Annotated in this window: 59 protein-coding genes, 3 pseudogenes and 1 riboswitch (2 of these 63 running past the window's edge); of the genes and pseudogenes, 22 read left to right on the plus strand and 40 right to left on the minus strand. The window is 67.3% G+C overall.

Annotated features, from left to right (window positions below; genetic code table 11):
• A protein-coding gene (locus AA983_RS15785; RefSeq protein ID WP_231579566.1) for a site-specific integrase crosses the window boundary here: on the minus strand, window positions 1–147 show its 5' portion. It extends 411 nt beyond the left edge of the window; the window shows 147 of its 558 coding nt (coding positions 1–147); it begins with the start codon at window positions 145–147; its stop codon lies off the left edge, out of view.
• A gap of 22 nt (window positions 148–169) precedes the next feature.
• Between AA983_RS15785 and AA983_RS15790 the strand changes: the two genes are divergently transcribed.
• Window positions 170–520, plus strand: coding sequence for a hypothetical protein (locus AA983_RS15790; RefSeq protein WP_231579559.1), 351 nt, complete (start codon window positions 170–172; stop codon window positions 518–520).
• 283 nt (window positions 521–803) lie between these two features.
• Here AA983_RS15790 and AA983_RS07565 read toward each other — a convergent pair whose 3' ends face one another.
• From AA983_RS07565 to AA983_RS07595, 7 genes and pseudogenes are all read right to left on the minus strand, one after another.
• Window positions 804–1,016, minus strand: a complete 213-nt coding sequence (locus tag AA983_RS07565; protein ID WP_047311589.1) for an AlpA family transcriptional regulator — start codon at window positions 1,014–1,016, stop codon at window positions 804–806.
• Window positions 1,013–1,594, minus strand: coding sequence for a hypothetical protein (locus tag AA983_RS07570; protein WP_156170283.1), 582 nt, complete (start codon window positions 1,592–1,594; stop codon window positions 1,013–1,015). Before AA983_RS07570 ends, AA983_RS07565 begins: the two co-directional genes overlap by 4 nt.
• Window positions 1,595–1,676: 82 nt before the next feature.
• Window positions 1,677–3,382, minus strand: a pseudogene (locus AA983_RS07575) (type IV secretory system conjugative DNA transfer family protein).
• A 65-nt stretch (window positions 3,383–3,447) separates the two neighbouring features.
• Window positions 3,448–3,963, minus strand: a complete 516-nt coding sequence (locus tag AA983_RS07580) for a hypothetical protein (RefSeq protein ID WP_047311590.1) — start codon at window positions 3,961–3,963, stop codon at window positions 3,448–3,450.
• Window positions 3,964–4,029: 66 nt separating this feature from the next.
• Window positions 4,030–5,516: pseudogene (locus AA983_RS07585) on the minus strand (ATP-binding protein).
• A complete protein-coding gene (locus AA983_RS07590) occupies window positions 5,513–5,920 on the minus strand; it encodes a hypothetical protein (protein ID WP_156170285.1) in 408 nt (135 codons plus the stop codon). The pseudogene AA983_RS07585 and the gene AA983_RS07590 overlap by 4 nt, the downstream one beginning before the upstream one ends.
• Before the next feature lie 94 nt (window positions 5,921–6,014).
• Window positions 6,015–6,806 carry a hypothetical protein gene (locus tag AA983_RS07595; RefSeq protein WP_047311592.1) on the minus strand — a complete coding sequence of 264 codons (792 nt, stop codon included), beginning with the start codon at window positions 6,804–6,806 and terminating at the stop codon, window positions 6,015–6,017.
• 86 nt (window positions 6,807–6,892) lie between these two features.
• On the opposite strand from AA983_RS07595, the gene AA983_RS07600 reads away from it, so the two are divergent.
• A complete protein-coding gene (locus AA983_RS07600) occupies window positions 6,893–7,750 on the plus strand; it encodes a DUF4062 domain-containing protein (protein WP_047311593.1) in 858 nt (285 codons plus the stop codon).
• Window positions 7,751–7,755: 5 nt separating this feature from the next.
• Here AA983_RS07600 and AA983_RS07605 read toward each other — a convergent pair whose 3' ends face one another.
• The 6 genes and pseudogenes from AA983_RS07605 to AA983_RS15800 form a co-directional block, all read right to left on the minus strand.
• Window positions 7,756–9,219: a PrgI family protein gene (locus AA983_RS07605; RefSeq protein ID WP_047311594.1), complete on the minus strand. Its 1,464-nt coding sequence runs from the start codon at window positions 9,217–9,219 to the stop codon at window positions 7,756–7,758.
• 6 nt (window positions 9,220–9,225) lie between these two features.
• A pseudogene (locus AA983_RS07610) lies at window positions 9,226–10,568 on the minus strand (conjugal transfer protein TrbL).
• A 28-nt stretch (window positions 10,569–10,596) separates the two neighbouring features.
• Window positions 10,597–10,866 (minus strand): DUF6112 family protein, encoded by a 270-nt coding sequence (locus AA983_RS07615; protein WP_047311595.1) that lies wholly within the window; start codon window positions 10,864–10,866, stop codon window positions 10,597–10,599.
• A 128-nt stretch (window positions 10,867–10,994) separates the two neighbouring features.
• The gene (locus tag AA983_RS07620) at window positions 10,995–11,261 is read right to left on the minus strand and encodes a DUF6112 family protein (RefSeq protein WP_047311743.1); all 267 of its coding nucleotides are present in this window, start codon (window positions 11,259–11,261) and stop codon (window positions 10,995–10,997) included.
• Window positions 11,262–11,447: 186 nt separating this feature from the next.
• Window positions 11,448–12,260, minus strand: a complete 813-nt coding sequence (locus AA983_RS15795; protein ID WP_369798773.1) for an MFS transporter — start codon at window positions 12,258–12,260, stop codon at window positions 11,448–11,450.
• Window positions 12,261–12,269: 9 nt separating this feature from the next.
• Window positions 12,270–12,641, minus strand: a complete 372-nt coding sequence (locus AA983_RS15800) for a hypothetical protein (RefSeq protein ID WP_231579561.1) — start codon at window positions 12,639–12,641, stop codon at window positions 12,270–12,272.
• Window positions 12,642–12,724: 83 nt separating this feature from the next.
• On the opposite strand from AA983_RS15800, the gene AA983_RS07630 reads away from it, so the two are divergent.
• Window positions 12,725–13,339, plus strand: coding sequence for a TetR/AcrR family transcriptional regulator (locus tag AA983_RS07630; protein WP_047311596.1), 615 nt, complete (start codon window positions 12,725–12,727; stop codon window positions 13,337–13,339).
• A gap of 92 nt (window positions 13,340–13,431) precedes the next feature.
• Here AA983_RS07630 and AA983_RS07635 read toward each other — a convergent pair whose 3' ends face one another.
• Both AA983_RS07635 and AA983_RS07640 read right to left on the minus strand, forming a co-directional pair.
• Window positions 13,432–15,060 carry a M23 family metallopeptidase gene (locus AA983_RS07635; RefSeq protein ID WP_047311597.1) on the minus strand — a complete coding sequence of 543 codons (1,629 nt, stop codon included), beginning with the start codon at window positions 15,058–15,060 and terminating at the stop codon, window positions 13,432–13,434.
• 15 nt (window positions 15,061–15,075) lie between these two features.
• Window positions 15,076–15,702, minus strand: coding sequence for a hypothetical protein (locus AA983_RS07640; protein WP_047311598.1), 627 nt, complete (start codon window positions 15,700–15,702; stop codon window positions 15,076–15,078).
• Window positions 15,703–15,833: 131 nt separating this feature from the next.
• Between AA983_RS07640 and AA983_RS14800 the strand changes: the two genes are divergently transcribed.
• A complete protein-coding gene (locus tag AA983_RS14800) occupies window positions 15,834–16,235 on the plus strand; it encodes a hypothetical protein (RefSeq protein WP_197078982.1) in 402 nt (133 codons plus the stop codon).
• 83 nt (window positions 16,236–16,318) lie between these two features.
• On the opposite strand, the gene AA983_RS07650 is transcribed toward AA983_RS14800, so the two are convergent.
• Together AA983_RS07650 and AA983_RS15175 are read right to left on the minus strand one after the other, a co-directional pair.
• Window positions 16,319–16,843: a hypothetical protein gene (locus AA983_RS07650; protein ID WP_156170289.1), complete on the minus strand. Its 525-nt coding sequence runs from the start codon at window positions 16,841–16,843 to the stop codon at window positions 16,319–16,321.
• Window positions 16,844–16,856: 13 nt separating this feature from the next.
• Window positions 16,857–17,960 (minus strand): XRE family transcriptional regulator, encoded by a 1,104-nt coding sequence (locus tag AA983_RS15175; protein WP_197078983.1) that lies wholly within the window; start codon window positions 17,958–17,960, stop codon window positions 16,857–16,859.
• A 354-nt stretch (window positions 17,961–18,314) separates the two neighbouring features.
• Here AA983_RS15175 and AA983_RS15485 point away from each other — a divergent pair, with 354 nt between their 5' ends.
• Complete coding sequence (locus AA983_RS15485; RefSeq protein ID WP_047311600.1) at window positions 18,315–18,719, plus strand: hypothetical protein; 405 nt, start codon at window positions 18,315–18,317, stop codon at window positions 18,717–18,719.
• A 90-nt stretch (window positions 18,720–18,809) separates the two neighbouring features.
• On the opposite strand, the gene AA983_RS07660 is transcribed toward AA983_RS15485, so the two are convergent.
• Window positions 18,810–19,319: a mycothiol transferase gene (locus tag AA983_RS07660; RefSeq protein ID WP_047311601.1), complete on the minus strand. Its 510-nt coding sequence runs from the start codon at window positions 19,317–19,319 to the stop codon at window positions 18,810–18,812.
• Window positions 19,320–19,436: 117 nt separating this feature from the next.
• Between AA983_RS07660 and AA983_RS07665 the strand changes: the two genes are divergently transcribed.
• A complete protein-coding gene (locus AA983_RS07665) occupies window positions 19,437–20,891 on the plus strand; it encodes a sialate:H+ symport family MFS transporter (RefSeq protein ID WP_047311602.1) in 1,455 nt (484 codons plus the stop codon).
• Window positions 20,892–20,901: 10 nt separating this feature from the next.
• Here AA983_RS07665 and AA983_RS07670 read toward each other — a convergent pair whose 3' ends face one another.
• The gene (locus AA983_RS07670) at window positions 20,902–21,756 is read right to left on the minus strand and encodes a G1 family glutamic endopeptidase (RefSeq protein WP_047311603.1); all 855 of its coding nucleotides are present in this window, start codon (window positions 21,754–21,756) and stop codon (window positions 20,902–20,904) included.
• Between the two features lie 63 nt (window positions 21,757–21,819).
• Here AA983_RS07670 and AA983_RS07675 point away from each other — a divergent pair, with 63 nt between their 5' ends.
• The 10 genes from AA983_RS07675 (at window position 21,820) to gcvP (ending at window position 30,745) form a co-directional block, all read left to right on the plus strand.
• Window positions 21,820–22,410, plus strand: coding sequence for a CDP-alcohol phosphatidyltransferase family protein (locus AA983_RS07675; RefSeq protein WP_047311604.1), 591 nt, complete (start codon window positions 21,820–21,822; stop codon window positions 22,408–22,410).
• Window positions 22,410–23,306 carry a DUF881 domain-containing protein gene (locus tag AA983_RS07680; protein WP_047311605.1) on the plus strand — a complete coding sequence of 299 codons (897 nt, stop codon included), beginning with the start codon at window positions 22,410–22,412 and terminating at the stop codon, window positions 23,304–23,306. Before AA983_RS07675 ends, AA983_RS07680 begins: the two co-directional genes overlap by 1 nt.
• A 29-nt stretch (window positions 23,307–23,335) precedes the next feature.
• Entirely contained in the window at window positions 23,336–23,668 is a 333-nt protein-coding gene (locus tag AA983_RS07685) for a small basic family protein (protein WP_047311606.1), read from the plus strand.
• Entirely contained in the window at window positions 23,665–24,549 is an 885-nt protein-coding gene (locus AA983_RS07690) for a DUF881 domain-containing protein (RefSeq protein ID WP_082128788.1), read from the plus strand. The genes AA983_RS07685 and AA983_RS07690 overlap by 4 nt, the downstream gene beginning before the upstream one ends.
• A gap of 36 nt (window positions 24,550–24,585) precedes the next feature.
• Window positions 24,586–24,975: a glycine cleavage system protein GcvH gene (gcvH, locus tag AA983_RS07695; protein ID WP_047311607.1), complete on the plus strand. Its 390-nt coding sequence runs from the start codon at window positions 24,586–24,588 to the stop codon at window positions 24,973–24,975.
• Window positions 24,976–25,107: 132 nt separating this feature from the next.
• Window positions 25,108–25,581, plus strand: a complete 474-nt coding sequence (locus tag AA983_RS07700) for an FHA domain-containing protein (RefSeq protein WP_225910758.1) — start codon at window positions 25,108–25,110, stop codon at window positions 25,579–25,581.
• 14 nt (window positions 25,582–25,595) lie between these two features.
• Window positions 25,596–26,276, plus strand: a complete 681-nt coding sequence (locus tag AA983_RS07705) for a MerR family transcriptional regulator (RefSeq protein WP_047311608.1) — start codon at window positions 25,596–25,598, stop codon at window positions 26,274–26,276.
• Window positions 26,277–26,357: 81 nt separating this feature from the next.
• Window positions 26,358–26,831: a bifunctional nuclease family protein gene (locus AA983_RS07710; protein WP_047311609.1), complete on the plus strand. Its 474-nt coding sequence runs from the start codon at window positions 26,358–26,360 to the stop codon at window positions 26,829–26,831.
• Window positions 26,832–27,043: 212 nt separating this feature from the next.
• Window positions 27,044–27,625, plus strand: coding sequence for a MerR family transcriptional regulator (locus AA983_RS07715; RefSeq protein WP_369798771.1), 582 nt, complete (start codon window positions 27,044–27,046; stop codon window positions 27,623–27,625).
• Between the two features lie 67 nt (window positions 27,626–27,692).
• A riboswitch (glycine riboswitch) is annotated at window positions 27,693–27,787 on the plus strand.
• 90 nt (window positions 27,788–27,877) lie between these two features.
• Window positions 27,878–30,745 (plus strand): aminomethyl-transferring glycine dehydrogenase, encoded by a 2,868-nt coding sequence (gene gcvP / locus AA983_RS07720; RefSeq protein WP_047311610.1) that lies wholly within the window; start codon window positions 27,878–27,880, stop codon window positions 30,743–30,745.
• 99 nt (window positions 30,746–30,844) lie between these two features.
• Here gcvP and AA983_RS07725 read toward each other — a convergent pair whose 3' ends face one another.
• The 4 genes from AA983_RS07725 to AA983_RS07740 are packed head-to-tail and all read right to left on the minus strand — an operon-like array spanning window position 30,845 to window position 37,231.
• Window positions 30,845–32,062: a pyridoxal phosphate-dependent aminotransferase gene (locus AA983_RS07725; RefSeq protein WP_047311611.1), complete on the minus strand. Its 1,218-nt coding sequence runs from the start codon at window positions 32,060–32,062 to the stop codon at window positions 30,845–30,847.
• 26 nt (window positions 32,063–32,088) lie between these two features.
• Window positions 32,089–35,364: an AAA family ATPase gene (locus tag AA983_RS07730; protein WP_047311612.1), complete on the minus strand. Its 3,276-nt coding sequence runs from the start codon at window positions 35,362–35,364 to the stop codon at window positions 32,089–32,091.
• Window positions 35,361–36,551, minus strand: a complete 1,191-nt coding sequence (locus AA983_RS07735) for an exonuclease SbcCD subunit D (protein ID WP_047311613.1) — start codon at window positions 36,549–36,551, stop codon at window positions 35,361–35,363. The genes AA983_RS07730 and AA983_RS07735 overlap by 4 nt, the downstream gene beginning before the upstream one ends.
• Before the next feature lie 44 nt (window positions 36,552–36,595).
• Window positions 36,596–37,231 carry a histidine phosphatase family protein gene (locus tag AA983_RS07740; protein ID WP_047311614.1) on the minus strand — a complete coding sequence of 212 codons (636 nt, stop codon included), beginning with the start codon at window positions 37,229–37,231 and terminating at the stop codon, window positions 36,596–36,598.
• A 28-nt stretch (window positions 37,232–37,259) separates the two neighbouring features.
• Between AA983_RS07740 and AA983_RS07745 the strand changes: the two genes are divergently transcribed.
• The 4 genes from AA983_RS07745 to AA983_RS07760 all read left to right on the plus strand — a co-directional run bounded on the left by AA983_RS07745 (window position 37,260) and on the right by AA983_RS07760 (window position 39,439).
• Window positions 37,260–37,688: an OsmC family protein gene (locus AA983_RS07745; protein ID WP_047311615.1), complete on the plus strand. Its 429-nt coding sequence runs from the start codon at window positions 37,260–37,262 to the stop codon at window positions 37,686–37,688.
• A gap of 87 nt (window positions 37,689–37,775) precedes the next feature.
• Window positions 37,776–38,252, plus strand: a complete 477-nt coding sequence (locus AA983_RS07750) for an SRPBCC domain-containing protein (protein WP_047311616.1) — start codon at window positions 37,776–37,778, stop codon at window positions 38,250–38,252.
• A 3-nt stretch (window positions 38,253–38,255) separates the two neighbouring features.
• Entirely contained in the window at window positions 38,256–38,879 is a 624-nt protein-coding gene (locus AA983_RS07755; protein WP_047311617.1) for an L-threonylcarbamoyladenylate synthase, read from the plus strand.
• Window positions 38,876–39,439 (plus strand): nucleosidase, encoded by a 564-nt coding sequence (locus AA983_RS07760; RefSeq protein WP_047311618.1) that lies wholly within the window; start codon window positions 38,876–38,878, stop codon window positions 39,437–39,439. Before AA983_RS07755 ends, AA983_RS07760 begins: the two co-directional genes overlap by 4 nt.
• Window positions 39,440–39,454: 15 nt before the next feature.
• Here AA983_RS07760 and AA983_RS07765 read toward each other — a convergent pair whose 3' ends face one another.
• On the minus strand, window positions 39,455–40,237 hold the full coding sequence (locus AA983_RS07765) for a M15 family metallopeptidase (RefSeq protein WP_047311619.1): 783 nt from the start codon (window positions 40,235–40,237) through the stop codon (window positions 39,455–39,457).
• Between the two features lie 283 nt (window positions 40,238–40,520).
• On the minus strand, window positions 40,521–41,351 hold the full coding sequence (locus tag AA983_RS07770) for a fructosamine kinase family protein (RefSeq protein ID WP_369798774.1): 831 nt from the start codon (window positions 41,349–41,351) through the stop codon (window positions 40,521–40,523).
• Here AA983_RS07770 and fdhD point away from each other — a divergent pair.
• Window positions 41,345–42,118: a formate dehydrogenase accessory sulfurtransferase FdhD gene (fdhD, locus tag AA983_RS07775; protein ID WP_052946993.1), complete on the plus strand. Its 774-nt coding sequence runs from the start codon at window positions 41,345–41,347 to the stop codon at window positions 42,116–42,118. The two genes, AA983_RS07770 and fdhD, sit on opposite strands and share 7 nt — an antisense overlap.
• A gap of 65 nt (window positions 42,119–42,183) precedes the next feature.
• On the opposite strand, the gene AA983_RS07780 is transcribed toward fdhD, so the two are convergent.
• The 10 genes from AA983_RS07780 to AA983_RS07825 all read right to left on the minus strand — a co-directional run bounded on the left by AA983_RS07780 (window position 42,184) and on the right by AA983_RS07825 (window position 52,946).
• Entirely contained in the window at window positions 42,184–43,575 is a 1,392-nt protein-coding gene (locus AA983_RS07780; protein ID WP_047311622.1) for a cystathionine beta-synthase, read from the minus strand.
• 67 nt (window positions 43,576–43,642) lie between these two features.
• Entirely contained in the window at window positions 43,643–44,056 is a 414-nt protein-coding gene (locus AA983_RS07785) for a hypothetical protein (RefSeq protein ID WP_047311623.1), read from the minus strand.
• Between the two features lie 167 nt (window positions 44,057–44,223).
• Window positions 44,224–45,681, minus strand: a complete 1,458-nt coding sequence (locus AA983_RS07790) for an amino acid permease (RefSeq protein WP_047311624.1) — start codon at window positions 45,679–45,681, stop codon at window positions 44,224–44,226.
• A 167-nt stretch (window positions 45,682–45,848) separates the two neighbouring features.
• Entirely contained in the window at window positions 45,849–47,207 is a 1,359-nt protein-coding gene (locus AA983_RS07795) for a cation:dicarboxylate symporter family transporter (RefSeq protein ID WP_047311748.1), read from the minus strand.
• A 135-nt stretch (window positions 47,208–47,342) separates the two neighbouring features.
• Window positions 47,343–48,476 (minus strand): methyltransferase domain-containing protein, encoded by a 1,134-nt coding sequence (locus AA983_RS07800; protein ID WP_047311625.1) that lies wholly within the window; start codon window positions 48,474–48,476, stop codon window positions 47,343–47,345.
• Between the two features lie 11 nt (window positions 48,477–48,487).
• Entirely contained in the window at window positions 48,488–48,769 is a 282-nt protein-coding gene (locus tag AA983_RS07805; protein ID WP_047311626.1) for an acylphosphatase, read from the minus strand.
• Window positions 48,766–49,812, minus strand: coding sequence for a hemolysin family protein (locus AA983_RS07810; protein ID WP_047311627.1), 1,047 nt, complete (start codon window positions 49,810–49,812; stop codon window positions 48,766–48,768). Before AA983_RS07810 ends, AA983_RS07805 begins: the two co-directional genes overlap by 4 nt.
• A complete protein-coding gene (locus AA983_RS07815; RefSeq protein WP_231579563.1) occupies window positions 49,809–51,152 on the minus strand; it encodes a hemolysin family protein in 1,344 nt (447 codons plus the stop codon). The genes AA983_RS07810 and AA983_RS07815 overlap by 4 nt, the downstream gene beginning before the upstream one ends.
• A gap of 163 nt (window positions 51,153–51,315) precedes the next feature.
• Window positions 51,316–52,500 carry a S1C family serine protease gene (locus AA983_RS07820; RefSeq protein ID WP_052946978.1) on the minus strand — a complete coding sequence of 395 codons (1,185 nt, stop codon included), beginning with the start codon at window positions 52,498–52,500 and terminating at the stop codon, window positions 51,316–51,318.
• A gap of 179 nt (window positions 52,501–52,679) precedes the next feature.
• Window positions 52,680–52,946 (minus strand): universal stress protein, encoded by a 267-nt coding sequence (locus tag AA983_RS07825; RefSeq protein ID WP_255352621.1) that lies wholly within the window; start codon window positions 52,944–52,946, stop codon window positions 52,680–52,682.
• A gap of 385 nt (window positions 52,947–53,331) precedes the next feature.
• On the opposite strand from AA983_RS07825, the gene AA983_RS15655 reads away from it, so the two are divergent.
• Window positions 53,332–53,493, plus strand: a complete 162-nt coding sequence (locus AA983_RS15655) for a hypothetical protein (protein ID WP_197078984.1) — start codon at window positions 53,332–53,334, stop codon at window positions 53,491–53,493.
• 18 nt (window positions 53,494–53,511) lie between these two features.
• On the opposite strand, the gene AA983_RS07830 is transcribed toward AA983_RS15655, so the two are convergent.
• The 4 genes from AA983_RS07830 to AA983_RS07845 all read right to left on the minus strand — a co-directional run.
• Window positions 53,512–53,700, minus strand: a complete 189-nt coding sequence (locus AA983_RS07830) for a hypothetical protein (protein WP_047311629.1) — start codon at window positions 53,698–53,700, stop codon at window positions 53,512–53,514.
• A gap of 74 nt (window positions 53,701–53,774) precedes the next feature.
• Entirely contained in the window at window positions 53,775–54,560 is a 786-nt protein-coding gene (locus AA983_RS07835) for a hypothetical protein (protein WP_047311630.1), read from the minus strand.
• Between the two features lie 12 nt (window positions 54,561–54,572).
• Window positions 54,573–55,067, minus strand: a complete 495-nt coding sequence (locus AA983_RS14805) for a hypothetical protein (RefSeq protein WP_052946980.1) — start codon at window positions 55,065–55,067, stop codon at window positions 54,573–54,575.
• On the minus strand, window positions 55,060–55,310 hold the 3' portion of the coding sequence (locus AA983_RS07845; protein ID WP_047311631.1) for an HIT family protein. The gene runs 199 nt beyond the window's last position; 251 of the gene's 450 nt are visible here — the last part of the coding sequence; its start codon lies beyond the right edge, outside the window; its stop codon occupies window positions 55,060–55,062. Before AA983_RS07845 ends, AA983_RS14805 begins: the two co-directional genes overlap by 8 nt.

Genomic DNA, 55,310 nt, shown 5'->3' on the forward strand with positions numbered 1-55,310 from the left:
TCGACTCTTGGTCGGCTTGGTGACCAGGCCGCCCTTGCCGGGGAAGACCTGCCTGCGGATCACAACGAGGTTCTTGGCGAAGTCCACGTCTCCGACCTGCAACCCGGACACTTCCGAGGATCGCGCGGCCAGTAGCGCGGCGAGCATCACGAAGTCGCTTGTAGGACTGGTGGAACTTGCCGCAGGCCTTTGCGAGCCGGTTGAGGGTCTTCATGTCTGGGATCGCGTGCGCCCGCGGGGAGGATTGTTCGGCGGACTGGCCGCGGAAGGCGTTGCGGTTCAGGCTCCGCTTGGCGCGGTTCTTCGCGGGGTTGATCTGGATCAGCCCGTCCCGGACCGCTTCATCGAGCACGCGGACGAGCGGCGCGATGGTGTTCTTGATGGTCGACGCGCCGTGCCGCTTCTCCCACTCGTCGATGGTGCGGTCGATGATCCCGGCCGTGATCTGGGTGACGGGCAGATGCCCGAGCGCGGGCAGCACCCGCAGTTTCAGCCCGTACCCGTAGGTCTCGCCTGTTGAGGTCGGGTCCAGGCCCCGCGCCCACCGGTCGCCAATTGAGGTGACGAACTCCAAGAGGGTCATCGACACGTCCATGCCCTTGGTCGATGAGTTGCGGAGCTGGTCGAAGAAGGCGTGCGCTGCGGCCTCGTCGGGCACGATCTCCGACCGGGTGATACGCCGTTTGGTGGTCGCATCGGTCCACCGGGCTCGGGCGCGGATGCCGTAGGAACGACGCTCCATGTCCGTGGACAGCTTCACCCCGATCGGCGGCACATGCTTAGGCGCAGCGGTCGGCTGGGGCTCAGCTCTCCGCGGCATGGTCGTGTTCGAGCTCGGCGAGCCAGCGGTCCACCGCATCGAGCCGGTACCGGGCGATCCCGCCGAGGCGCAGGAACGGCGGTCCGGTCCCGGCCGAGCGCCACCGTGACAGCGTGGACTCCGAGACCTTCAGGTACGCCGCGACCTCACGGCTGTGCATCAGGGGTGACACCACGAGTGGTCCGTTGTCGCTCATGACATTTCTCCGGTGTCGGGGTCGAGGTCGCGGTAGAACGCTTCCTCGCCCTCGCGTCGGGCGGCGACGTCGGCCATGACGAACTCCACGAACTCGGCGTCGCGGTCGATGATCGGCACGTCCTCGATCGGCTCTGCGGGTTCCTCACCAGGCCAGGCGGTCTGCCTGGTCGGCCGGTCGTGATCGAGCTTCGTGCCCGACGCGGCAGCCCATTCGCGGAGCCGCTGGCGAGCGTCAGCGAAGTCGCGGTGCCAGCCGAGCGGGGCGGACCCGTTCTGGTCGGGGTCGTAGGCGCAGAGCCAGTGCAGATGTAGAGCGGACAGTTCCCACAGCACCTCGGGGTGCGTGTACCAGGCCGGCGGGATGACAGAGGCGGGAAGCCCGTAGGTGTGGAGGAGCCAGTTGACCCATGCGTTGAGCTCCAGCCACTCGACCTCGGCGTCGTCGGCGTTCAGCAGATTCCAGTTGATCGGGTGCGGGGGCTCGGCGATCAGCGGGTCGTCATAGCCATCATCCGTCTCGTCCGGGTCCGGGTCGGGAACGTTACTCGCGGTCACGTCATCGGTGGCGTCGGACATGCTGTGCTCCTGTCTGCTAACGCGAGCGGTCATCGCGGCTCGCTATGGCAGCGAGGTGAGCCACGAGGCGACTGGCGCGTGCTCAGTCAGTGCGGCGCAGCAGAGCCTCAATCTCGGCGCGGTCGGCGGTGAGCTGGGCGGCGTCAGGGCGCTTGGGCCACGGGTGCAGGTCGGTGACGATCGGTGGTGCGGAGCGCAGCAGCACGATCCCGGTTACGAACGGGAGCCGGCGGATACGGTCGGGCGGGAAGATCGGCACCCGCCGGACGGACCTCTGGATGGAGCGGGTGCCGTGATCGCCCAGGGTCACGGAGTCGGTGTACTCGTCGCGTTCCCCGACGAGCGCGGACAGGTCCTGCAAGTCGCGGCTGTTGGATGCGCCGCCGAGGATCACCTTGACGATCGAGGCGTCCCAGATCGCGCCCGCCTGGTGCTCGTTCCACTTGTCCCTGGCTTGGGCGAGGCTCTGCAGCACCGGCATCGTCGTGATGCCCGACCCGCCCCCTTCCGCCATCAGTGTCGGAAGCGATGGCAGTGTCGACAGGTTGGCTATCTCGTCCAGTGCCAGCAGCAAGGGCGGATCGAGCCTGGCGCCGGGCGAGCGTGCGGCGAGCCGGCGGGCGGTCTCGATGAGGTCTTCCACGAGCGCGGCCACCAGCGCAGCGGATGCGCCGGCCCCTGAACCAGTAGCCAGCAAGAACAGGGTGCCCTTGTTCTGGATGAACTGCTCGGGCTCGAAGCCCTCGCCGGGGCCGGGCGAGACGGCATCAAGCACCCGCGGGTCGGCCAGCGAGCCAAGCGCCAGGGAGACGCCCTGCCAGATGGAGTCCCGGGTGCGCGGGTCGGAGTCGATCATCGCCTCCAACGACTCCGCCCACCCCGTCGCCGCCAGCGGAGAACTGGTCAAGATCGCCACCGCATTGGCGGCCGCGGTCGGGTCGAGGGTCCACCGGAACAGCTCGGCCGGCGGCCGGTTGCCGATCGCCGCTGCGTGCAGCAGCGATTGCAGGGCGGCCCGTGTCTTGCCCTCCCAGAATCCGCCACCATCGACTCCGCCGGCGGACAGCCCGGTGCCGGCGGCGAGCCCGGTAGCGCGGATCATCGCCGTCTGCGGGGACTCACAGCCCCGGATCGGTGACCACCGCATCCCCGCAGGCAGACCCTCCGCCAAGTGTTGGGGGTCGAAGATCGCGACTGGCCCGATCCGACACCGGGCGAGCATCGTCGCGGTCAGGTTGTCCGGCCGGGTGCTCGTGGCCACGACTGCACCGGGAGCGTCGAGGATCGCGGGGATCACCAGATGCAGGCCTTTGCCGCTTCGGGGCGGTCCGATGACCATGATCGAGTCCTCCACACTCGCCCACACGCCCGCGCCCTTGGAGACACCCAGCCGGTAGCCCACGTCCTGCGGACGCGGGCTGTCCGGACCGGGCCGGAGGCTCCCGCCCGGCGCAGCAGCGCCTTCTCAGACGCGGCAGTGTTGACCTACGAGCGAGTAGCGATGCCGGCTATCCGACGCGGGTCCTGCTCGACCTGGTGGGTGTGCAAGCGCAGCCGCGTCCAGGGCCAGAGCCCGCCGGTGACGAGGCTGGCGAGCGGCAGGCTCGCGACGATCCAGTAGACGACCGGGCTCAGACCGGGCGCGCCGAGGGCTGCCGCGGGGTCTCCGGGGTCGAACAGCACCCCGATCCCGGAGGCGGGCCCGCCGGTCGGCTGGCTCGTGCCCGTGATCCATGCCGCGACCGATCCGGCGCCACGGAGCATAAGTGCGATGCCGAACAGCATCATCAGCCCGATAATGGCCGCGTTGGTCAGCTCGTCTTCAAAGGAGCCGGTCTGCCGCCCCTGACCGTTCACGGCGCCACCCGTTGGACGACGACCCTGCCGCAGACGCGTCCGAGCAGCAGCACCTCCACGACGCCGCCCGAGGTGTCCGCGCTGAGCTGTGCGGCGTCGATGAGGGCGCGAGCGGCGCCGGTCCCGGCGGCGTCAGTGTGCCCGGTGATGGCGGCGACGGCCACATCCTCACCCGGCACGAAGCCATCGCCCTCGACAGTGAGAAACACCGGAAGCGGTGCTGGATTCTCGGCCTCGGGCTTCGGCTGGGTTGCTCGGCGACGGCGGGGAGCGATGATGTCGGTGAAGGTCGTGCCGTCCGCTTCGCGAACCTCTACCCTCGCCGGTGTCGTCCGGTCGTTCGTGGCGTGGTCGATGATCTGCCCGAACGAGGATCGTCGCCACGGCGGCGCGAAAGGGTCGGGGTCCAGCCGTTTCCCGTCGACGGTGACGGTCACGGTGCCGTCCTCGTGCACATCGAGCACGACGAACGGGATGGCGACCGGAACGGGCTCAGGCTCGGGTTTCCTCATGCCGCGAGGTGAGCCGGAGCCCGACTACGCGAATGGGCCGCGCGGTTCCGGTCAGGATTCGTGAACTTACGGGTTTCCGCCGGTCATGCGGGCGGTGGTGTCGAACGCGGCCAGCTCGGCGGGGTGGAGTTGATGCTGCACCACGAAGGCCCGGTCCTTGATCCGCCAGAGCCCTTGCCCGGTGCCGAGTCCGGGCAGCAGGCGCTGTTCGGTGCCGGTCAGCCCGAGCGCGACGGCGGTAGGGCCGAGCTGATCGGTCTCCTGCCTATAGACGATCCTCGTCTCCGCATTTGCCAGCAGGCTGTTCGCCAGAGCCCGGTTCGCCGACCCTGCGTCGCCGACGTTCTCCAAGTCGGTCAGCTTGTGGAACACGAGCAGATTCGCCAGCCCGTAGTGCCTCGCCAGCCGCCAGTGCGCATCCATCCTGCGCAAGAGCGCCGGATGGGACATCAGCCTCCATGCCTCGTCGTAGACGACCCACCTGCGGCCCCGTAGGGATCGAGCAGAGCGGCTTCCATCCATGCCGACGAGCAGGTCATGAACACCGAAATCAGCGTGCTGTTCTCCGTGACGCGCGACAGGTCGAGACTGACCATCGGCAACGACGGATCGAACCTGACGGTGCTCGGCCCGTCGAACAGACCGGCCAGATCCCCGGCTACCAGGCGGTGCAGCGCGTGGCCGACCTGGCGGCCGTCCTCGGTGAGCCGGCCGTCCGGGTCGTCGGCAGGATCGGGGCGCAGCAGCCGCTCGACGACCATCGGCAGGATCGGCACGTCCGCATCGCGCACCGTCCCGGCCAGGGCGGTGTCGATCGCGGTGTGCTCCAATGGCGCCAGCCGCCGATCCAGCACCGTCTCCGTCAAGGCTCCGAGTAGATCGCGGCGTCGCGCGGCGAGGGTGGTGGCCCACTCCTGGTCGGACAGGCCGCCGGGCCGGTAGCCCTCATCGGGTGGGTTGAGCCTGTTGCCCATCCCGTGCCCGAGGATGATCGCTTTCCCGCCGACTGCCTCGGCGACGCCCGAGTGCTCGCCTTTCGGGTCGCCTGGGACGTAGACCCTGTATCCGAAGGGAAGGCTGCGGGTGTAGAGGCTCTTGGCGAGCGAGGACTTCCCGGAGCCGACAATGCCGGCGAGGATGAGGTTCGGGGCGGTGATGATGCCCCGCTGATAGAGCACCCACGGGTCATAGACGAACGACGAGCCCGAGTAGAGGTCCTGGCCGATGAACATTCCGGCCGACCCCAGCCCGGCTTCGGCGAGAAGGGGATACTGCCCGGCAAGCACCGCGCTGGTGTCCTGATGCCGGGGCAACCGGAACCGGCCCGGCGAGCGGAGCATCGCCGGACCCGTCTCACCCGCAGACGGCAGGTAGATCGTGGCGCGACGCTCGGCACGCTCGGCCTCAGCCTTCGCATGCGACGCTTCCTTCTCCACCCGGCGCTGCTCGGCGATCAGGCGCGCAGCGGCCTCATTCCGTGCCTTCCGTAGCCGGCGCCGTTCCGAGGCGGGAGCGACGAGGACGGCGGTGTGCAGCTTCTCGTCCCGGCTCACAGTGACGGCCCCTGCGTCGGGCGCGCCGCGCCGTGCTCGGAACGCTCGAACCAGTTCTGATGCGGCGTTGTCTGCGCTCGCGGCCGCCGCTGGTTGGCGAGCTGTTCGCCCTCGGCCAGCAGGGTCAGCGCGTCGGCGTTCTGACGTGCGGCCTCGGCGATCCACTCGGGGAACAGACGCTCGTGCTTGGGAATGCTGCCGGGGTTGTCCATGGCGTACTGGCGGGCATCGCCCGCCGTGCTGAGGAACGTGGCGAGGTCTCGCATCAGCCGCTCCGGGGCGACCTGGGCACCGGCTCCGGTGAACAGGTCCCGGCCTCCGAGCACTTGCCCGGTCGTGGTGTTCTCGATTCGGTAGGCGTGCCTCTGGTGCTCACCCACCGGGGAGTCGGGCCAAACCGTCAAGATGAGCGTGCCTGCTTGCGAAGTCTTGGACGGGGCGGGTTCTGTCGTGTTCATGCCGCTAGGTGCTCGTCCGCGACCTCGGCGGCGCAGAGACCTACAGCGAGAGCCCGCGAGCCTGCTTGACCGCGGCGACGCCGGGATGCTCGAACCAGCCGCCCTCACGCACCGCGCTACGCCGCGTCGCGCTCTCGCGTGTGGGTGTCGAGCGTGGCGCCGGGACGTGCGATTCGGCGGGCGGGTCGATGGCGTCTTCGGCGCGGATCATGTGCCGCCGGTAGAGGGAGACGTGCCCGGCGTGCGGGTTGTAGGTCATCGCGTAGTCGCCGGTCTCGGCTTGCCGGTCACCTGCGTAGACAGGTGCGGAGTCGTGGACATCGCCGTTGACCATCGCCGCGTCGGTCGTCTCGGCGCCGTAGTCCCACTGCGACAGGTGGTCGATGCACGCTTTCACCCCTTTGGCGTCGATGAGGTCGAGCACCCGGTCGGCGTCCTCGCCTTGGAGAAAAACGATGCCGGCCCATCGCTCCACGAGGCGATCCTGCGGGTTCCACACGATCCGGCCCGAGTGGGTCATGGCCGCGCTGAGGCGGTCGTCGGCCTGGTCGATGAGCGTGCCGGCCTGGTGCAACTTGTCGGCCGCGGCCAGCGCCTCGGCTGCGCCGCCGCTGTACTCGCGGCACTCGTCCGTGACGTGATGCTGGTGGTTCAGGTGTGCGGCGGCGAGCTGGTCGAGCACCTGCCGCAACGATCGCAACCCGCCCAGCAGGTCTCCGATCACAGCGTACGTGTCGGCCGGGCTCTCGAAGGTGCGGGTGGCGTGCGCGAGCCCGCGCAACGCCTCGTAAGCTTCGCCGGCATCACGGGCCGGATCGGTGAACGTGGGCATCACGGGCCTCCCTCTGCTACTGCGTTGATGCCCGCGAGGTACGCGACGCGGTGTCGTTGTCAGCGACAAGCCCTAGGCTTGTATCTATGCCGTATGTCGCCACTGTGCTGCGCGTGATGATCGCCTCTCCATCAGATGTGCCCGAGGCGCGCGATGCGGTGGAGAACGCCGTGCATGGCTGGAACGACGCGAACGCCAAAAACAAGCGAGTGATCCTCCAGCCTTGGCGCTGGGAGACCTCAGCCGTTCCCGTGATGGGCGCTCACCCGCAGAAGCTCATCAACGCGCAGGGTGTCGATGACTCCGACATCGTGTTCGCGCTGTTCGGCGGACGACTCGGCTCCCCAACGCCTGACGCCATCTCGGGAACGGCTGAGGAGATCGATCGGGCGCTGGAGCTGGGCAAGCCGGTCCATCTGTATTTCTCGACAGGCTCTCTGCCGAACGACATCGATACTGCGCAGCTCGACGCTCTCCGTGCGTTCAAGAAGGACATGCAAGATCGTGGTCTTCTGGGTGAGTTCAACAACCCCGAGCAGCTCAATCATGAGGTCTGGAAAGCCATCGAACATGACATCGTGGCCCTGAAACTGGATTCGACACCGGCCTTGCCGTCGACGCCGAGCGGAGTGGATTTCTTGGTGCAGCCGCATCAAGAGCGCGAGGTTTCGGGGATGAACTCGAAGGGCGCTCCGCGCTATACGACGAAGCGTTGGCTTGACGTCTCGAACACAGGCTCAGCCGACGCCGAGAACGTAACTTTCGAGGCCATTCACGATGGCTACATGATCTTGATGGGACCGAAGGAACCCACGACGATCCACAAAGGCCAGCGCAGACGCCTGCCAGTGCAGTATGCCGCTGGTGGTTCTGACGGTGCCCTACTCCGTATCCGATGGATTGAGGACGACGAGGACAAGGAGCGCGACTTTCACGTCGGGTAGCTCCGTCACACAATCCGGCACAGCGGCAGCGCCGCCGCCGTGAACGCGGCCGCCTGCTGGCCGACGAGCCTCCGGGTTTCGCAGGACGCCTGGATCGCGGCTTGTTCGATCGCCGCGGTCGCCGCTTCCAGCTCGTCGAGCGTGGGCGCGGAGACGCTGACCAGGCCCGAGACGCGCAGCACTCCGTGCCCGGCGGTCAGGTCGGCTTCTTGTTGGAGCACGTCCTGGTATTCGGCGGTCTGCGCGGCGTCCTCGATCTGCCCCATCCGAGCGCGCTGGGCGGCGTCCGAGATGTGTTCGACCTTCTTCTTGCGGATGTCGCGGGCAGCTTGATCGGAGCGCATCGGGGTGTAGATCAGTGACACCGAGCGTTGGATGCCGGTAGACAGCAGCACCGGTGCGAGAAAGCCCGGATAGACCATCGACCGGGGCCATTCCGATACCCAGAGGACGGCGTGCCAGGCGGAGTCGGTCCGCAGGTTGCCCCAGGTCTCGGTGACCGCGACCGGGCCGGCGGCGGCGAGCTCCTGTCCGAGCCGTCCGTGGCGTTCCAGCGTTGCGGCGACGGCCGGGTCGTAGGCCGAGCGCAGGATCACCGCGACCTGGCCGGGGCCGAGCCAGCCGGACGGGGTCAGGTCCGCTGAGCGCAGCGCCGCGGTGAGTGTCGCCATCTCCTGCCGGAGCACCGCGGCGGCGCCACAGATGCCGCCGCCGGCGGTTCTGATCTGCCGGGCGGCCGCCTTCATGCCAAGGGAGAGGCTGATCGTAGTGGCGTGTCGTTCCCCGGCGGGGCCGGCGCGTTCGAGCAGTTCGGCGTAGGTCTGGGAGGCCCAGGTGTCGTCGGTGGTGCCGTGCTCGGCCCACCACTCGGCCAGTCCGCTGCCGGAGTCGGGCAGGGTGCGTTCGAGCACTTGCAGGGTCGCGATCCGACCCGAGCGGCACACCGTGGCGAGCACACGCCCCCATGAGGTGACCCGGCGCTCCTGCTCGCCGGGGTCGAGCAGCACGAACGCTGGATGCGTGACCTCACAGATCACCGTGAGAGTGCTCTGGTGGGAGTCGTGGATCATGCACGCGCCGGTCTCAGGGTCCAGGTGCTCCCTGAGCCGGGCCATGTCGCCGGGCAATGCCAGGTTCCCGGCCGGTCGTGGCTTGACGACCCTTCGCCGGTAGAGCAGTTGCCCGCCGGTCGTGCGCCACAGCCACCAGAGCGCGACCGGGAGCCATTCGACCATCGGCCTCCCGGCGATGGGCACCCAGGTCAGGACCGCCGCGAGCAGCCACACCGGGGCGGTGTAGGCCAGCAGCATCCCGGCGCCGCCGTAGAACGCGGGCAGCAGCGTCAGCCCGCCAATGCCGAGGGTGATGAGCTGCGCGACCGAGAGCCCCAGCAGCACACCCCGGCGAGCGAGGCGGCTGAACTTCATCGGCGTCAGCTCGCTACCGGGCACATTCTGTTCCGTCGGCATGGCCGGTCACTCCTTGCCATTCTGCGGTGGGTCAGACTTGGGAGGTGCAGGGGTCCGCGGCTGCGGTGCGGAGGGCGGCGGGGGCGTCTTCGAGGGTGCGGTGTCACCACCGCCCTGGCCCTCGGCGCCGCTCGCGGCGGTCTCCGCTTGGCCCGCGATGGCCTGGCCAGCCTTCGGCCCGGCCTCAGCAGCGCCCTTGGCGACCTGTGCTCCGACGACGACCGCTGCGGCCGGTCCCGCGGCAGCACTTGCTCCCGCCCCGGCGACGCCCCCGGTACCTGCGCCTGCCCCCCGGCACTAGCACCGCCGCCTGCGGCCGCCGCGGGAGCCTTGGGCGGGGGTGCTGCTCCCGACCCGCCGGAACCGCCGTCCTTCGGGTCATCAAGTACCTTCTTGGGGTCGCCGCCGCCCTGCGGCTTTGACGGGATCGGAATCGGCCGGTTGAGCGCGTTCTTGGCCTCCTGCTCGGTGCCCATCTGCTGGTATCGGTCGAACCCGATGAACGACACGAAGCGGTAGACCATGTACGGAGCGAAGGCCGCGATGCCCAGGAGGACGATGCCGGCGATCGGCTCGGTGACTGCGGCGATGTCCACCTCGATCGGGGTCGCGATCTGCGTGATTGCCAGCAGGAAGATGACGACGAGGACGAGCTTGGACACGATGAGCGCGATCACGAACGCCGCCCATTTCCCGATCCACCCTTTCGTGGCGTCCCAGGACGCGCCGGCGAACGCGATTGGTGCCAGCACCACGCCGACCAGCAGCAGCGCCTTGCGGATCAGCAGGCTGAACCAGACGATCGCGACGGCGGCGATCATCAGCCCAGCCAGGAAGATTGTGACGATCGCGCCGACGCCGGGCGCGGCGATGTTGATGCCGCTCAGGCCGGCGGCGAGCAGGATGATCTTGTCGCCCATCTTGCCGGTGGTCTCACCGGACGCCTGGATGATGCCAATGCAGAGCTGGTCCACGATTTCTAGCGCGAGCGCGGTGAGCGTGATGACGACGAACGCACCGAGCACCGATTTTGCCGCGCCGAGCGCGGCGCGGGACAGCGCGGTCGGGTCTCGGCGGATCAGCCCGGTGATGAGTTGCAGGCAGAAGAAGATGAGGTCGAGGAAGACCCCGATGCCGAAGATCAGGTTGTAGACGCTGGTGAACCCGTCCGTTTGGACATCGACCAGCGTGGTCGTGTCGAACACAGCCCACATCGCCTCGATCAGCCAGCCGGCCGCGCCGCCCATCGCCTGGGCGAGCCAGTCGAACGGGGCCGCCACGACCGTCGCGGCGGCCTCGCCGGCCACGTTGCAGACGGTCGAAATCACGGGAACATCGCAGATACCCATCACGAATCTCCCGCTGTGACCGGCAGCCCTATACGGCCTGGCCGACGTTCCAGAAGAAGTTCACGAGCGTCACCGCCGCGCCGCAGATCACCGCGGCACCGCAGGAGATGAGGACGCCCAGCTTGCCCCTGCTCGCGAGGTGCGGATTTGAACTGTTGGCACCGTAGGCCCACACGATCGCCGACACGATTAGGGCCAGTACGGAGAGGATGAGGCCGACCGTCATCACGGCACCGACGATGGTGCGGAGCTGTTCAATGCCGGGCAGGCCGGAACTGTTGGGGTCAATGTCAATCACGGCGGTTACTCCCTCGCTGGGCGGATGGCTTGTGGCGGCGAGGTGGGCCGTAGAGCGACTGGACACCCGGCCGGCGCGTCAGGGCATGAGAAAGGCCCACCGGCGGGCGGGCCTTCACTCGGCGAGAGTCAGAGCTGGTTGCCGAGGGCGATGAGCCAGTTCACCCACGCGACCCCTGCGCCGGGGAGCGCGGCGGCACCGGCGCCCACCAGCACCCCGACACTGCCCTTGGAGGCAAGAGAGTGATTGCCGTGGGAGGCGCCTAGCGCCCAGCAGATCACCGAGACGATGACCATGAGCACCGCGACGATCAGCACGATCGTCAGCAGGGCACCGATGACCTGTTTCAGATCACCGATGCCGCCGAGTCCGTCGAAGTCAGGGAAAACGTCCATCATGCGCCCACGGATGGAGTCTGATGTTGGCGCTCGACCACCGGTGTGAGCCGACTGTTCATGTCCCTCAGGTGTGCCGTGCGGTTCAGCACAAGACGTGCCGCCCTCACGCGATGAGTCGGGCTTCGGTGGCAGAGCGGGCCGACAACGCAGTGTGAGCGACTTACCGGGCGCGCATGGGCCAGGTCAGGTCCCGGGCGCGGCTGGCCGGATGAGTGCGCCGAGTGCGGCGATCGCGGCCGCTGCCATGAAGGCGATGAGTGGCTCGGTGTTCTCGGAGAGGATTCCGATGACCGGGGCGCCGGCGGCCTGGCCGAGCGCGATGATGAGGAACGCGGATCCGACTCCGGCTGCGGGGGCTTGGTGGTAGACCTTGGTTCCCCAGATCAGAAGTAGTCCGGTCAAGGCGATGTAGGCGGCTCCGAAGGCTGCCGAGGCTGGCCACGCGACTGCCGGGATGCCGGGATATGCGGCGAGCAGAGCTGTTGCTGTCGCCATGATGAGCATCGTCGCGGTCCAGCTTGCTCTGATGCCGAGGCGGCTGAGGTCTCCGGCTGCCGCGCCGAGTACTACGAAAACCCCAAGGACGATCCACGCGATGGACGAGGCGGACTCACTCATTCCGCCGGCGGTGATGAGCACATCGCGACCGAACGTCCATATGGCGGAGCTGCCTGCTCCCATCAGCGCGGCCGCGGTGACCAGCCGGCCGCTGCCGGGCGGCAGTAGCGGGCGGGGGAACACAGCGTCGGGGCGGCCCGTGCGGAAGCGGTTCGTCGGTCCGGATGGCACCGCACAGGCAGCCCAGATGGTGACCAGGGCGCAGATGACAGCGAACACGATCCACGCGGTTCGCCAGTGTTCATGGGTGATGAGCGCGATCGGGCCGACAATGGCGACGCCGACGCCGGTACCGGCGTTGATCACCGTTTGCGTGCGGTCACGGATCTGCGCCCGCACGGTGTGAGCGACAACGTGGGCCAGGGGCGGCGAGGCGATGCCGGTGCTCTATCCGGCGATGAGCACACCGATCATGAGAACTCCGGCATTGGGCGCCGCGGCGACGACAAGCACCCCGACGGTGGCGATGACCCCGGCTGCAGCGGCGACCGCACGTCCGCCGAACCGCGGAGTGAGGACCGTGGCGACGACGATCGCGAGACAGTAGATGACGTAGGAGCCGGAGCCGATCGCCCCGGCCGCGCCCGCACCCAGGTCGAACTCCGCACGGAAGGCCGGCACAAACAGTCCATAAGCGAAGCGAGCCAGTCCGTAGCAGACCGCGATCAAGGCCAGGCCCGCGCACGTCAGCTGCAACGTCCGGCCTTGACTGAGCGGGTTGGTCTCGTTCTGTTGTGCCTGCGCATCCTGCTGGGGCATCGATTCTCCCATCTCACAGATCTGTGAACCTCTATTCACCGTACGTATACTGATGTGTGAAGTCAATGTCGTCAGGAGTTCCCATGAAGGCCGAGGACATCCCCTCAGAAGCGCTGAGCCCACCGCCGCTGACTGCGGGCGCACGGCGCATCGTGGACGCGGCTTCCGAGTTGTTCTACCGGTATGGAATCCATGCCGTCGGCGTCGACACGATCGCGGCGAAGTCCGGCGTCACCAAGCGCACCCTGTACGACCGATTCGGATCCAAGGACCAGCTCATCGCTGTCTACCTCCAGCTCCGGCATCACCGCTGGTGGGAGCGGATGGAGCGTCGTGTGGAGCAGCAGCCGGAGTCTGCGGTTCTCGCGTTCTTCGATTCCTACTTCGAGGACGCGGAGGCGTCCGACCGCGGATGCGCCTTCATCAATGCCGCCGCGGAACTGTCTGCCAATCACCCTGCCCGCCGGGTGGTCCGTGCCCACAAGAGAGCCGTACTCGACCGACTGGCCGAGCTGCTGACGACCGAGACCGGGTCGCGCGAGGAAGCGATAGCAATCGCCGAGGAGATCTACCTGCTACTCGAGGGTGCGATCACACACCACGGGATCGACGACGACACCCGACTCGTCACACGAGCACGCGAGATCACTGCACGCCTGATCCACGACCACGCTCCGCATAGGAGCGCTCACGCATAACACCGCGCCATCGCTCGAACAGTCGCGAAGCAGCAGCTACGTCAGTCATGAAAGCGGGGAACGTCAACGGCGTCTTGTGGAGACCGTAGGCCTCACGCTGTGACCGTGATGTGCAAGTGGTCGTAGTGGCCGCCGGTCACGTTGTTGGGGTCGTGCATCCCGCCGCCGTTGTAGGGTCGCCAGCCTTCGGCGTCGCGGGCGAGGGACCAGATCGTGCCCTGCCAGATGAGGTACTTGATGCCGAAGGACTCGGCGTGGTTCTTGATCCAGCTCGCGAGCCGCCATCCGTTCTCGAGTTGCGCGGGCGTCGGACGCGTACCGATCCGGTTTACGAAGGTGATGTCGCACGCCCTGCCCAGCGGATGCTCCGACCTCGTGCCGGGCCGAGGTGAGTAACAGGCCCAGGAGGTGTCGGGGAACGCGGCACGGGCCTGGGCCATGACGTGTGCCATCCGCGCGGTGATCCGCCCGTCGCTGGTGGGGTCATCGACCATCTGATTGGGGTCGCCGCCCAGCGGGGCGGGATCGCCCGGCGTGCCGCCGGTCGCGTCGCATCCGTCCGGGCTGCCCAAGCTGGCTTCGGGCAGGTCTGCGGCGTTGTGGTCGTTGAGCCACTTCGCCGCGTCAACTGCGTCGCCGTTGGTGCCGCCCGGCCTGACCTCGAAGTGCAGATGCGGTCCGGTGGAGTTGCCTGAGCTGCCGACGTCGCCGATGTGCTGGCCTGCGACTACTCGGTCGCCGGGTGAGGCGTGGATGCCGTGCTCCCACATATGGGCGTAGGCGGTCGCCACGGTTGCGCCGTCGATCTGGTGCTCGATGACGATCAGGCCGCCGTACCCGCCGCTGAACTCGGCCACGGTCACGGTGCCGTCTGCCGCTGCCAGGATCGGCGTGCCGTCCGGTGCGGCGAAGTCGGTGCCGGTGTGGAATGAGGGCTCGCCGGTGATCGGGTGGATGCGTGGCCCGAACTCGCTCGTGAGCACCCACGTCCCGTCGGGGAGCGGGAACACCACGCGAGCGGACTGAGCTACTGGCCCCGCAGCGACTACGACGTTCGCCGGTCCGCCCTCGCCGGCGCCGCCGGTGAGGGCGTCGAGGACGGCTTCTGCGACCGGCTCATAGTTGCGGTAGCGGTCAGGATAGGCGGATATTTCAACGGCTTGGGCAGCCTCGCCGGGGTCCATCTGCTCCCAGCCCGGTATGTCAAGCAACCCGCGCGGCGAGGGGAAGTTCGGTCCGTCCGGCCCGCCGAAGAATGCCCGCGCCTGGTACTGCGGGTCCATCAGCTCCGCGACGGTGCCCCAGCCCGACTGCGGCCGCATCTGGAACAGCCCCAGGCTGTCGTGATCTGACCCGTTGCCGTCGTTAGGGTACGAAGCGCTCTCGGGATAGGCGCCGGTGTTTGCCAGCATCCGCAGGGTGCTCTCGGTGAGCGCGGCCATCAGTGCGATCTTGACTCCGGGCCGGCCGACGCCCTCGATCCCGCCGCCGATGGCGATGATCGTGGCCGCGTGCGTGAGCTGGGTCTTGTTCAGCGTGAACGTCGTGCCGTCGGCGGTCGTGACCGTGAGCGAGTCCGGGACGTTCCCGACCGTGATGCTGCCTCCGGGGACGGCGCAGTTCGCGGCAGCTGGGTTCATCAGGACGCCGATGGCTAGCAGGATGCTGGCCGGTCCGAACAGCACGAACGCGAGCCCGAGAATGAGGAGCTTCTTGACCACGACGATCCCTCCGGGCTATCGGAGAGGGTTGTCGAGCTGCGAGAGGCGCAGCACATGACACAGGCCGGCGCGGAACTGCGGTGCTGGCGGAGGGCAGGCCAGGAACACAGTGAAGCCCACCGAGTGCTCCGAAGTCACCGGCTCGCCGTTCCAGACACCCTCGCGGTGACGAGTGCCCTCGATCGTGACCGCGGTGGCACCGGACGGAAGCTGGCCGGGCTGCGCCTGCTCGACCGCCTGATCCCACGCCTCCGGCACGAAAGAGTTGTCGATCGTGAGGTGCTGGATGGTGGCGTACTTGCGCAGCTCGATCCACGCCTCACGCGTGGGCAGGTAGCCGCCGATGTCGGAGACGAGGCCGGCCTGCTCGTGACCGGACGGGTCCCCGACCTCCAGGATCGCCGCGGTATAGTCCAGCGGCATCAGCGCGGAGCCGGTATCCCAGGAGAACAGCACCGTCGCGACGTTGCGGGCGAACTCATCCGGGTCGTGCGAGGGAAGCACCCGCGGCGGCCGCTGACTGCTGGGCTCGGACTCTCCCGGAGCGCTGAGGCTCGGAGCCGGACCAGACACGCGATCGGTGGGCTGTTGTGGGCCGGTGACAAACCCGTAGACGCCGACGCTGATCAGGAGCAGCAGCACTCGACCTTGCCGAGGCCGAGGCTGCCGACAGCGTCGCGAGTCTGAATCGTCTGCTCTCGGACGAAGACGAAGCGTCCGCTGAACTCCAGGCGACCACACTCACCAGTGAGCTTCCGGACATCAATCCGGAGTTGCAGGGTCGTTGGCGTGGTGCCCTATTCTCGCTGAACCCGAGCAACGCTGACGCGGCTCGGCACTTCTGCACCAGCGCTCGTGAGATGCTTACCTCGATCCTGGATGCTGAGGCGCCCGATGCTGCGGTGATCGCCGCAGACACAAACTACGTCAAGACGCCGAACGGCGGCGTCTCGCGCCGAGCGAAGATCCACTACTGCCTCGACCGCAGCGGAAACGCGCTCACCGAGATGGTCGAGTTCGTTGACGCTGACATCGACGGCGTCATTGCCCTGTTTGACGACTTCAACCATGGAACTCACGGCGCGCCGGGCCGCTTCGCGATGACTGAGCTCGTCGTGCTCAAGGAGCGCGTCGAGAAGGCGGTCAAGTTCATCCACCGCCTTGTCCGGACATAGGCGGTAGCCAGTGAGAGTCCTCAATCGCATCCTCGGCCGCGGCGCGCAAGAGCGGGGAACCTACGCTCTTCCTCCGTGGCTATCTACGGAAGTAGTTCTTGCTCGTACGCCCAGGTGAACAGGCTTTCACCGGATTCGATCGGTAGGTACATTCCTGTGGCGAGCAAATCGTCAACAATCTTTGAGACGAGACTCCGGTCGCGGCCGAGGACGGTCTTGTACGCTTCGACGACGATCCAAAGAGTGTCGATACTTTGGACCTCGCGAGCGTCGGCTTGTGCGACGGCCTCGCGCTCATCCAGGACCGCAATGAGGCTACGGTGTTGCGCGCAAGCTATGACTGCGCACTCGCCGAGGTGCTCGTACGGCCCGCCGCCGAGATCGGCCTTTACCAGGAGCTTTGTCCATTCTTCGTCTTCGGTGAGCACGGCCAACTCGGCCCAGGCGACAGCGGCGACTGCGTGAATGTCTGAATAGCCCGTGCGACCGTTCTCGATTTCCGTGTTTACATCAGTTGGGACGAGGATGACACCGCCAGGCGCGAGCTCTTCGAGAAGATCGCTGTGGCCAGCCCGGCATAGGTGAGTGTATGCGCTGGTGTCGATCACCCACTGGGGATGATCAGTCATCGTGACCTACGAATGACCGATGGAGATCCTCCATTGAGACATTGCGTTTAGGAAGTTGATCTGCCGCAAGCGTCCCGCGCAATAGTTCTAGAGAGCGCGCACTCGTGAGTCGTCCAGCTGCGTATTGGTTGAGTATCGCAGTTGTGAACGATGGGGATAGATATGGAGCGCTGAACTCATCAATCCAGGTAAGGCCCAGCCTGAGATAGTCTCCATAGCTTGGCTCGTTCTCGCTGAGGGAACGATGCTGTCCATAAGCAATCAACTCAAGGTTTCGTAGCTGACTGATGGTCGCTGACCAACTCAGTCGGAACATGGCCCCGACCGCTAACGCTCGATCACGAGGCGCCCATGAGTGATGTTCGTCCCAGACGCGCATTACGCCCGCTCGGGGAGCAAGAAAGTGAATCGCAAAGGAGTTGATCATGCGTTCGCTACTGATCGACGCCTCTGAGTCGTATGCATCGCCGAAGAGCCAGTGTCCGAGTTCGTGTGCCAGCGTCATGCGTCGTCGTCCAGCTGGCACATCGCCATTTAGTACGGTGGCACCCACTGTGCCCGCATCGCCTTCGACTTCGACACAGCCCCCGTCGGCACCTTGCTCCCCGAGGGACGCCGAGAACGTATACATACCCAAGGCTTCGCAAGTTTGGCCGAGATCGGCGATCGGCCCGGAGCCAAGCGACGCTTGTGCCCGAATCGAGGCGGCAGTGCTCTCTGCCTCGGCATGGTCCCGGGGAGCGCGGCGGACGACCCTCTCTGGCGCCGGCAACAGACCGCGTCCCACGAGACCTCGAACGTCTGAAGAAAACTGCTCAAGCTCCACGTCTAGCTGCCGCGTGGTCGCATGGGCATGTGTGGTGTCGCTTCGGCGGCTGACAACTGCGGGAACTGGCTCCGCGACGAAGTAGGAAAGAGGGCGGCCGAGGACTGCAGCGATCTGCACTAGCTCGGGGACGTTCAGTTTCCGATCGCCCTTCTCAAGACGGGAGATCGCTGAGCGGTCCAACTCGACGGCCCGGCCCAGCCCATCCTGAGTCATTCCTGCGTCCTCGCGAGCTTGTGCAACCCGTCGTCCGAGCGATGCCGTGTCCATGTGTGTGATTATCGCACATGCCGCTGGCACGGTCCCTAAACGGTTCAGCATTCGAGCAGCGGCTGGACCTGCCCTGCCGATGCAGCCTTGCTCGGTGACCTCAGGGTCCCAGCAGTAGGGACTGCGGGGGACCAGAAGGGGACCAGAATCATGCAAACCAAGCATCTCGTGACGTGCTCTGCATGATCCGAACCCCGGAATCACGCGGATCTCAGCCTCGGCGAAGCCATCCTGACGCCTGGGGGTCAAGGGGTCGCAGGTTCAAATCCTGTCAGCCCGACAGACCAGCGGGAGGGATCGCATCGTGCGATCCCTCCCGCTTTTTCGTGCTCGTTTCGCAGGACGCGGTGAGAGTTGCTCGCTGCGGGACGCGAGATCCACGCCGCGGCTTTCGGCGAGCGCCTGCAGCTTCTCCATGTCGTCGGTCTGGATGCACACGGTCGCCCGCAGACCGGAATCCTCGCGACGCAGGAGGTAGGAGGGGTTGCTGTCCGTGAGGGTGTCCCCGTTCGCGTCGAGGAACGTCCAGCGGACAGCGACGAGGACGAGGAGGTCACTGAAAGGGCGCTCGTCGACGATCTCGTACCCCAGCGATGCGAGACCGAGCTGTTTGTAGACCGGATAGGACTGCTCGACCCTGACACCATCGCGTCCCGGGAGTCGAGGACGCCGGAGAACCGATCGTCCACGATCGTGCCCGGTGTCGCCCACAGGTCCGCTGAGGCCCCGGCGTCGAAATTCGTGAGCGCCGCCGCGTAGCGACCGAAGTAGTCGTCGCTGTCCTGGCTGCTGATGGTCATGTTTCGACGATCCGTGCGCTGACGACCGGGCGTCGCGTCGAAAGGCGGCTCACTGGAAGGCGGAATCCTTCATGCCTGCAAGGTAGCTCGCCTGGCCGACGTGCTGCAGCGCGTCCTCGCTGACGCTCACCAGGCGGGCGCCGCGGGTGACCGGCGGATCCCAGTTCTCGTCGACGACGTCGTCGAGGTCCGCGTCCGTCAGGGTGTCGAGGTAGGCCACGTGCGCCGCCGTCACGGCCTCGAGGTGATCGACCAGGGCGTTCGCGTCGTTCACCACGAGGGCTCGCGTCTGCTCGGGGGAGTCGCCGTACCCCATCGCGTCCTCACCGCGATCGACTCCGAGTTTCTCCGCCCAGCCCCCTCGCGTCCACTCCTGTTGTTCGCCCGAGAGCTGCGCGACCTGCACGTCGATCTCTCGAGCTGCATGCCACAACAGCCACGCGATCGAGTTGTCGTGCCCCGGGTGAGCGTTGAGTCGCTCGGCCGGAACGTCCCGCAGGGAACCCGCCACCTCCGCGGCTCGTCCCGCCAGATCCTTGAGTACCTCGATGCCGTTCATGCTTCGAGCCTAACGCTCGGCCGGCACCGTGCCCAGAGCGAATTCAGCCTGCGGCGCATCGAATCTCTATAAGGTGCCGGAGAAGGTTGAGCAGCAGAACCGGGTGAGGAGGCACACATGAACGCGGCCATCGTGCCCTGGTATCGCGAGGTCAGCCCGACGCAGTGGAAGTCCTTCTGGGCCGCGTGGCTCGGGTACCTGCTCGACGGTTTCGACTTCGTCATCATCACGCTCGTCCTCACCGAGGTGGCCGACGACTTCGACCTCAACGGCGTCCAGGCCGCCACCCTCATCAGCGCGGCGTTCGTCTCCCGCTGGTTCGGAGGTCTCGTGCTCGGCGCCATCGCCGACACCCTCGGACGCCGTGACGCCATGGTGCTCGCCATCGTCACGTTCTCCCTCGGTTCACTGTTGTGTGCCGTCTCCACCGGCTACGTCATGATGTTCGCCGCACGCCTTCTCATCGGCTTCGGCATGGCGGGGGAGTATTCCGCGAGCGCCACCTACGTCATCGAGTCGTGGCCGCAGCACCTGCGTAACAAGGCCAGCGCCTTCCTCATCAGCGGCTTTTCCATCGGTGGAGTGCTGGTCGCTCAGGTCTACCGCTTCGTCGTGCCCGCGTGGGGCTGGCGAGCGCTGTTCGCCATCGGTCTCGTGCCGATCGTGCTCGCCCTCTGGCTGCGCCGTGGTCTGCCCGAACCGGAGGACTTCCGTCGGGCGAAGGACTCCGGTCGGGTGGACGCAACGCCCGACATGTTCACGACGCTGTACCGCGGCCCGCACCGCATTCTCAACGTCCTCCTCACCCTGGCGACGTTCGCGATTCTCCTCGCCATCTTCGGCGGTTACGTCCACGGCGCAGCGATCATCACCCCAATGTCCGTCTTCATCACGGCAGTCTTCGTCTGGTTCCTCGTGCAGTTCGAGCCTCTGCGCTGGCCCACCGCCGTTGCCGTGACGGTCGTGGTCTTCACCGTGTTCTTCTTCGCCTGGCCCGTCACGGCCCTGCTGCCGACCTACCTCAAGACCGACCTCGGTCTCTCGCCCGGAGAAGTCAGCGACATCCTCTTCTGGAGCGGATTCGGTACGGCTTTCGGTGCGATCCTGGCCGGTTTCACCGGAGACCGTTTCGGCACCACCCGTGCCTACTGGGGCAGCCTGCTCATTTCCCTACCCTTGCTGTGGCCGATCTTCACGCTGACCTCGGACCACGCGCTCCTCATCGGGTTCCTGCTGTTCGTCCAGCAGTGCTTCGGCGCCGGCGTCGGCGGCCTCGTGCCCAAGTGGATGGTGAGCTGGTTCTCCATCGAGAAGCGCGCTGCAGCGCTCGGCTTCACCTACAACGTCGGCGCGCTCGGTGGAGCCGTGTCGCCCGTCGTCGGAGCCGCGCTCGCGGAGACGATGTCGCTCGGTCGAGCGATCATCGTGCTCTCCGCGTCGTTCACGGGCATCGTCATCCTGCTCGTCGCCATGAAGTTCCCGCTGCGGCTCCAGCAACTGCTCAAGCCCTCGGCGGTCCGCGCGGACGACGGCGACGACACCATCCGCCGGATCGAACCCCAGGCGGGCTGAACCGGCAGCGTCAGGCCGCGCGCTTGAACGTCACCGGGAAGCCGTTGCCGCTCGCCGACCACGCGCCCGGCGATGCGAGCAGGTTGCCGTTGAACATCGAGATGCGCGTGTTGGCCATCTTCTTCGGCACCCGCGTGCCCGAGGCATCGGTGACGCTGAGCTGACGGAACGAGACCGTGCCCGTGTTCGCGAGGGCGAGCGGGCGTCCGTCGGCGCGGCTCGGGCGTTCGAGCACGAACTCGGCAACGCCCTTCGGCGTGCTCGTGGCGCGGGAGGCCACGACACAGCGCTGGAGGCGCTCGTTGCACAGCGTGAAGTAGGCACGGCTGTCCCGCGCCGACCAGCGCACCGCGACCCGGACAGGGTCACCGGGAGAGACGGGCAGATTCGTGATGCGTTCCTGCGAGCGCTGAGGGAACGTCTCGACCCACAGGTAGTAGTCGTTCTTCCACTTCGAGCACTTGCCCGCCCTGAGGGCGACACACTTCGAGTCGTGCTCCGTTCCGGCCTGAATGAGCTGGCCCTGTGCACGGTTTCCGCCGCCGAGGCCCACCCACATGTTCGAGTAGCCGTCACGTCCGGGCCACGACGCCTTCGGTACCGTCCACGAACCCCGGGCCTGCGTCGGGTTCTTCGCCGCAACCTGGTAGCCGGCCCAGTTCTCGTACAGGGCGTTCGACGCGGCCCGCAGGCCGGTGGCGGTCGTCGTCGCGGCGCTCGCGGGGGCAGAAGCCTCAGCGGGTGATTGCGCGGACGCCGGCGCCGTCAGGGAGGCGGCGGCCACGCTCAGGCAGGCGAGCGCGGTGAACAGGGTGTTGCGTGCGGCGGACATGAGCTCCTCGGGGTCGGTGCAGTACGGCTCCATGTTAGGGGCCGCGGGCTCGACGGTAGGTGCGCGCCGCGCGGGGCCATCGCCTAGTCTTGGCCTGTGACGACCGCTGAACCGGAGCTTTCGAGCCGCATCTGGACGGTGCCGAACGTGCTGTCCTTCCTGCGGCTCGTCGGTGTTCCGGCGTTCGTCTGGCTGATCCTTTCGGAGTGGGACAAGACGGCCCTCGTCGTCCTCATGGTGGCGGGGTTCACCGATTACCTCGATGGCAAGATCGCCCGCAAGTTCGACATGCAGTCGCGTCTCGGAGCCATCCTCGACCCGATGGCTGACCGGCTCTACATCGTCGCGACGATCGTCTGCCTCGCGATGCGTGGAATCCTGCCGATGTGGGTGGTGCTCGCCCTGGTTCTGCGCGAAGTCTTCATCCTCACGATGGCGCCCACCGTCCGCCGGCACAACCTGCCGCTGCCGCCGGTGCACTTCATCGGCAAGGCGGCCACCTTCAACCTTCTGTACGCCTTCCCCCTTCTCCTGCTCGCCGAGATCGAGGGCGCTGCCGGTGACCTGGCGCGCCCGGCCGCCTGGGCCTTCGTCCTGTGGGGCGTGTGCCTGTACTGGCTCGCCGGCCTGCTGTACGCCGTCCAGGTGCGCGAGATGCTGAAGGCCGTTCGCGCGCGGGCGGTGTGATGGCACCGCACCGACTCATCCGACGCAAGCCGCGCTCGCCGGGAACGACGCGCGAGGTACGTGTCCAGGACCCGGCCGCGAGCATGGCGCTCATCTTCGACGCCATGAAGCGGCCGATCGACCCCCTCTACGAAGACGTGGCCCGCAAGCGCGAGGCAATGGGTGAGGGGCTGGTTCGTCGTCCGGGCCGTTCGCCGCTGCTCGTCGTGATGGTCATCGCCCTCGGCTTCCTTCTCGGCGCGGCGGCCCATGCCCTGCGAGTGCCGGATTCGGTGCAAGCCGATCGTCACGCGCAACTCGTGGAACAGGTCGAGGCGAAACAGAAGGCGAACGACGACTCCGCCGCCGAGGTGGAGGCACTACGCACGGAACTGGACTCGAACCGTTCGTCAGCGTTGACCCGCCAGGAGCGCTCGAACCTGAGCGCCGACCTCACGGCCGGTGAGCGCACCGCTGGAGCGGCCGCCGTCAGCGGGCCCGGGCTCACCGTCGTCATCGAGAACCCCGAGGACGCCGAGCCCGACGCAGCCGACAGCGATCCGCGCACCGGTGAGGACGAGAACGCTCTCACCTCGAGCGATCTGCAGCACGTCATCAACGGTCTGTGGTCCTCGGGGGCGACCGCCGTCAGCGTCAACGGTCAGCGCATCACATCACTCAGCGCGGTGCGCTTCGCCGGCTCGGCCATCCTCGTCAACTACCGTCCGCTCGCGACGCCGTACACCGTCACCGCGATCGGTCCGAGCGACATGCAGAACAAGTTCGAGAGCGGGTTCTCGGGGGACTACCTCACGTCGCTGCGGAAGTCGGATTTCACCATCTCCACCTCCCGTGGCAACGTCACGGTGCCTGCGCAAGGAACCATCCGTATCGCCCACGCTCAGCCGGTGCGCTGACTTCGCCCTTCCCCTCGTTAGGAGCTGACGTGATTCCCGCCATCGGCCTCGTGATCGGCCTCGTGCTCGGCCTGTGGCTGCACCCCGACGTTCCGTTGTGGATGCAGCCGTACCTGCCGATCGCCGTCATCGCCGCGCTCGATGCGCTGTTCGGCGGTATCCGTGCAGCCCTCGACGGATTGTTCGACGACAAGGTTTTCGTCGTCTCGTTCCTGTCGAACGTCGTCGTCGCCGCGTTCATCGTGTTCCTCGGCGACCAACTGGGTGTCGGTAACCAGCTGTCCACCGGCGTCGTGGTCGTGCTCGGCCTGCGCATCTTCACCAACGTCGCTTCGATCCGCCGACACGTGTTCAAGGCATGAGCAAGAAGCAGAAGAAGACGCCCGAGGCGCCAGACCTCGACGCACCGACCGAAATCGACCCCGCTGAGGCGTCGTCGGAGCCGGCCGAGGACGCGGCGTTGCCGGGGGAGAAGCACGTTCCTGAGGAAGGCGCCGAGACCTCCCCGTCGATCGCGACCTCGGCTGAGCAGTCCGACGCGACGCCCGATGACGGGCACGAGGCTCCCGCCCAACCCTGGCGACGCTACGCCTTCGGAGGTCCGCGTTCCCTCGCGGGCGGTCTGACGGCGGCGGTGCTCGCCCTGGGCCTCGGCTTCGCTGTCATGACGCAGGTGCAGCAGAACGAGAAGTCCGGCCTCGACAACCTCTCGCAGGCCGACCTCGTGGCGCTCCTGGGCAACGTCAACGACCAGTCCGCGCGCCTGGAGAAGGAATTCGACGACCTCACGACGAGCAAGGAACAGCTCGCTCGCGGCGGAGACCGGGCAGCCGTGGCCGACGCGCAGAAGCGTCTCGACCAACTCGCCATCCTCAACGGAACGGTGCAGGTGAAGGGCCCCGGCATCATCATCGAGGTCGATTCCGCCGGCGGCGACGTCACAGCGGCCAACATCCTCGACGCCGTCCAGGAGCTACGCGACGCCGGCGCCGAGTCCATCGATGTCGGTGGCAACCGCATCGTCGCGTCGTCCTGGTTCACCGACGTGGACGGCCGCCCGAGCGTCGAAGGCCGAAGCCTGCCGGAGAAGTTCACGATCAGCGCCATCGGCGATCCGCACACCATGAGCACCGCGATGGCCATTCCGGGCGGTGTGACCGATACGCTGACACAAGCAGGCGCTCGCGTTAAGGTCTCCGAGGAAACCTCGATGCAGATCACCTCGCTGCACCGAAGAGACTGACCAGACGCCTGCTCACCGACCGACTCGAGGAGAACCATGAGCGAGTTGCAGTACCCGGCCGACCTTCGTTACACCGAAGACCACGAGTGGGTCGCAGACAAGGGCGAGGGCGTCGTTCGCGTCGGCATCACGGCGTACGCCCAGGACGCCCTCGGCGACGTCGTGTACGTCAGCCTCCCGTCCGTCGGTGACTCCGTCACGGCGGGCGAATCCTGCGGCGAGGTCGAGTCGACGAAGTCCGTCAGCGACCTGTACTCGCCGCTCGACGGTGAGGTCGTCGCCGTCAACGACACGCTCGACGCCGAGCCCGGCACGGTCAACTCCGACCCGTACGGCTCCGGCTGGATGTTCGAGATCCGCCCCAGCGATGCCTCTGCGATCGACGGCCTCATGGACGCCGACGCCTACACCGGCTCGCTCGACTGACACGTCCTGTAAGTCTTCTCGTCACCCGGCGGTTCCTCGGTTCCGTCGGGTGACGGTAGTCTGACCACCACATCGAACGGCTCGCCCCGTGCGGACGAGCCGCTCACGACACGGCGCCGCAAGGCGCAGGGGATGGGGTACACCATGGCTGACGAGTACAACGGCTATTCCGGTGATGCCACGACGATCGGCGTGCCCGGCGAAGCTGGTTGGGAGCCGCGTGAGCTGTCGCACGAGGCACCCCGTGTGCTCTCGCCGGCCGACCAGGCGATGGTCGAGGCGCTGCGCCCGAACACCGCGCTGCTCATCGCGCTGAGCGGACCCAACTCCGGTGCGCGATTCCTGCTCGACGCAGACGAGGTCAGCGCTGGGCGTCATCCGAAGAGCGACATCTTCCTCGACGACATCACGGTCTCGCGCCGTCACGCCATCTTCGTTCGCTCCGGCAACGGCTACAGCGTGCAGGACATCGGATCGCTCAACGGCACCTACGTCGACCGCAAGCTCGTCGACAATCTGCCGCTCGTCACCGGCGCCGAGGTGATGATCGGCAAGTACCGACTCACGTACTACGCCGCCGCACACTCCGCACCCGAGCAGAGCTGAGGCGCTTCCGCTCCATGGCACAGCACGGCCTGACGATCAGCGCGGTTCTCAAGACCCTGCGCGAGGAGTTCCCCGACCTGTCGGTCTCGAAGGTTCGTTTCCTCGACGCCCAAGGTCTGGTCTCCCCGAAACGCTCCGACTCCGGGTATCGCCGCTACAGCGACGAGGACGTCGAGCGTCTGCGCTTCGTCCTGCGGGCCCAGCGCGATCGCTTCTGGCCCCTTAAGGTCATCCGTGAGGCGCTCGACGCCTACGACCGTGGCCTCACCCCGCAGGACGCCGACTTCGTCAGCGCCGTTCCCAGCGTTCCGACGCCGACGGCCGACCCCGACGTGCCTGATGTCGAGACGCTCGCCGCGGATGCGAACGAGACACTCTCGCTCACCCGCGAAGAACTTGCTCGTGGGGCCGGCGGCACGGACGCCCTCATCGCCGAGCTCGAAACGTTCGGTCTCGTGCGCCCCGGCGCGGACGGGCACTTCGACGGTGAGGCTCTCGCCGTGGCGACGGCTGCGGCCGCACTCGCCGAGTTCGGTGTTCAGGGCCGTCATCTGCGTCCTTTCCGCCTGGCGGCAGACCGCGAGATCGGTCTTGTCGAGCAGGTTCCACTGCGTGACGAGTCGCAGCGCGCCGTCATCGCTCAGCGCTGCCTCGCGTTGCACGTGGCCCTCGTGAAGGCCGGCCTGCGTCACTGACGTTGCAGGTGTCGCCGGTCGGTGGCACCCGACGTGTTCCGCAGGTCGCTCCCGGTCGCGGCTGCGCGGTAGCGTGGACATGTGAAGCGCGCCGAAGTTTCCGGCATCCGAGTCGAGTTGCCGACGACCAGCCCCGTCCTCCTTCTGCGTATCGAAGGTGGAGTGACGCACGTACCCATCTGGATCGGCTCGCCCGAGGCCTCGATGATCGCGTTGTTCGCCGAGGGTGTTGATTCCCCGCGGCCCCTCACGCACGATCTCGTCCTCGACGTTGCGGGCGCGGCGGGCCGTTCGCTGGAACGTGTCGAGATCACGGCGCTACGCGACGACGTCTACGAAGCAAGCCTCGTCTTCGACGACGGTGGGCGCGTCGATTCCCGCGCCAGCGACGCCGTCGCTCTCGCGATGCGCGCTTCTGTGGACATCTTCGTCGCGGACGCCATCGTGGACGAAGTGGGCGTTCAGGTCGCCGACGAGCAGGAGGAAGAGGTCGAGAAGTTCCGCGAATTCCTTGACCACGTCAGCGCAGAGGACTTTGAAGAACCCGAAGAGTGAAGTGTTGGTTGACCCCCGAATGATTCGAAAGAACTAAGCGTTAAGTGTATCTTTAGTGTTTGTGATCGAGTCGTGATCCGCGAAATTTCGGGAATTTTATTCGGCGTGTCGTGCGCGCTGTCATTGATCGGACCCTGAATCGGCTCTACCTTTGAGGAGTCAAGAGGGCGCGGGTCAACGTGCTCACGCCTTGTTTCTTCCAGGAGGTCGCCGTGGTTTCCACCGGCAAAGCGCCCGAGTCTCACTCCGAGGCTCCCGCGCCGATCGACGCCGATGTCACGCGCGAGGTCGAGATCGACGACGCGATGCTCGGCTATCGCGGCCCGGCTGCCTGCCGCGCTGCCGGTGTGACATACCGCCAGCTCGACTACTGGGCCCGCACCGGCCTGCTCGAACCGTCGGTGCGCAACGTCAGCGGTTCCGGCCACCAGCGCCTGTACTCCTTCCGCGACGTCCTCGTCCTCAAGGTCATCAAGCGCCTGCTCGACGCCGGTGTCTCGCTCCAGCAGATCCGCGTCGCGGTGGCCGCGCTGCGCGACCACGGCGTCAAGGAGCTCGCGGGCATCACGCTCATGTCCGACGGGGCGTCGGTCTACGAGTGCACGAGCGACGACCAGGTCATCGACCTTCTGCGCGGCGGCCAGGGCGTGTTCGGTATCGCACTCGGAAGCGTCTGGGCCGAGGTCGAAGGCACCCTTGCAGAACTCCCCGGTGAGCGTCCCGACGCCACCGAGATCGCCGTGCACCCGGGCGACGAACTGCGCAAGCGCCGCGCCGCGAAGCGCGCCGGCTGAACCGCTTCCACCAGCCTTCTCGTACCCGACACCGCAACGGCGGTGTCGGGTACTGTTGTGCTCGCTGTCGAATCCGGTGGGAGAGACTCCGGCCGCGAGCCGGGGCGCCGAAGGGGCAAGCCTCCCCGCAACCTCTCAGGCGAAGTGGACCATCGGGTGAAGCAACTCTGAAGCGCCGTCGTGCGTGACAGAGGGGGAGCAGCCGACCAGACCGTCGGCCGTCGCCCACCGACACGCGTCAGGGAGTCACCCATGACAAGCGATTCGTTCGCCCCCTTCGTCGCCCGCCACATCGGCCCGGGCGACTCCGACCTCGAGCACATGCTCTCCACGATCGGCGCGAGCGACGTCGCCGACCTCGTGGCCCGCGCCGTTCCTCAAGCCATCGCCCAGAAGGAGCCGCTCGCCCTCGAGGCCGCCGGTTCAGAGGCCGAGGTGCTCGCCGAGTTGCGTGAGAAGGCTTCCCGCAACCGCGTCCTGACGTCGATGATCGGCCTCGGCTACTACGGCACGCACACGCCGGGCGTCATTCGCCGCAACATTCTCGAGAACCCGGCCTGGTACACGGCCTACACGCCCTACCAGCCGGAGATCTCCCAGGGTCGCCTCGAGGCGCTGCTCAACTTCCAGACCGTCGTCACCGACCTCACGGGTCTCACGACCGCCGGTTCGTCGCTGCTCGACGAGGCCACCGCCGTCGCCGAGGCCATGACGCTCATGCGCCGTGCGAGCAAGTCGGCCAAGGACGCCGTGCTCGTCGTCGACGAGCAGGTCATGCCGCAGAGCATCGCCGTGACGCAGACGCGTGCCACGCCGCTCGGCATCGAGGTCGTCGTCGCCGACCTGCGCGACGTCAAGGACGCGGACGCGCTCGTCGAAGCTGCGGGTGGCAAGTCCGTCTTCGGTGTCATCGTGCAGTACCCGAGCGCCGACGGTCAGATCGTCGACTGGAAGGCGCTCACCGAGGCCGCCCACGAGCACGGTGCGCTCGTCACGGCTGCCGCTGACCTGCTCGCCCTGACGCTCATCGCGTCGCCCGGCTCGTGGGGTGCGGACGTCGCAGTGGGTACCTCGCAGCGTTTCGGTGTTCCGATGGGCTTCGGCGGCCCGCACGCCGGTTACATGTCGGTGCGCGCCGGTCTCGAGCGCAACATGCCGGGGCGCCTCGTCGGTGTCTCGCTCGACGCCGACGGCCACCAGGCCTACCGCCTCGCGTTGCAGACGCGTGAGCAGCACATCCGCCGTGAGAAGGCGACGTCGAACATCTGCACCGCGCAGGTGCTGCTCGCCGTCATGGTGTCGATGTACGCCGTCTATCACGGCCCGCAGGGGCTCGCGAAGATCGCCGAGGACGTTCACGCGAAGGCGCGTGTCGTCGCCGCTGCGCTGCCGAAGGCCGGCCTGGAGGTCGTCCACGACACCTTCTTCGACACGCTCGCAGTCCGCAGCGAGGGACGCGCGCAGGCGCTCGTCGACTCTGCGCTCGAGCACGAGGTCAACGTCTGGAAGGCCGACGAGGACACCGTCCTGATCAGCCTCGACGAGACGACGACGCAGGGCGAGATCGACGCCCTCGGCGCCGCGTGGGGCTTCCGCACCCGCGAGGCGGGCGAGGCGTCGGCTCTGCCGAAGGCGCTCGTGCGTGAGGACGAGTACCTCACCCACCCCGTCTTCAACAGCCACCACAGCGAGACGGCCATGCTGCGTTACCTGCGTCGTCTGGCCGATCGCGACTACGCGCTCGACCGCGGCATGATTCCGCTCGGCTCGTGCACGATGAAGCTCAACGCCACGACGGAGATGGAATCCATCACGTGGCCCGAGTTCGCAAACCTTCACCCGTTCGCTCCGGCGAACCAGAACGAGGGCATCCGCGAGCTCATCACCGACCTTGAGCAGTGGCTGTGCGACATCACCGGCTACGACGACATCTCGCTGCAGCCGAACGCCGGCTCCCAGGGTGAGCTCGCCGGCCTTCTCGCCATCCACGCCTACCACCAGGCCAACGGCGAGGGACACCGCAACATCTGCCTCATCCCCGCCTCGGCGCACGGCACCAACGCGGCGTCCGCCGTCATGGCCGGCCTCAAGGTGGTCGTCGTCAAGACGGCGGCTTCCGGTGAGGTCGACCTCGAGGACTTCAAGGGCAAGCTCAAGGAGCACGGCGAGAACCTCGCCGCGATCATGGTGACGTACCCCTCGACGCACGGGGTCTTCGAGGACACGATCAGCGAGATCTGCTCGCTCGTGCACGAGGCCGGCGGCCAGGTCTACGTCGACGGCGCCAACCTCAACGCGATGGTCGGCCTCGCCCAGCCGGGCAAGTTCGGCGGCGACGTCTCGCACCTCAACCTGCACAAGACGTTCTGCATCCCGCACGGCGGCGGTGGCCCCGGCGTCGGCCCGGTCGCAGTGCGCGAGCACCTCGCACCGCACCTGCCGAACCACCCGCTGTTCGCGGAGGCTGGCCCGGCCACCGGCGTCGGTCCGATCTCAGCGGCGCCGTTCGGTTCGGCGAGCATCCTGCCGATCTCGTGGGCATACGTTCGCCTCATGGGTGGCGCGGGTCTGACGCGCGCGACGCAGTTCGCCGTCGTCAACGCCAACTACGTCGCCGCACGTCTGCGTGAGGCCTACCCGGTGCTCTACGCGGGCACCGACGGTCTCGTCGCGCACGAGTGCATTCTCGACCTGCGCGCCCTGACGAAGGAATCCGGCGTCACGGTCGACGACGTCGCGAAGCGCCTCATCGACTACGGCTTCCACGCCCCGACGATGAGCTTCCCCGTCGCGGGCACACTCATGGTCGAGCCGACGGAGTCGGAGTCGCTCGAGGAACTCGACCGCTTCGTCGAGGCGATGCTCGCCATCCGCGCCGAGATCCAGGACGTCATCGACGGCAAGGTCGCGGCCGAGGACTCGGCCCTGCGTCACGCACCGCACACCGCGCTGTCCCTGACGAGCGAATGGGACCACCCCTACGAACGTCGCGAGGCCGTCTACCCGGGCAGCACCGACCCGCGCGCGAAGTACTGGGCGCCGGTTCGTCGCATCGACGGTGCGTACGGCGACCGTAACCTCGTGTGCTCGTGCCCGCCGCCCGAGGCGTTCGAGGACTGATCCTCACCGTGTGACGGAGAACGAACGAAGCCCCATTGCCGAGAAAGCGATGGGGCTTCGTTCATGCTCAGGGGCCGAGGTTCGACCCGCACCAGGGCATCAGGAGCGGTAATCCTCGAGGAAGTCCCCGATACGTCCGATGGCCTCTTCGAGCATGTCGACGTCGGGCAGCGTGACGAGCCGGAAGTGGTCTGGCTTGACCCAGTTGAACCCGGTTCCGTGCGTCACGAGGATCTTCTTCGCGCGCAACAGGTCGATGACGAAGTCCTGGTCGTTCTCGATGGGGTAGACCTCTGGGTCGAGCTTCGGGAACGTGTAGAGCGAGCCCATCGGTTTGACGCAGCTGACACCCGGGATGTCGTTGAGCATGCGCCACGCCAGCATCGACTGCTCGTAGAAGCGACCTTCCGGACCGATGAGCTCCTGGATCGACTGGTAGCCGCCGAGGGCAGTCTGGATGGCGTGCTGGGCAGGGACGTTGGCGCACATGCGCATGTTGGCGAGGAGGGTGAGCCCCTCGAGGAAATCGGCCGCGAGGTGCTTGGGGCCGGAGATCATGACCCAGCCGGCACGGTAACCGCACACCCGGTAGGCCTTGGACAGGCCGCTGAAGGTCAGGCACAGCACGTCGTCACCTGCGTAGGTGGCGGCGTGGTGGTGCACCGCGTCCTCGAAGAGGATCTTCTCGTAGATCTCGTCGGCCATGACGACGAGGTTGTGGCGGCGTGCGATGTCGACGAGGCCCTTGACGACGTCCTCGGAGTACACGGCGCCCGTGGGGTTGTTCGGGTTGATGATGACGATGGCGTGCGTGTTCTCGGTGATCTTGCTCTCGATGTCCGCAAGGTCCGGGTTCCACCCGTTCTCCTCGTCGCACAGGTAGTGCACGGCCTTGCCGCCGGTGAGCGTCACGGCACCCGTCCACAGGGGGTAGTCGGGGGCGGGAACGAGGATCTCGTTACCGTCGTCGACGAAGGCCTGCAGCACCATGCTGATGAGCTCCGAGACGCCGTTGCCGATGAAGACGTCATCGACGAGCGTCTCGCGCAGGCCGCGGCTCTGGTAGTACTGCGCGACGGCGGTGCGCGCCGAGTAGATGCCGCGGCTGTCGCTGTAGCCCTGCGCGTGGTGCAGGTGGTGCTTCATGTCGGCCAGGATTGCCTCAGGTGCCTCGAAGCCGAACGGGGCGGTGTTGCCGATGTTCAGCTTGAGGATCTTGTGGCCCTCGGCCTCGAGGCGCTGGGCCTCTTCGAGGATCGGACCGCGCACGTCGTAACGCACGTTCTGAAGCTTCTTGGACTGACGGATCGCACGCATGCGCCCAGCGTTTCACAGGGCGGCGCTCAGACCGCGCCTGACACGTCGAATCCGGACACGATCGGGTGAACCGTGGAACCCTCGGAGGTCTTGCGAACTTCGATCTGAGAGGGGATTCGGGCGCGCAATTCGGTGACGTGGCTGACGACGCCGACGAGACGCCCACCTTCGCGCAGCCCGTCCAGTACCTCCATCACCTGCTCGAGCGTGTCCTGGTCGAGCGAGCCGAACCCTTCGTCGACGAAGAGGGTGTGCAGTTCCATGCCGCCGGAGTCGGCACGCACGGCGTCACCGAGCCCGAGCGCGAGGGCGAGGGAGGCCATGAAGGCCTCGCCGCCGGAGAGCGTGGCGGTGTCGCGGCTGCGGCCGGTCCAGGCATCGACAACGACCAGACCGAGTCCGCTGCGGGCGGTGCCCTTGGCCCGCTCGTCGGTGTACTTCAGCTGGTAGCGCCCGTCGGTCATGTGGTGCAGGCGCTCGTTCGCCATCGCCGTGACGGTCTCGAGATGGGCGGCGAGCACGTAGCTCGTGAGCCTCATGCGGTGAGTGTTCTCGCCGATACCGGAGAACGTGCTCGCGAGGTCGCTCATCTCCCGGGCTGCCTGAGCGACAGGGAGGTGCTCGCGCACGGCGTCGGCGATGCGGTCACGCATCGAGTCGAGGATCTCGTAGGCCCGCGCCCATCGGGACGCCTCGGTGGAGGATTCGTTCGCGCGGCGTGCGTAGATGTCGGCCCTCCGCCGCAGCCGCGCGGGATCGGGAGCGGGGGAGTGCGCCGCAGACACCACGGTGTCGTCGGCCAAGGTGGCGCCCGCGGCAGCGCGGACCTCGATGGCGTGTTGCCACGTGGCGCGCAGACTCGTCAGCTCGTCCTCGTCGAGGGCGACGGCGAAGGCCGCCTCGACGTCGTCGTAACCCTTGGCGACGAGTTCGTCGGACAGTTCGGCGTGGGCGCTCTCGCTCTGCGTGGCTGCGGTACGGAAGGTCGCGTCCGCGCGGGCGAAGGCGTCACGCGCGCGGTCGATCGCAGTCAGCTGTCGACGCGCGTCGTCGACCGACCGAGCGAGCTGCTGGACGCGGGTGCGCACGGCCTCCTCGTGCTCCTCGTCCGCGAGGTTCTGCGCAGCGTCATCGTCGCCGGTGGCCGTGGCAACCACGCTCGTGCCGTCGGTGGCACCTTCGGGCAGCGTGGTGCCGCGCAGCACGGGGGAGTTGTTGGAGTCGGTGTAGTCCGAAACGAACTGCAGGGTGGACGACTCGGCTTCCGCGAGGTGCTGGAGGGCAGCCGCCAGTGCTTCTTTCGCGCCATCGCGGCGTGCAACGGCGGCGGCAGCGTCCTTCTCCGCGGTTGCTATGCCTCGGTGGGCTCGCGTCTGCCCCGATCGGGCCTTCTCCAGCGTCACGGCCGCTTCTTCCCGACGCTGGGCCCGCTCGTTCAGGTCGCGCTCGGTCTGACGCAGCGCGCTGTCGTCATCGACGAGATCGGCGGCGACGAGGGCTCCGGCTGTGTCATCCCTCCCCGCAGGGGATGTCTCCCCGTCCGGCACAGCGGCCACGACGTCGTCGAGGCGGGCTTGCAGGTGCGCGAGGTGGCTCGCCCAGGCCTGCTCGGCGCCGGCGAGTGTGGCTTCGGCACGGCGACGCTTCTCGTCAGCATCCCGGGCAGCCCGTTCCGCCGCCTCGATCGCCTGCGGGCCGGGTGCCTGCGGTGACGCAGTCGCAGGGTTCGGGTGTTCGCACGAGCCACACACGGGGCACGGGTTGCCGGGCGTGAGATCGGTGGCGATCTCGGCGGAGATACCGGCCAGCCGCGCCAGACGCAGGGCCACCGCGTCGTGCTCACGGTCGGTGAAGGTGGCCACTGCTGCGTCGCGCGCTTCGGTTGCTGTGGTCACGGCCCTGCTGTGTGCAGGGACTTCCTGAAGAATCCGACGCGCAGCGTGAACGGCGTTGAGGGAGCTTCGCACGTCAGGCAGCGAGCTGAGCGCCTCCTCCGCGACGACGACAGCTTCGTCGGCACGTTCGCCCTCCGCCTTCGCCATCCCCACCGTCTCCCTCGTGGCGACGGCCTTCTGCTCGGCCGCTGACGCATGGCGCCGAGCGGCGGCGACGTCGTCGAGGGCACGCAGGGCTCGCGGCAGGTGCAACTGCAGCGCATGAAGCGCTTGTGACCGAGCCTTCAGCGCCTCGGCCGGGAGAACGGCGTCGGCATCGTGACGTTCGCCAGTCGCCTCGAGCCCGGTGATCTCCGCGAGTGATCCGGCGGTCTCGATGCGCCGGGCACGTGCCTGCTCGAGTTGTTTGTCGGCGCGTCCACTGCGTTGCGCGAGGCGAAGAACGCCCGCCACGTGATCGGCGGCGTCCGCGTCATTCTTCATCTGGGTGACGGTTTCGGCCGGCCAGGCGTCGAGGTCGGTGCGCGCCCGCTCGTGGGCCTCACGCAGGGCCAGCAACGCGCCGGCGCGTTCGACGGCGCGTTCGGCCTGCTTGGCTGCGGCCGCGGCCTCGGCCGCCCGCGTGCCCGCGTCGTCACGGCGCCCGCGCAGGGCGGCGAGGAGGGTCCGCAACACCTCGGGAAGGTCGGCAACGCTCTCGTCGGACCAGACGGCCGGTGGCAACTCGTCGTCGTCAAGACGCGTGAGCGTGTCGGTGACGACCGTCATGTGACCCCGGATGTGTTCGAGCGAGGCCTCACTCGCACGGAGGCGTTCGTTCTTCGTCTCAGCGAACCATCGCTCCACGGCCTCGAAGCGGGCGACGTCGAAGAGCCGCTCGAGCAGGGCCCGGCGGTCTTCGGGCTTGGCGCGCAGGAACTGGGCGAACTCGCCCTGGGGGAGCAGGACGACCTGGGCGAACTGCTCGAGACCCATGCCCAGCGTGTCGGTGACCATGTCGGCCGCCTCGTCGATACGGGACGAGACGAGGTGCCATTGGCCCTCCCGCCGCCGCTCGAGCCTCACCGATGCGGGGCGCGTGGTGGTTCCCGAACCGCGGCGCTTCGGTGCGTCCCACGCGGGTGCCCGGCGTACGCGCCAGCGCTCGGGGCCGACGCTGAATTCGAGCTCGACCCAGGGCGCCGTCTCTGGCGCGGCGTGGTGGCTCCGCAGGGCGTTGCGCAGGCTGCGTCGACTGCCCGGGACGTCGCCGAACAGCGCGAACGCGACGGCATCGAGGAGCGAGCTCTTGCCCGAGCCGGTGGGGCCGTTGACGAGCAGGATGCCCTGGTCGAGTTCATCGAAGTCGACGTCCACACGGTCAGGGAAGGGCCCGAACGCCTCCAGGCGCAGGGTGTGAAGTCTCATCGCAGATCCTCGAGGGAGAACATCGAGCCGTCGTCTGCCATCGGTTCGTCACCGCGTCGCAGAGCCGCGCTGACGGCCTTGCCGATAGCGGTGCGCTCGGTGGCGTTGGGGCCGCGCCCGCCACGCACGTGGGCGAGGAAGTCGCAGCACAGCTCCACGTCGTCACGGCCCTTGAGTCGCTCGGCGTAGGTGATCGGCTGGGCCTCGGTGCGAGGCGTGTCGAAGATCAGGCGCAGGGTGTGGGGGAAACGCGCTCGCACGCGCTCCATGGCCGCTGCGGGCCGGATCTCGTCGGTGAGCGTGACCTGGCACCAGGCCGATTCGGCGTGTTCGAGCTTGGGATCGGCGAGAAGGTTGTCGAGTTCGCCGCGCAGGATGGCGAGCGAACGGTGGATCGGTGCCTCGATGAACTCGGCGGATACACTGCCGCGGGCGACGTCGACGAGCCACGTGCCCTTGGTGTGGGCCGCTTCGCTGAACGACATGGCGACCGGACTGCCGCTGTAGCGCACCGACTCGCTGAGGGTTTGCGCGCCGTGGAGGTGCCCGAGTGCCGCGTAGTCGAAGGCGTCGACGACGGAGCGGGGCGCGACGCCGAGACCGCCGACGCAGATGTCGCGTTCGGACTCACTCGTCGTGGCGCCTGCGAAGAAGGCGTGTGCCATGCCGACGACCGGCAGCCCGTCGTCAGGTAGCGCGGTGCGACCGCGCGTCACCGCCTCGGTGAGCACGGCCCGGTGCGTCGACTCTGTGTCGAACGCCCCGGCCGCAACGGACGGCTCGAGGTAGGGAAGCGCCACCACATGTCCTGCCGTGTCCTGGCTGCCCAACCGCGGTATCGCGATGGGGCGCGCGATGCCTTCGTAGGCGGCGCGGATGTGGAGCCCAGAGTGCTCCATGACGCGGGATCCGAACCCGAGGCGCGTGGCCGAGTCGTGGTTGCCGGAGGTCACCACGACGCGGCTCCCGGTGTCGAGCAGTCGCACGAGGGCGTCGTCGAGCAGTTCGACGGTGCGCGGGTTCGGCAGTGCCCGGTCGTAGATGTCACCGGAAACGACGACGGCGTCGACCTTCTCCTCGCGGGTCAGTTCGACGAGGTGGTCGAGGTAGCGCGCGTGCGCATCGCCGAGGCCTTCACCGTGGAAGGACCGGCCGAGATGCCAGTCGGAGGTGTGGAGGATGCGCATGGCTCACACCCTAGGAGCGACCACCGACAACCCGATCCCGCAGGTCATGCCGACGGCAGGTGCGTCGTGTTCCAGCTGAGGATCCCGGGCACGTCGTGGTGGTGATCGAGGGCGCATACCGCGCCGGCGTCGAGCATGAGCTGGGCGGCGAAGCGGGGCTCCTGCCGAAGGTAGACGGCTGCGAGGATGCGCAGGAGGTGGCCGTGGGCCACGAGGATGACATCGCCCCTCTCCAGCAACGGCATGACGCGGTTCAGGACGTGCGAGGCGCGGGCCGCGACGTCCTCGACCGTCTCACCCGGGGTCTCACCCGGCACGACGCCGTGGCTGAAGATCTCCCAGTCGTAGCCGACCTCGTCACGGATCTGCGGCGTGGACTTGCCTTCGTAGCCGCCGTAATCCCACTCGCGCAGGTCCTCGTCGATCTCGAGGTTCTTCAGGCCGATGAGTTCGGCGGTGCGCAGCGCCCGGGTCAGCGGTGAGACGAACTCGGCGACGAAGTGACGACCGGCGAGCGCCTGCCCCGCCGCGCGCGCAACGGCTTCGCCGGCCGGAAGCAGTGGGAGATCGGTGGTGCCGGTGTGGCGCCCGTCGCGCGACCATTCGGTTTCGCCGTGACGGACGAGGACGAGCTGGCCCTTGCCGGGCGGGGGACCTTGAGGAGCGGTGACGAGGGGCACCCGAAGAGCTTAGTGGCACCATGGCCCCATGACTTCTACCGATGCCCACCGCAGTGTTTCCCTCACCCGTACGAGCGCCGGTCGCTTCACCGCGACGAACGCGCGCGGCGGCACGCTCGACTTCGGTTCGGGCGAGGATGAGCAGTTCACGCCCGTCGAGCTCCTGCTCACGGCCATCGCCGGGTGCAGCGCGATCGACGTCGACATCTTCACCTCGCGCCGCAGCGAGCCCGAGCAGTTCGACGTCGTCGCCGAGGGCGACAAGCTGCGTGACGAGCAGGGCAACCACATGGGTCCGATCGACGTCACCTTCACCGTGCGTTTCCCGGAGGGTGAAGCGGGCGACGCTGCGCGCAAGGTGTACCCGGAGACGGTCGAGCTCTCGCACGAACGCCTGTGCACCGTGAGCCGTACTGTGCTCCTTCCGACCGACGTTCGGATGCAGGTCGAATCCTGACGACGAACGGCTGCGCCCAAACCCCCGACACACGGAGCCGCTGTGGTCAGATGGAGCGACCGTTGAGTGAGAAGGGGGCGACGTTTCGTGGATCCCATCCGGCTGACGTACGACGTCCCGGTGACGCAGTCGCTCGCCTTTGCTCTCTTCGTCGACGAGTTCTCCCGATGGTGGCCGCGTGAGTTCAGCCGTGACCCCCTGGCGTTCGAAAGCGCCTCACTGGGCGGTGTCGCAGGCGCCGATGTCACGTGGACGTCGTCCGATGGCGGGGTGGACGTGTGGGGACGAATCAAGGTGCTCCAACCCGGCGAGCAGGTCACGTGGTGGTGCTGGTGGCAGGGCGAACAGGATGCGCCGAGCCACGTGTCCGTGCGCTTCTCGGAGAACGACTGGGGGAGTCGGGTGCACTTCGAGCACGACGGATGGCGCGAGGCGAACGCGGCGTTCCGCGCGGCGTACGAGCAGTGGCCCCTGATCATGGCGGCGTACGTTCTGCACACCCGCCGGCGGGGTTTCGACCAGGATCCACGCATCGACGGGGAGCAGCAGCGCGGCGTAGCGTGAGGCATGGCAACTTTCCTCGACATCCACCCCGAGAACCCGCAGCCGCGTCTCATCGCGCAGGTCGTGGACGCGTTGCGTGACGGCGCGCTCATCGCCTACCCGACGTCGTCGGGTTACGCGCTCGGTGCCACGCTCGGCAATGCCGAAGCGAAGGAGCGGATAATTCGGATCCGCAAGCTCGACGCGAAGCACGACTTCACTCTCGTGTGCCGTGACTTCGCGGAGATGGGGCAGCTCGTGCAGTTGAGCAACGCAGCGTTCCGCGCGGTGAAGGCGGCAACGCCCGGGCCGTACACGTTCATCCTGCCGGCGACGGGCGAGGTGCCGCGCAAGCTTGTCCACCCCAAGAAGAAGACCGTCGGCGTGCGTCTCGACACTCACCCGGTGGCGCGTGCCATCGTCGAGGCGTTGGGGGAGCCGTTGCTGTCGACGTCGCTCATCCTGCCCGATCAGGAAGAGCCGTTCACGTACGGCTGGGCGGTGAAGGAGGAACTCGATCACCTCGTCGACATCGTCATCGACGCGGAGTCGGTGGAGCCTCGTCCGACGACGGTGGTCGACTTCACCGAGGGTTACCCGGAGGTCGTTCGTGTGGGTTCCGGTGACACGGAGCGCTTCGAGGCATGAGCGAGCGTTTCCTCGTCATTGCTGCGGCGCGCAGCGAGACGCGCTATCTGCCCGACGATGTCGAGGTCGTCATCACCGGGCTCGGGAAGACGGCGGCGGCGATTGCCACGACGCGTGCTCTTGCGGAGCGCGGGGAAGCCGGTCGCGAGAGGCTCACCGTGGTCAACCTCGGCAGCTGCGGGGCGCTCCGGCCCGGTCTTCGCGGCGCCTTCGAGCCAGGCGTCGTGCTGAATCACGACATGAGTGCCGACGCCATCCGTGCGCTCGGCTACGACCCGCGTGAGCGACTGACGACGGGTTTCGGCGACCCTGAGCTCGTTCTCGCCACCGGTGACCTGTTCGTCAGCGACCCTGCGGTGCGTGACGTGCTCGCCGAGCGCGCGTCGCTCGTCGACATGGAGGGGTACGCGGTCGTCATGGCGTGCCAGAGCTTTGGGGTGCCGGTGCGCGTGGTCAAGCACGTCTCCGACGACGCCGACGAATCGGCGCTCGACTGGGCGACGGCCGTCGACACCTCGGCCCGCGACCTCGCGCAGTGGTGGACGGCGAACCTCGCCTGAGGTTCGCCGTCTCTGTCAGCCGATGAAGTTGTAGTACCAGAACTCGGCGTTCGGGCGGCCCTGGTCGAGCCACCACGAGCGGTGGAAGCCGAAACCTGCGCCGTTCGCGGTCAGCCACTTGTCGGCAGCTGTACCGAAGGTGAAGGGCGATCCGGCACCGCTTCGGATGTCGACGGCCAGCCCCATGCCGTGGTTCGACGTACCCCGATAGACAGCGCGAGGCGCGCCGTACTGGGCGTACCAGTGCTTCTGCCAGTACAGCGAGCGGTAGCCCTCTTCGACGGTGATGTGGTAGCCGAAGACCTTCGCGAACACCGTGCCCATCCGGATGAACTGCGTGGCCGCAACGCGCTCGAGGGACGATGCGGCGGCCGACGGTGCTCCTAGGTAGGCGGGCAACGCGCGCAGCCTTCCGCTCGGCACGCGGCCGTTGAAGGCACGGACGACCGGTGTGGTGGCGAGCAGCGCGGTCGTGATGTAGCGGCCGTCGTCCAGCCTCACCCAGTCGCTCGAGACGAGCTTGCCGGTGACCTTCGTGCGGGGCGCGATCGATGTTCTGCACGCGGCGGAGAAGGACGCGGACGCGCGGGTGCTGACATAGAAGTCGCGGCTGATGACGTAACGCGTGAGTCGGGAGCCAACCGGGGGGAGCGAGAACGGGTCGGGTGAGGGGTAGGCGAAGGTCTGGGTGTCCGGGTTCGTCGTGGTCAGCCCCGAACCGGAGACGTACGTACCCGCCATCTTGCCGGTGGTGATCTTGAACCACGTCGTGTTGACGAAGTAGCCAGTGACCGGCACCGCCTCACCGAGACGCCCACGGCGTTCTTGACCTGCATCGCGGGTAGGCGTCGGTGTACGGCGGCTTCACCCAGCGCGTCACCGTGGTGGCTGCCGTGGCCGATCCGGCGGAGACACCCGCCACGAGCGGCGGGGCGAGGGCGCCAGTGAGTAACGTTCGTCGCGTCGTGCCGTGGCCCGATCCTGGCGTGTGAGTGGAGGCGTCGTGCTCGCACAGATGTTCCCCTGCCCCGTGGTTGATATGCCAACACTACGACGTGAGCGAAGTCACATTGGTTGCGTCTCAAACGCCGCAGAGTTCGGCACTTGCTCGAAGCGCATCAATCGTGGGGGAGAGGTAGCTGCTGCCGAAGAGGTCGAGGTGCACGAGATAACCGAACAACTGATGAAGCGGTATCTCCTCGCGCCAACCGGAGCGTAGCGGGCGGGCTGCGTCATACCCCTCGACGATCTCCTCGACGTGCGGAGCGCCGAACATCATGAGCATCGCGAGGTCCGCCAACGGGTGGTGGCCGCACGCTGCCGGGTCGATGAGTACCACGCCGTTCGGGGACCACATGACGTTGCCGCTCCACAGGTCGCCGTGCACCCGTGCCGGCGTGACGGGGGAACGGCCGAACTCGGCTGCGCCGTTCTCCAGTGCCCTGCAGAGGTCGTCGAGGAGGCGAGTTTCCCGCCCCGGAAGGTCGACGCGCTCCGCCAGGGGGTGCAGGCGGGCACGTGAGTAGAAGGTGCCGAAGTCGTCGTACACGTCCGTGGGTAGCGAGATCGGCTGATCGAGCGGACCGAAATAGTAGTGACCCGCGCCCGGCGGAAGGGCGCCGAAGCCGGGGGCTCCGGCGGCGTGCGTCGCGGCGAGCGCCTTGCCGAAGGCGTGAGCCGCTTCGGCGTTTGGGGAGGCCGACTCGACATGAGCCAAGGTGAGCGAGCGCGAATCGACGTGGAGCACCTCGACGACGTCCGCTCCGCCACTCGCCGTTGCCTCACCGAGCCACCGCAACCCGGCGGCCTCCGTTTCGAAAAAGCCCTCAGGCACCGAAGTGCGTTCCTTCACATGGGTTCTCGCGTCAGCCATGTTCGCGACTGTACGCTTCCCGGGTGTCGCAGATGACAGCCCGTCGCCGCGTCCACCGCGTCAACGCCGGTGGCATGACCGGACGCGCCGACGACCTCGTCGTCGAGGCGCCCCTCGAACTCCACCTCGGTGACACGACACTCGCCGTGCTCATGCGAACCCCGGGGCACGACACGGAACTTGCCGCCGGCTGGCTTCTCGTCGAATCCGGCGTCGAAGCTCCGGCCGACGTCACGCAGCTGCGCGGGTGCTGGAAGAACGACGTCGATGTCATCGAGATCGCGCTCGCGCCGCACACGACACCACCGCGCCCCCGATCCTTCGTCACCGGCGCGGCCTGCGGCGTCTGTAGTGCCGACCAATTGACGCTCGGCGCCGTCGGGCCGCGCTCTGCTCAGGTGCTCGACGTCGACGTCGCACGCGACCTGCCCGACACCCTCCGCGAACAGCAAAGGGCGTTCGAACGCACGGGAGGTCTCCACGCCGCCGGGCTCGCCACCTATGACGGGCGGATCGACGTCGTGCGCGAGGACGTCGGCCGTCACAACGCCGTCGACAAGGTGCTCGGCCGAGCCCTTATGGACGGGCTGCTCCCTGCGCGCGACCGTCTGCTCGTCGTGTCGGGACGTGTGTCCTTCGAGATCGTGCAGAAGTCCGTCGCCGCGGGCGTGAGCGGCATCGTCGCGGTGTCGGCGCCGTCGTCGATGGCCGTCGATCTCTGCGAGGAGTACGGGCTCGTGCTCGTCGGCATGATGCGCCGCGACCACTTCAACGTGTATGCCGGTGCGGAACGCGTGCGCGCCTGAAGCAACCGGGACATGACGAAGGCCCCGCAGCGTCGGCTGCGGGGCCTTCGTCACATCTCGGGGACCTACTTGGCGAGGGCCTCGAGCAGGTCGAAGCGCGTCAGGACGCCGACGGGACGGCCACCTTCGACGACGAGGAGAGCGTCCTCCTCCTGCAGCGCCTCACGGGCGGCCGAGAGCGGTTCGCCCCGGCCCACGAGGGGCAGACCTTCGCTGAGGTGATCGACCACGGAGTCGGCCAACTGCGCCTTTCCGGCGAAAAGCAGATCCATGAGCGTGCGCTCGCTGACGGCGCCGCGGACCTCGCCGAGCATGAGCGGCGGCTCGGCAGCCACGACGGGCAGCTGGCTCACGCCGTACTCGCGCATGATGTCGATCGCGTCGCGGATCGTCTCCGTGGGGTGCGTGTGCACAAGGTCGGGGAGGTCTCCCGACTTCTGGCGCAGCACCTCGCCCACGGTCTTCTCGTCGCCGCCGGTGACGAAGCCGTAGGAGTTCATCCACTCGTCGCTGAAGATCTTCGACATGTAGCCGCGGCCCGAGTCGGGCAGCAGGACGACGACGACGGCGTCGGCCGGCAGGTCCTTCGCCACACGCAGAGCACCGACGACGGCCATGCCGCTCGAGCCACCGACGAGAAGACCTTCCTTCTCGGCGAGAGCTCGCGTCATCGTGAAGGCGTCCTGGTCGTTGATGGCGATGACGTCGTCGGGAACAGACGGGTCGTACGCGCCCGGCCACATGTCCTCGCCGACACCTTCGACGAGGTACGGGCGTCCGCTGCCGCCCGAGTAAATCGATCCCTCGGGGTCGGCACCGATGATGCGGACGCGCCCGCCTTCGCTCTCCGGACGGTCGGCGCTGATCTCCTTGAGGTAGCGACCCGTGCCGGTGATCGTGCCGCCGGTACCCGCGCCGGCGACGAAGTGCGTCACCTTGCCCTCGGTGTCACGCCAGATCTCCGGGCCCGTGCTCTCGTAGTGCGACTGCGGGCCGAACTCGTTGAAGAACTGGTTCGGCTTCCACGCGCCCGGCGTCTCCGCGACGATGCGGTCGGAGACCGAGTAGTACGAATCCGGGTGATCGGGAGCCACCGACGTGGGCGTCACGACCACCTCGGCGCCGTACGCACGCAGAACGTCCATCTTGTCCTTGGCCACCTTGTCGGGGCAGACGAAGATGCAGCGGTAGCCCTTGCGCTGAGCGACGAGCGCGAGGCCGACACCGGTGTTGCCGGACGTCGGCTCGACGATGGTGCCACCGGGCTTGAGCTCGCCCGAGGCCTCTGCGGCCTCGATCATCTTGAGGGCGATGCGGTCCTTGACCGAGCCTCCGGGGTTGAAGTACTCGACCTTCGCGAGGACGGTGCATTCGACGCCCGCCTCACGTGCTACCGGGCCGAGCTTGACGAGCGGGGTGTTGCCCACAAGGTCGGCGACGTTCTCTGAGAATTTCATGAGGCCATCGTTTCACGCCGTGGACACGCCTGGCGTTCGTGCCGACAGGATCACGGGGAAGCAGGAATCACGCCGCGCTCGTCCAGAGCGGCACCTCCGCCAGCTTGCCGGGTGCCGCGACCATGACCGGCCACCGCAGGTACCCCTCCAGGGCGACGGTGAGGGCGTCCGCCCACGATTCCTCGAACGGGGAGGCTCCGCTCGTTCCGCCGCGTTCGAGCAGGACGAGCGCTCCGGTGATGTCCGGCGACTCCTCAGCGATCGAACTGACGACGAGCGCGAGGTTGGCGACGGCGTCCGCGTCGGGACGTAGGGCGAGGCCGTCGATCTGGGTGAGTGCCTTGTGGACGCGGCCGTTCTCGTCGTGGAAGGCGAGCCAGAGGCTGCGCCCCTGTGGCCGGCTGGCACCGAGCACGTTCTGCCAGAACGCCGTGAGCGTCGATCGGGAGGTGATGGGGGCGTGGGCTGGATTGATCGTCATGCCTTCAGCGTGCGCCGAAACGCACCGAGCGTGCCGGGGGCCGTCCACAGCCCCGAACGGCCGTCACACCTGTGGACAGAGGACGGCGATTCAGCGCTCGCGATACGACGACGACCGCCCGCCACCGAAGTGAGCGGACGGCCGTCGTCGGTCCGAGCAGAAAGAGGTCAGCGGTGTGCTGCTGCTGCCCGCTTCTCGGCCACGACCTTGTCGGCGTGTTGGCCACGCAGGACGCGGTGTTCCGGCGTGTTGCGCACGAAGAGGTAACCGATCCCGATGAGGACGAACCACAGGGGCGTCCACAGCAGCGCCGTGAGGGTGCTCTCCTGCGTCGTCAGGGTCCACAGGACGAAGACGAAGAACACCATCGTGGCCACACACATGCCGATGCCGCCGGGCATCTTGAAGGTGCTCTTCTTGTGCAGGTGAGGACGACGGCGGCGGTAGGTGATGTAGCTGAGCAGGATGATCGTCCAGACGAACATGAAGCAGATCGCCGACACGGTGGTGATCATGTCGAAGGCCTCGGCAACACCGCCACCGGCGTAGAGCAGCGGAATGCCGATGAGCAGGAACACACAGCTGAACAGGAGCGCCGCGACCGGAACCTTGTTGCGTGACAGGCTCGAGAACGCCCGGGGTGCGTCCCCCTGACGGCTGAGGCCGTAGATCATGCGCGACGTCGAGTAGATGCCCGAGTTGGCCGAGGACGCCGCCGAGGTGAGGACGACGAAGTTGACGACACCCGCGGCTGCCGCGAGACCGGCGAGCGCGAACATCTTGACGAAGGGCGACTCGCCCGCCTTGAACTCCGTCCAGGGACGAACCGACATCAGCACGAAGAGGGCGCCGATGTAGAACAGCAGCATGCGGATCGGCACCGAGTTCACCGCGCGGGGGAGGTTGCGGTGCGGGTCCTTCGTCTCGGCGGCTGCCGTGCCGACGAGCTCGACACCGACGAACGCGAACACGGCGATCTGGAAGCCGGCCGCGAAGCCCATGAAGCCCTTGGGGAAGAAGCCGCCGTGGTCCCACAGGTTCGAGAACGCGGCCTTGGAACCGCCGGAGGAGAAGCCGGTGAACACCATGTACAGGCCGATGATGATGAGCGCCACGATGGCGACGATCTTGATGAGGGCGAACCAGAACTCGAGCTCACCGAAGGACTTCACCGAGGGCAGGTTCAGCGCCAGGAGAAGGAAGATAAGCGCCAGGCCGGGAATCCACAGGGGGAGATCAGGCCACCAGAACGCGACGTAACTTGCGATGGCGACGACATCGGCGATCGCGGTGGCGATCCAGCAGAACCAGTACGTCCACCCCGTGAAGTACGCGGCCCACGGGCCGAGGATGTCACCGGCGAAGTCCGCGAACGACTTGTACTCGAGGTTGCTCAGCAACAGTTCGCCCATGGCGCGCAGGACGAAGTACAGGAAGAAGCCGATGATCCCGTAGACGAGGATGACCGACGGGCCGGCGGCACTGATCGTGCGGCCGGAGCCCATGAAGAGGCCGGTGCCGATCGTTCCGCCGATGGCGATCAGTTGGATGTGGCGATTGCTGAGGCCGCGGGAGAGCTGTTCGCCCGCCACCTCCTCGTTCTGTGGTGCGACTGGGCTCGACACGTGGCCGCCTTTCGGACGTCGTCGGAGTAGGGGTATCCCGCGACCCTACGGGCGGTGTGGCGTGGCCCACGTCGTCGACACCCGCGGTGCGCATATAGGTTCCATAACGATGCGATCCCGCCACCCTTCGCGGGTGACGGGATCGCATCGAAACCGGGGAGAACCGATCAGTGACGCGCTGAAGCCTCGCTGCCGTGATCCTCCATCGTCGAGTAGTCGAACGGCTCCTTGCCGTCCAGGACGATGTTGAGGCGCTCGCGGTCGATGGACTTGGTCCACGTGCCGACGAGAACCGTGGCGACGGAGTTGCCCGCGAAGTTCGTCAGCGCGCGAGCCTCGGACATGAAGCGGTCGATACCGACGATGACGCCGACGCCGTCAACGAGTTCGGGCTTGTGCGCGTGCAGGCCGCCGGCAAGGGTCGCGAGGCCCGCACCGGTAACACCTGCGGCCCCCTTGGACGCCACGATCATGAACAGGAGCAGACCGATCTGCTCACCCATCGACATCGGCATGTTCATGGCGTCGGCAATGAAGAGTGACGCCATCGTGAGGTAGATGGCCGTGCCGTCGAGGTTGAACGAGTAGCCGGTCGGTACGACGATGCCCACCGTGGAGCGGTCGACGCCGGCGTGCTCCATCTTCGCCATGAGGTTCGGCAGGGCCGACTCGGACGACGACGTCGCGACGATGAGGAGGAACTCGCGGGCGAGGTACTTGAGCAGCTTGAAGATGTTGACGCGAGCGACGAGCCACAGCAGTGCGCCGAGGATGACGAAGATGAAGAGAGCACAGGTGACGTAGAACCCGAACATCAGCTTGAGCATTTCACCGACGGCCTTGGCTCCGGATTCTCCGACGACCGCAGCCATGGCGCCGAATGCACCGATCGGGGCGAGCCACAGAACCATCGTCAGCACGCGGAAGACGATCTTCTGCAGGTAGGTGATACCGCGCAGCACCGGCTCGGCGTCGGCGCCCATCTTCTGGATGGCGAAGCCGACGAGCAGGGCGACGAACAGGGTCTGCAGGACGCTGTCGCCGGTGAGAGGGGAGAACAGAGTTGTTGGGATGATGTCGGCGATGAACCCGAGGAGGCCGTGGTCGGACTCCGACGCCTTTTCGACGTACTTGTCAGCCGAACCGGGGGTGATCTTGAGCCCGTGTCCCGGCTGGATGATGTTGCCGACGACGAGGCCGATGGCCAGTGCGAAGGTCGACATCGTGAGGAAGTAAGCGAGGGCCAGACCGCCGGCCTTACCGACGGTGGCAGCCTTCCGCACCGAGCCGATACCCAGGACGATGGTGCAGAAGATGACCGGCGAAATCATCATCTTGATGAGATCGACGAACATCTCGCCGACAGGCTTCCACTCCTTGGCCGCGTCGGGAGCGACGAGACCAAAGATGATGCCGCCGATCACGGCGATGATGACGGCGATGTACAGCCAGTGGCTGCGATCCTTCTTCGGCGTCGAGGTCGAAGGCGCGGAGGGTTCTGACGCGTCGCGGGCGTCAGCGGGCAAGTTCTCGGGCACTCAGGGCTCCCAGGTGTGACGTGGGTGAAAGACCCCTCAATCTATTCTTGGCGATCCCTGAATCGGCGCAGCGGTTCGGGGCGCAGGAGCTTTGTGTCCGAATGGTTATGCGGTCGACCGCATTCAGAGGCGACGGCGCAGGAGCACGGCCACCTCGGCGTGGTGGGTGTGCGGGAACATGTCGAACAGGCGCGCGGCGGTGACATCGAAGGAGGCGAGGTGTTCCAGATCGGCCGCGAGCGTCGTCGGGTTGCAGCTCGAATAGATGACGGTGTGCGCGCCGCTGCCGTCGAGCGTACGAGCCAGGTGCTCGCCGATACCCCGTCGTGGTGGGTTGACGACGACGAGGTCGGCGGAGTCTTCCGCAGGCACGTCGAGCACGCTCGCATCACCGACCTCGAACGTGACATCCCCTGCGGTGCTTCGCTCCGACGCAGCCAGGCGCGCGCTCTCCACCGCGGTGGGTTCGATCTCGACGCCGTGCACCCTCCGGTGCTCGCCGGCGAGGTGGAGTGCGAACCCGCCGACCCCGCAGTACAGGTCGAGGACGTTGCGCGCGTGCACCGCGTCGGCCCAGGCGGCGGCCTGTCGGTACAGGTCGCCGGCGACGTCGGTGTTCGTCTGGAGGAAGCTGCGATGACGCAGGTGCAGCGTGACGTCGCCCACCGGCAGACGCAGGGTCTGCTCCGGCGTCAGTGGGATCTCGAGGTCGCCCTCGACCACGGCCTTGTGCTCGGGATGGATGTTCGCCGAGACGACGCGCACCTGGGGGAGGCGCTCGAGGAGAGCGGGCAACGCCTCGCGTAGACGCGCTACGTCGTCCTCGCTGCGCAGGACGAAGCGCACCATGAGTTCGCCGTCGGTGTTCGCGGTGACGAGAACGAACTTGAGGTCACCCTCGCGCTCTGCGACGTCGTACGGCCGCAGCCGGGCATACGTGACGAAGCCTGCAAGGTCGGGCACGACGTCCCAAATGGCTGCGTCCTGGATACCGCACTCACGCAGGTCGACCCCGGTTCCATCTGCGTCCGTGATGCCGAGTGTCGGCGCTTGCAGGGTGCCGCCGACGGCGAGCTTCGCCTTGGACCGGAACCGCGTCTCGGCCGACGCCCGCGCGGGCAGCCAGACACCGTCGGGGATCCGCGTGGCCAGCGTTTCGGCGACCCGAGCCTGCTTATTGCGAAGCTGCTCCGCGTAGTGAGTTTCGAGCAGGGTGCACGAGCGGCACAGATGCCGGTCGAAGTAGACGCACTCCATCGAGGGGGCGATCAGCGCCGCACGGAGAAGTCGTCGACGGACTCGGGCGCCACATCGCGCACCTCGACGTCGTCGACACGTGCCGCGGACGGACCGTCGTGGCACCAGTCGACGAGGCTCTCGACGGCGTCGGGATCACCTTGGGCACGCACGTGCACCGAGCCGTCGTCGAGGTTCTCCACCCAGCCGACGAGGCCCAGTTCGCGGGCTCGGTCGGCCGTGTAGGCGCGGAACGAGACGCCTTGGACGTGGCCGGTGATCGTGAGGTCGACAGCGCGAGGGGAGGCGTTCATGCGTCCAACGGTACGTCGCTGGTCGCAGGCTCAGCGCGGGTGCCCACCTCCGCGGGGAACAGACCGCGCAGGGTGTCGGAGAGCGTGACGACGCCCACGAAGGAGCCTTCGCGGGTGACTTGGGCGAGGTGCTGGCGGCCTTCGCGCATTGCATGCATCGCCTTCGTCACCGGCGTGCTCTCGTCGAACGTTGCCGTGGGGTGGACGAGGTCGGCGATCGGTGCAGACGGTTCGCGCGAGACGGTGTCTCGGACGTGAACCGCACCTTCGTAGTGGCCGTTCGAACCGATGAGGACACGCAGGTGTCCCGCCTTCTGGGCGGTGTGCCAGACGTCCGCCGCGGTGGCGTCCTTCGAGACGGCGGTAATGGCGTGGTCGGGTCGTACGAGATCGGAGAGCGTCATCTCCCGCAGCGACAGAGCACCCCGGATGTGGCTGCTCGAGACCGGGTCGAGCGTGCCGGTCTCCGTCGAGTGCTCGACGAGCTGCTCCAGGCCCTCCGGGTCCTGGGCCGCGGCGACCTCGTCGGCCGGCTCGACGCCCATGCGGCGCAGAAGCCAGTTGGCGGCGCCGTTGAGGACGACGAGCAGCGGACGCGTGAAGAGCATGAAGCCGCGCATGGGCAGCGCGAGGAGCATCGCGGAACGCTCCGGGTGAGCAATGGCCCATGACTTCGGCATCATTTCGCCGACGACGAGGTGGATGAACGTCACGATGAACAGGGCAAGCACGAACGCGAGGACGTCGGCCACAGTGCTGGGCAGGCCGAGGTCAGCGAGGAGCGGCGTCAGTGCGTGGTGCACGGCCGGCTTCGACAGGGCACCGAGTGCCAGGGTGCACAGGGTGATGCCGAGCTGGGAGCCGGCGAGCAACAGCGTCAGGTCACCCGAACTGCGTAGAGCGGCGCGGGCGCTGCGGGAGGTGGCGGCGAGTTCTTCGAAGCGGTGGCGCTTCGCTGCGATGAGCGAGAACTCGACGGCCACGAAGAAGGCGCTGAGCGCCACGATCGCGACGCTGATGAGGATGAGGGCGGTGGTGCTCATGCGTCGTCACCTTCCGTCTCGTGGCGTGCTTCGAGGGTGAGGCGCACCGTGTGCGGCACGCGGTTCTCGGTGTCGATGACCTGGATGACGAGGAAACGCTCAGGCGGCGCGTCGTCGGAGGCGTACTCGCCCGGGTCGACGGGCAGCGGAACCTCGACGGTGACGCCGTCCTCGACGAAGCCGCCGTTGTAGGCCATGGCCACGCCGCCGACGGTTTCGAAGTCGCCGGGCGGCATGAGGATGTCGAGCGAACGCTCGACCTCGTCGGTGGGCGTGCCGCCGGGGCAGATCCACGCGTCGTCGTCACCGGTCTCGTCCTCGACGATGGCCGTGAGGTCGTCGGGGTCGTGCTCGTCCTCGATCTCGCCGACGATCTCCTCGGCGAGGTCCTCGGTCGACAGCACGCCGGCGAAGCCACCGAACTCGTCGACGACGATGGCGAGGGTGCGGCGCTCGGCTCGCATGGCCGCGAGCGCCTCGGGGAGCACGGTGAACGATGAGATGAGGAACGCGGGTCGCATGATCTCGCTGACCTCGCGCTCGTCATCCGACGGGAGCGTGAGCACGTCGAGGAGTTCGACGACTCCGACGACGTCGTCGTTGTCGAGCACGGGGTAGCGCGTGTGGCCGCCCTCCATGAGCTGTCGGATCTCGCGGACGGGGGTGTCGGCCTGGACGACGTCGACGCGGGCACGCGGGATCATTGCGTGACCGGCGGGGCGCTGGGGGAACTCGAGGGCGCGGTCGATCATGTCGGACAGTTCCTCGGGCAGCTCGGAGCCGCGGGACTCGCCGACGATGTGCTTGAGGTCGCGCAGGGTCGCCGAGTGCTCGACGTCGTGCACGGGCTCGATGCGCAGGAGCTTGAGCAGAGCCTCGGACGCGCGGTCGAAGAGCCAGATGAGCGGCTTGAAGACGCGCAGATACGCGAGCGTCGAACCGGCGAGGCGGTCGGAGACCTGCTCCGGGCGTGCGATGGCGTAGTTCTTGGGGAACAACTCGCCGAGCACCATCTGGATGATGGTCGACAACAGGAGCGCGACGACGGCACCGACGACGGCGGCGAACGCCTTCGAGATGCCGGCTGCCGAACCCATGTCGCGGATCGCGCCACCGATGAGCGGTTCGGCGACGTAACCGACGACAAGACCGGTGACGGTGATGCCGAGCTGAGCGCCGCTCAACATGAACGAGGTGCTGCGGGTGACCTGGAGCGTCTTGGCGGCTTTGTCGTCGCCGCCCTTGGCTCGTGCTGCGGTGCGGGAACGGTCGACGGCCATGAAGGCGAATTCCTGGGCGACGAACCAGCCGGTGAACGCGGTGATGATCAGAACGATCACGATGCCGGCGAGAAGGGAAAGGGCTGGGCCCATGATGATCGAGAATGCCTCACGGTGGGGGAACGGTCGATGGCACAACGGTACTGGATCGACGGGGGTTCCCATGCCTCGCTGCTGAGCGCGGGGTCACCGTCGAAACGGCCCGCCTGCTTCTCCCGGGCCCTCAGTTCGTCGTCGCCTTCTGCAACGTGACGGTTGCCGTGCGGGTCGCGCCGGAGGTGTCGGTCCACGTCACCTTCATGGAGTCGCCGGGGTAGTGGCCGTCCATGACATCGGCCAGATCGCCGGTGTCGGAGATGGTCGTACCGTCCAAGGCTGTGATGACGTCGCCGGCCGCCAGGCCCGTGGATGCCATGGCCGACCCACTTTGGACGTTCTGAACCGTGACCCCGCTCGACCCGCCATAGGGCGCCATCCCGCCGCGGCTCGAGCTGCTCGGCACGACGGCGATACCCAGAGCGGCTCGGGTGCCGATGTGGTTCGTCGCCGTCTTCGTTCCGGCCAGGATGGTGTCGGCCAGCGACTTCGCCTGCGTGATCGGGATGGCATAGCCCTCGGCGCTGCGTGAGCTTCCGTTGCCGTAGGCGGTGAGGGAGTTGCTGGAGGCAGCGGCGGTGTCGATGCCAATGACTTCGCCGTCCGCGTCGAAGAGCGGGCCACCCGAATAGCCGCCGACGATGGGTGCGCTCGTCTGGATGAGGTCGGTCAGTTCCTCGGAGGAGTCGAGCGCCGTCGAATCGCTCGCCGTGATCGAGCGGTCGGTGGCGGTGACGAGTCCGCTCGCGGCGTACAGCACGCCCTCGCCACCGCCCTGGCCGACGGCGAGTACCTTCTCGGAGACCTTCACGCCGTCGGTGTCGAGTCGGACGGTGGCCAGGTTGCTTGCGCCCTTGAGCTTGAGCACGGCGATGTCGTGTGACGCGTCATGTCCGACCACCTCGGCTGTGTACTTCTGCCCGCCGGGCACCGTGACGCGGATCTGGGTGGAGCCCTCCACGACGTGGTAGTTCGTCAGGACGGTCCCGTCAGAGCGCAGCACCATGCCGCTGCCGGCGCCTTCGCCGTTCGTCGTCACGGTGTCGATCATGACGACGCCTCGCTGCTGGGCCTCGGTAGCGGTCGTGGACGTGCCGCTCGTCGAGCTGGCGCTCGTACCGGACGCTCCGTCGTCGCCGTTCCAGCCGTTGCCAGCGCTGGAGCTGTCGGGAAGGAAGCTGGTTCCCGACGAGCCCGCGATGCGCGTCACCGGCAGGAGATCACCGGGGTTGTCGCGCGCCACGACGGCGGCCGGGGCGGCAAGCGCTGCCGTGGTGAGTGCGGTGATGCCGACGATCGTGGTGGTGCGCATGGGGTGCTCCTCGGAACGTGCCTGGGGTGATGGTGACCAGGCAACCGGGGGTAGCCATGGCGTACCTGGCTCGTTCCTGTGCCTCAGCTATGTTCGCGCCCGCATGCGCAATAGAACACGTGAGCGCCCCTCACCACCGCGGGAATCGGTCGTGAGGGGCGCCCACCCGTCGGCGTTGCCTAGTTCGGCCGGGGCACGACGATCATCGGAACCGGCAGGTGCTCGAGCATCCTCGTGGCCGTCGTCCCGAGGAACGTCTGGCGGCCCTGCGCCAGGCGTGACGAGCCGACGAGGAGCACGCTGTGCGGGTTCCAGTCGATGGCTGCGACCGCCTTGCGCAGGTTGCCGCCACCGCCGACCTCGGTCGTGACGTCGACGTCGCCGCCCACCTCGTCCCGCACGGCATCGAGCTGGGCGAGCGCGCCCGACAGCATCTGCGAAGCCAGCTGCTCGTCACGCTTGCCCTAATCGACGAGCGTGATGAGGCGCAGTGGGAGACCGGCGATCGCGGCCGCGGTCAGACGGCCCGAGATCAACAGCATGAGCGTGAGGCGCGCGTTCTGACGCGCGCCTCACGCTCATGTGTGGGTGTGGCGGTGCAGCTGGTTGACCTTCCACAGTTGACATGAGACACGTAACTGGGGGTTATCTCAGAATGACTGCGCAAGTCGCATTGCTTCTCTCGCACTCTAGATGAGACTTCCGTAGCGCATCGAACCCCCACGTGACGGGCCGCTACCGCTAGTCCAGCACCCGCAGTACGCCGAGCACCAGCCCGACCGACTACGAACTCCTGTCGAATGTCGGTCCACCTGGCTAAATCCCAGGCGCATGAGAGCGACCAATCAGCAGGCCCTGATCACCGCAGTCTTCGAGGTAGCCGAGCGCGCCACGGACAGCATCACCCACCTCGTGCCCGACCTCGACCGTGACCGCGTTGAGTACGCCGTCGTGAGCGTGCTGTTGGAAGAGGCGTGGGTCGCGCAGAGGTAGCGGCTCAAGAGCAGGCGCTCAGGCGCGAGGAGCCGCTCCACCGCTGGCGAAGCCGTCGAACGTCCGGATGTCCCGCTTCGGCTCGGGGAGACCCTCACGGCGACGCTGAGCCTCGGCACGGCGGTCTTCTCGGTCCTTGGCCTCGAAGACCTCAGCAAGCGCCTCCAAGTCGGCCTGGAGGGGGTCCTTGGGGTGCTGCTGCGTCATGACGGTCCCTCCTGAGGCGTGCTTGCGCTACGGGGTGCTATCGAGCGTAGACACACACGTGTTCGAGGAGGTTCTCACCGGCCCGTGAAGCGGTCATAAAGCCGACGCAGCGCGGACCGCTCCGCAGGCAAAGGTTCCGGCACTGTTGAACGAGGCTTTGTCCTGGGCCCGCGCTGGTCGAGGATGTCACGAACCTCGCAAGCAGGACGGCCCGCGGTGTTTCCGAGCCGTTGGATGTAGGTCCCGGACCTATTCATCTTGGCGACTTCCTTCTTGATGTCACGAAGCGCGGAAGCGACATGGTGGATGTTGTACACGTCGGGCTGCATGGCCCCCGCCATCGCGTTGAGGTCCACTACTCCTGAGTCCCGGTGATCAGGCTTGCCCTTCTTCGAGGCGACGGTGCCTTCGTCGTACTCAACCGAGTAATCGTGACTGGTCGGCAGGTCCGACCTCCCTGAGTTCAGGCGTTCGTCCATGGCGTCGTAGAACGTGCGCAACTCCTGACCTGGAGCAAGCATCGGAACGGGTTCTCTTAACCACCGCACTTCGCTGATGGGGGCTCCGGGCGTTTCGTTGGCCCGGACAGGCTCTGGGGTCAAACTGACCTTGACGTTGTACGCAGGGCGTTGCCCGATGTTTCGCATTACCAGGTCCATGACCCGCCAGCCGATTGGCGACGGTTCCGCAGTCACGATGATGTACGGGCGAGTTGCTTCTCGCTGGGCGGCCCGGGCGATCTGCACCTGGTTCCGGGCGTACAAGGCAGCGGCGATGGCGACCAGAAGGAGTCCAGCGGTCAGCAGGGTGTAGTAGGCAGTCCAGCCCGTGGCCGACAGGCCCCAGAAAGTGTCATCCATCGTGTGACCCTTTCATGGAGACGCCCCGGCCACTCTCGCCACGATGCCCACACCCAGGAGGACCAGGGTGAGATAGACGGGGGCGATTGACCAAGACCTCCATACGGACGGTCCGGGCAGCAACCTTTCCAACCACTCGGGCGCATCCTTCCAGCCCCCTGTCTCGTCACGGGTGAACCTGGCTGGCAACGCCTTGGTGCTGAGAGTGAACGCCTGAATATCGGGGTCTCCCTCGGCAACTGCCCTATACAGGCAGCGATAGCGCTTCTCCTGCCTGAGGTAGTTGGCGTCCAGATAGGCGAACAGCAGCGTCGCTCCGACCCCCAGCAAGGCCACCGATTCGGCGTTCTGCGTCAGCGCATAGCCGTAAGCAGCAGTCACCACCGGCAAGAGCCACGCCTTGGCCGTGGAAGACGCGGCGGACATGCGGGTGACGATGGCTTGGATGAAGTCGAGGTGCTTGCGAGTGTCCTCAGGGTCACGCTGCGGCGGCTTGGGTTCACACATCTTCGCGGAGTCTTCTGCACGCCTCACGCACGGCCCCAAGCGCATGGTCCTTTTCTGCCTCGCTGTAGTCCGTATCCTCCGGCCAGATCGGTCCCATCGCATCGCCGTCCCAGCGAGGCACGAGGTGCACGTGGAGGTGAAACACGGTCTGGGTCGCCGCCTCTCCGCTGGACTGGATGACGTTGAGCCCCTCGGGGAGGAGCGCCTCGCGGATCGCCCCGGCGAGCCGAACTGTTGCGCGGG

The organism is Dermacoccus sp. PE3, assembly GCF_001021715.1.
Taxonomy (GTDB): domain Bacteria; phylum Actinomycetota; class Actinomycetes; order Actinomycetales; family Dermatophilaceae; genus Dermacoccus; species Dermacoccus abyssi.

Bases quoted from the DNA above. Each gene is read 5' to 3' on its own strand.
- AA983_RS07565 (WP_047311589.1), bottom strand. From the start codon at position 1,016: ATGAGCGACAACGGACCACTCGTGGTGTCACCCCTGATGCACAGCCGT.
- AA983_RS07570 (WP_156170283.1), bottom strand. From the start codon at position 1,594: ATGTCCGACGCCACCGATGACGTGACCGCGAGTAACGTTCCCGACCCG.
- AA983_RS07580 (WP_047311590.1), bottom strand. From the start codon at position 3,963: ATGAGGAAACCCGAGCCTGAGCCCGTTCCGGTCGCCATCCCGTTCGTC.
- AA983_RS07595 (WP_047311592.1), bottom strand. From the start codon at position 6,806: ATGCCCACGTTCACCGATCCGGCCCGTGATGCCGGCGAAGCTTACGAG.
- AA983_RS07600 (WP_047311593.1), top strand. From the start codon at position 6,893: ATGCCGTATGTCGCCACTGTGCTGCGCGTGATGATCGCCTCTCCATCA.
- AA983_RS07605 (WP_047311594.1), bottom strand. From the start codon at position 9,219: ATGCCGACGGAACAGAATGTGCCCGGTAGCGAGCTGACGCCGATGAAG.
- AA983_RS07620 (WP_047311743.1), bottom strand. From the start codon at position 11,261: ATGGACGTTTTCCCTGACTTCGACGGACTCGGCGGCATCGGTGATCTG.
- AA983_RS15800 (WP_231579561.1), bottom strand. From the start codon at position 12,641: ATGCCCCAGCAGGATGCGCAGGCACAACAGAACGAGACCAACCCGCTC.
- AA983_RS07630 (WP_047311596.1), top strand. From the start codon at position 12,725: ATGAAGGCCGAGGACATCCCCTCAGAAGCGCTGAGCCCACCGCCGCTG.
- AA983_RS15175 (WP_197078983.1), bottom strand. From the start codon at position 17,960: ATGGACACGGCATCGCTCGGACGACGGGTTGCACAAGCTCGCGAGGAC.
- AA983_RS07660 (WP_047311601.1), bottom strand. From the start codon at position 19,319: ATGAACGGCATCGAGGTACTCAAGGATCTGGCGGGACGAGCCGCGGAG.
- AA983_RS07665 (WP_047311602.1), top strand. From the start codon at position 19,437: ATGAACGCGGCCATCGTGCCCTGGTATCGCGAGGTCAGCCCGACGCAG.
- AA983_RS07670 (WP_047311603.1), bottom strand. From the start codon at position 21,756: ATGGAGCCGTACTGCACCGACCCCGAGGAGCTCATGTCCGCCGCACGC.
- AA983_RS07680 (WP_047311605.1), top strand. From the start codon at position 22,410: ATGGCACCGCACCGACTCATCCGACGCAAGCCGCGCTCGCCGGGAACG.
- AA983_RS07690 (WP_082128788.1), top strand. From the start codon at position 23,665: ATGAGCAAGAAGCAGAAGAAGACGCCCGAGGCGCCAGACCTCGACGCA.
- gcvH (WP_047311607.1), top strand. From the start codon at position 24,586: ATGAGCGAGTTGCAGTACCCGGCCGACCTTCGTTACACCGAAGACCAC.
- AA983_RS07700 (WP_225910758.1), top strand. From the start codon at position 25,108: ATGGGGTACACCATGGCTGACGAGTACAACGGCTATTCCGGTGATGCC.
- AA983_RS07705 (WP_047311608.1), top strand. From the start codon at position 25,596: ATGGCACAGCACGGCCTGACGATCAGCGCGGTTCTCAAGACCCTGCGC.
- gcvP (WP_047311610.1), top strand. From the start codon at position 27,878: ATGACAAGCGATTCGTTCGCCCCCTTCGTCGCCCGCCACATCGGCCCG.
- AA983_RS07725 (WP_047311611.1), bottom strand. From the start codon at position 32,062: ATGCGTGCGATCCGTCAGTCCAAGAAGCTTCAGAACGTGCGTTACGAC.
- AA983_RS07730 (WP_047311612.1), bottom strand. From the start codon at position 35,364: ATGAGACTTCACACCCTGCGCCTGGAGGCGTTCGGGCCCTTCCCTGAC.
- AA983_RS07735 (WP_047311613.1), bottom strand. From the start codon at position 36,551: ATGCGCATCCTCCACACCTCCGACTGGCATCTCGGCCGGTCCTTCCAC.
- AA983_RS07745 (WP_047311615.1), top strand. From the start codon at position 37,260: ATGACTTCTACCGATGCCCACCGCAGTGTTTCCCTCACCCGTACGAGC.
- AA983_RS07755 (WP_047311617.1), top strand. From the start codon at position 38,256: ATGGCAACTTTCCTCGACATCCACCCCGAGAACCCGCAGCCGCGTCTC.
- AA983_RS07760 (WP_047311618.1), top strand. From the start codon at position 38,876: ATGAGCGAGCGTTTCCTCGTCATTGCTGCGGCGCGCAGCGAGACGCGC.
- fdhD (WP_052946993.1), top strand. From the start codon at position 41,345: ATGACAGCCCGTCGCCGCGTCCACCGCGTCAACGCCGGTGGCATGACC.
- AA983_RS07780 (WP_047311622.1), bottom strand. From the start codon at position 43,575: ATGAAATTCTCAGAGAACGTCGCCGACCTTGTGGGCAACACCCCGCTC.
- AA983_RS07785 (WP_047311623.1), bottom strand. From the start codon at position 44,056: ATGACGATCAATCCAGCCCACGCCCCCATCACCTCCCGATCGACGCTC.
- AA983_RS07800 (WP_047311625.1), bottom strand. From the start codon at position 48,476: ATGGAGTGCGTCTACTTCGACCGGCATCTGTGCCGCTCGTGCACCCTG.
- AA983_RS07805 (WP_047311626.1), bottom strand. From the start codon at position 48,769: ATGAACGCCTCCCCTCGCGCTGTCGACCTCACGATCACCGGCCACGTC.
- AA983_RS07810 (WP_047311627.1), bottom strand. From the start codon at position 49,812: ATGAGCACCACCGCCCTCATCCTCATCAGCGTCGCGATCGTGGCGCTC.
- AA983_RS07820 (WP_052946978.1), bottom strand. From the start codon at position 52,500: ATGCGCACCACCACGATCGTCGGCATCACCGCACTCACCACGGCAGCG.
- AA983_RS15655 (WP_197078984.1), top strand. From the start codon at position 53,332: ATGAGAGCGACCAATCAGCAGGCCCTGATCACCGCAGTCTTCGAGGTA.
- AA983_RS07830 (WP_047311629.1), bottom strand. From the start codon at position 53,700: ATGACGCAGCAGCACCCCAAGGACCCCCTCCAGGCCGACTTGGAGGCG.
- AA983_RS07835 (WP_047311630.1), bottom strand. From the start codon at position 54,560: ATGGATGACACTTTCTGGGGCCTGTCGGCCACGGGCTGGACTGCCTAC.
- AA983_RS14805 (WP_052946980.1), bottom strand. From the start codon at position 55,067: ATGTGTGAACCCAAGCCGCCGCAGCGTGACCCTGAGGACACTCGCAAG.